The sequence below is a fragment of the Picosynechococcus sp. NKBG042902 genome (genome assembly GCF_963864045.1).
In the GTDB taxonomy this organism is placed as follows: domain Bacteria; phylum Cyanobacteriota; class Cyanobacteriia; order Cyanobacteriales; family MRBY01; genus MRBY01.
On sequence record NZ_CAWLTV010000074.1, the window covers coordinates 1 to 54949 of the forward strand.

Genomic DNA, 54949 nt, shown 5'->3' on the forward strand with positions numbered 1-54949 from the left:
TTTTTCTTTTTCGCTAGTTTTTGGAGTAAAGGGAAAAATAACGTCTCTCGCTTTTCTTTTCATCCTAAACCCCAAAAATTCGTTAGCCGCCATGATTAAATCCTGAGCCACCAGCACCGCTACCTTTAAGCTCATTAATTCGGCCCCAGTTCTTACAAGGGCGTTTGTTTGGGCGTGCTGCATAGTGGTTAGATAAAAGCCTTGGGTGTACAGCTCGGCCATGGTTTCGGCGATATTGCGTAGCTTTACTTTTTCCTTTGTTTCTTGGAATTGCCCTGGCCGGTTCGGGTCGGGGGTGCTTGATTTAACCTCGATCTCGATTGGAAATTCTCCGATAAGCGCATCCATCTGTTTTGTCATCCACACCATAAATTGAGGGATGCTTTCTACTTCTGTCGTTTCGTCGGATTCGTCATCTCCCAATAATGATGTGGGGAGCGTCCCGGGAAAATCTGGCACGCCCACCACTTTGGCGATCGCCTCCAACTCATTCCCCAAATCGTCCAAGTCATCCTTAATATCATCAAGCTTCTGGCGATCATCCTCACTAAAATTCTTGTCTGGGTCTTGGCTTGCAGACAGCAGACCACAAACCGCACTCCCCGCAGGGCCACAGCTTAGACCATAGCCCCAAACCTCCCCTGGGATGCCGTTTATTTCTCCCTGTAGAGCATTGATGGATCCATAAATCTCCCTTACTTCCGATTCAAGGGCATCTAGGGCGCTGTTTACACTGGCGATCGCCCCCAGCACCTCACCAATTCGATTTAGTAATTCTGTCTGCCTGCCGTAAATGTCACTGGTGCGATTGTTGATTGCGGCCACCACATCCGCCAAATTTGCAAGGCGACCATCAATAACCCCTAACCCGTTCCGAACCTCCACAATCCGAGCGTTTAGGGCGTCCTGCCCAGCATCCAGATTATTAATCCCCGATTGGATCGTTGACAGGGCAGAATCTAGCTGGTTTATCCCCGTCAAAGCCCGCCGAACATCCCAGGACAAATCCCCCAACATCGACAGCACATTATCAAGATTTCCATCAATGCCCCCTAACGCTGCCTGTACCGATCCAAAAGCTTCCTCTAATAAAGTCCTTAGCGTCCCAAAAAATTCCCGGATCAAGGTGCTGGTTGCGTCAAATGCGCCGGAAATGGCGGCCTCGATGCCATTAAATAGCCCAGAAATAAAAGCCTCTAACGAGCCAAACAAACCATCAATAAAGCTCCTTTGCGCTTCCAACGCCGCAACAATTGGATCACGAATTAAGCTCACCAAAGATTCAAAGATATCGGCCAATGCGCCCCAAAATCCTTGGACAGTTCCATTTACCCCATCCAGGGCGGCCTCTATCCTGGCTAGGGCAGCAGAATGATCCGCCAAAATACTTTCAATCCCTCCCAGGCGACTGTTGATCGAATCAAACTTGCTATTGATAGTCGAATTAAAACTTTCAATAGCCGACTCTATCCGCGAAATATCATCCTTAGTAGCCAGCCCCGAAAGTGCCTCTAAAATCCTCCCCTCAAGGGCCGATATATCCGATTTCGTCGCCAGATTTGGACAAGACATTTAAAGAATGACCCCCGACAAAATCAGCAGTGAAATAATCACAAAAATCACAAACACCGTAAAACAGCCCACATTCAAACAGCCCATAACGCCCCTTAAAGTAAATCTGGATCGGTCAGGTCATTGGCCCCAACAAAATTGAATTGCAGGGTGTAGAGTTCCCTGGCAGAGATAGCGCTGGGGGACAAAAGAGTAGGCGACAGATTAGCCCGACTGACCCGCAAGGTGCGCGATTGATTTTGCAAACTCTGTTCATCAAATAAAACGCCGCTGACCTGGGAAAAATCAATTTGTGTCGAATAAAAAAGCCTCAGCAATACCCATAACAACGGCTCGATTGCGTCCCTAGGTTCATCCCATTTGGGCAACCCAGCGGCCTCAAGTTTTGCATTTAGCTCGGCAACATTAAACGTAATTGTTGACGGGGAAAATTGTCCCCCAAAGTCCTGTAGAGTAAGCGCCATTAAATTAAGTCCTCCGAATAAAAGAATCGATCGCCGTCCCACTGTTCGGCCCATAGCAACACACCCGACCGCCCCCGCATTCCAATTCACAGCACGTTTCCGGCGGGCATTTGCGCTCATCGCATTGAAAGGCTATTTGCTCCCCGTTGTAGGGACAAATGTCGTCTAATACTCCCCCTTGGTCACTTACTTCTAAGCATTGCAACGGTTCAACCGTGGGGCATTCTGGATAGGTCAATGTCTGCGTTTTCCCGTCTGTGTAGGTGATGGTGAGAATGCAGTCCCCAGGCTGTAAAGAGACAAGGGGATTGCTTGTTGTTTGTCTAGTAGATGTTGCCCCTGTATTAGTAGTTACTTTTGTGCTACTTGAAGTTAAAACCGCAGAAATTGAGGGGATTCCATTGTTGCAGTTTGCTCCTAAATAAGCCCCCGATGTTGTCCTTGCTATGCCCCCATCGGTAGTAATCATCCATTGGCTTGAAATATTAAACCTTGCACAATTATCACAAGCTCTTAATGTGCCAACATTCCCTGAAATAATTGGCGCATCAAGAGCGCAAAGCTGTGAAATAGATAAAGCAGTACGACCAAAAGACCCAGCACTAGAAATAACGTTTGGGGTAGTAGCAGTTTGGCTCCCACCATAAGCTGAAATTGTTACAGAATAAAGCCCAAAGCTGGAAATCCCCCATGTCTCACCTGGCAAAATATCAATATCACCACCGCCCCAATCAACTTCAATCCCCGATCCTGATTGCAGCTCAGTTGTCCATGATTGGATCTCGCCCCATCCGGTGAAGGGTTGCCCATTGATTAGCAGCCCCTTGGTCTTTACGTCGTGGCAAATGGGAGGATTTAGGCTTAGGATTTCCCGACGGTTGACGCTGTTCGGGTTAACGATTACATAGGCTTTGTCTGCCCCTGAACAATCACAAGTAGCCATCAGTTCTCTATCCCCTTAAGCTTCAACAAAACGGCCCTTTCTCTTAATAATTGTTCATGTACCTGATCTATCGTCCAGCCTGTTTCTGCTGCCAATCGCTGTAAAAGCTGTCCCCTTGGCTTGTAGGGCTTGGGCCGACCATAACGTTTTTTTGTCCGCAAAATTGAGCGGCGCGATCGCGTTGATAATTTCTGGTAAAGAACTATTTCCATTCCCGATCTTTTCTTCTAACTCTAACAAAAAAGCACCTGTGCTAGTTTTAGCTAAGCTACTAAAAGCACACCTATTTTTTGGGGGCTAAATTTGCGATTCTGCCGTGCTAGAAATTGGGAGATCAGATTTTTATCTAGGTTTTTCTATGGCTCTTACGTTTTTTGAATCGAGCGTATCCGCTGGCGGTGGGAATGGCGTCCCTGCTGGTTTGTTTCTGCCCATTGCGGATCTTCCTGGTGTGGTTGCTGGTGAATTTGCCGATGCTCAGTCCCAGGCCACCAAGGAAAGCAAAGCGGCATTGGCGATCGCCAACGCGATCCATACCTATGTTTCTGCGAATGCGGCTGACATTGTGGGCATGACCAGCACACGGGCTAAGGCTTCTGTTTCCGATAGCCTCGATAACCTGACCTTCTCTTTTGCTTGTCAGTATGTCGCAGACCTGGAAACCGAAACTATCGGCCAAATTCCCTTACCTAGCTCTGGGGCTAATTCTGGCGTCGGTGGTTTTGCCATTGATGACCTTTTCGCCAATGCTGCCGAGGTTGCTGCCGAGGGCGCGATCAGTGGTGAGGGCGTTGTAATCCCCTATGCAGACTTGGCCGAATTTGGCGGTTCTGATCCGGCGGCGATTACTGGCGTTGATAACCGTGATTTTGTTGCGGCAATGATCCGCTCGATGCCTGGATTGCTAACGGTTCGGGATGCTTCCACGGCAAGCGGCGTGACCACCATTTCCCAGGCCACTGCTACGACTTTTACCCTTGCACCTGCGGCTACGGCCACCACTGACCCCACCACTGGGCTGGTTACTGCTGACCTGCCTAAGATTGGCTTGCTTCAGTTCACCACAGCTTGGACTGTCCAGGTTGCCCTTGATCAAGCGGCCCAAACCTTTGACGTTAACGTCGTGACAGCTTAGGCCCGCCTAACTGACACCTAATTGATTTGTTATTTATTTTGAGGTTTCAATATGGCACGAGAATTTGGGCCGGGAACATGGCGCTACGTCAATTTAACCTTGGGGGGCGAAACGCTGAAATACGTTTTTAACTCGAAGCTGAAAGACTCCCTAAAAACGGAGTTTGGCCAAACTGACGTCACCAGTCAATTTAATGTACAGGGGGCGGTACTCACTCCCCGACGCCCCAAGCCCGCACGGGCATCGAAGCGATTCCCCGATGGGTTTGAGGGGTCTTACTGCTCTAGCGATAAGATCCGCGCTCTAAAGGCCGATGGCTATACGATCACCCGTCCTAAGCTGGCGACCTTTAACCAGACCGATCTAAGCCGGGTGCTGTACGTCAATATCAACGGCGTGAAATATGCTTGGCGGCGTCCTCGGAACCAGGGCGGCGAAGTGGATCTGACTGCCCTAGGGGTTGAAATTGCCACTGACCAAACCGATCTAGTGTTCGGGGCTGATTTTCCGAAACCTGCCCAGGCGAAAATTCCTCTTCAATCTCAAGGGACTTATCGATCCTTTGTGGATAATTCCAAGGTGGACGGGGCCACGCTGGATCAGGCGGCTGCTACTGCTGGTTGGTCTTTAGCCCGACCTCAGGAAATTTCCCAGGACGCCTTTTTAGGTCGGACGATTGGGGCTTAGGGAAATGAGCTGCATTTTGACCCCTGGCGATCCGGAATTTGAATTTGTGATGGACAATATGCCCCCACCTCCCAACTGGCGCACTCATGATCCGCATGGGGAAACGGGGCTAGTTCAAGACCTGGGAACGGGCGTATGGCTGGCGGTAAATAAACAAGAATTTATCGCAGTGATGCACGAACAGGGCGATCTATATTTCGGGGAAGACTAGGGGCAAAATGGCGATTTTTGACCAATTTGGACAGTGGGAGAGCATGGGGACGGTTGTCCCGTCATTTGATTGGCAGTTTCTCCCGCTGTTCGCCACCACGCCCCATAGCACGTTCCGAATTAAGTTTTTTGGGATGGGCGATCGCACTTGGTATCCGCCGATCCATGTGCGAAATTCCTTTTTTACCGGGGCGGAATATCTTTTTGATCGCCGCTGGGTAAAGATGTGGCCCAAGGATGAACCAGAAACCTTTCAGCTACCTTATCCGGCGGATATGATCGCCGACCCATTGCCCCAACGACAGATACAGGTCAAGCTGGCGGGCCGCTGGCGCTACTACGATCTAAACCCCCAAGGGTACATGGTCGAAATTTGGGAGAAAACCGATTCTGATGTGGTTTACCCAGTGCCAGAAACGCAACAACAGCAACCTGTGACCCAAGTATTCAGGATTTTGAGGCGTCGCCAATGAGCTGTCCCCAGATTGCCACGAAAGAAGATATCGCAGCCCTTGAGGGGCGGTTGATTGAGGCAATGCACGCCAAAATCGAGGCGGAAATTACCGCTCTTGAGGCGAGATTGGTGGGGACGGGGCAACAGGTGACGCTGGCAGAAATTCGACAGGTGATCGAGGACTCCGTCAACCTGCCCTACGAAATAGAAATTACAACGCTTCAACCGTGAACGATATCACTCAACTTTTAGTTAACCTAACGATCCTTGTGGCGACAGTTTGGGGGGCGATCCGCGCTGGACTCAACATTTACAAGCATTGGCATCTACTAAAGGATCTCCCTGAAGAGATGGAAGAAGATTTAAGCGAAATCCACCGCCAACTAAACGCGATGTGGGGAAAACTGGATCACTTGGCAACTTTGACGGATGCAAGGCTAGACCGCATGGAGCGGCAACTTAATTATTTGGCAGGGACGATCCGGATCAATCTTGAAAATTTGGAAGGGCGCCATGATTGAGAAAATTTTAAGTACAGCAAAATCACAAATCGGCTACCGGGAAAGCCCTCCAGGGTCAAACCGAACCAAGTATGGCCGCTGGTATGGGATGGACGGTAATCCGTGGTGCGCGATGTTTACGAGCTGGGTTTATGCTGAGGCTGGTTTTCCTTTGCCGAAAATGCAGGACGGCGCTCCCAGTGGCGCGGCTTACTGCCCTTACATCGAAGGGTATGCGCGACGGGTTGGGCAATGGCATAAGTCGCCAAGGCCCGGAGATTTGGCGCTGTTCCATTTTGGCAATCGGCTCGCGGTGCATATCGGGATTGTTGAGAATGTCGCTGGGGCAAAATTCAGCTCTATCGAGGGCAACACCTCAGCGGCCTCCAATGCCAATGGGGGCATGGTGCAAAGGCGATCGCGCAATGTCTCCCAGTGTCGGGGATTTTATCGGCCCATGGATATTCAGGCCCGCACGGGGAAGGATGCTTATTATCGGCTGATCCGGCTGAGACGCCCCTACATGGCAGGCCATGACGTTCGGGAGTGGCAAAAGCAGGTGAATCATTGGGCGATCGCCATTGAGATCGATGGGGTTTTCGGCCCGAACTCGGAGAAGGCTTGCCGCACCTTACAAGAGAAATGGGGCTTAGAGATTGACGGGGTTGTGGGGCCGAAAACTTGGGAACGAACATTTAAAAAAAGCAGTGAGGTTTGATTATGTGGATCATTCAAGCGTTAGAAGTGCTAGCTGAAGGGAGGTCAACAGGAAAATACCGACTAACAGCAAGATCAGATGAACCTGCAAGCTCCCCAAAAGGACTTTGCTCTCATCTTCACAAAGATCCCTCTGAAGCACAAAAATGTGCCGAAGCAAGGAAAAACGCAAAAAAATACGGGCTTTTTTAAATTAGGGGGAGTTCCAAGGATGCCTGAGCCGGACAAGGACAAGCTTTTTAAAATTGCCATGGCGAAAGATGGCATCCAGGCGGCGGATGTGGCCTACTACCTCCTGTTGTTTTTGCCCTTGGTGACCGGGATAGCAGGTTTTTATTTTTGGTGCAAGGCGATTTTGTTTTATCCAGACATCCCAGAACAACGACTTAAACCCCTGTTCTGGTCGAGCTGCGTTTTGATGGGCCTCCCCGTCGCTGGGGAGTTTTGGCGACACAAATAGCCATCATTCCAATGGGGCTAAGTGCCGTTGCTCGATCTTGGTTTCCCCGGCGGAATCACTCAAACATAGATAAACCTTGTAGGCGAACTCAGATCCAACAGGCGGAAATTTCACAATCTTGACCACCTCACCATTGATTTTCCAGCGTACATACTCCCCAGGCCGAAATAAAAATCCTGCTTTTTCATACTCTTCTGGAATCGTTTCAAATTTCTCGTTTTTTTGCGGCATTACGGTACAAATCGGCTGTGATGCTTGTGGGGCAGGAGTTTCGGCTGTACCGTAATTGCGATCTAATTGCGGTACATTTGCCGATTCTGGATCAACTTGCGGCACATTTTCGGGGGACTGTGCCGTAACTTCAGAATTACGGTACACATTACGGTACATCTCTAACCCTTGTTCTGTCTGGGTTGTGCCATAAGTACCGTAATTACCGTTATTTTTAGAGGGTATATTTTCCCAGGGGGCTGTTTCCTTTTCGGGGTTAACTTTAATGCGTAAATGGCGGCCCTCCTTGCGGATCCGTCGTTCTTCGGTGTAACCAAGCTGATTGAGGATTTTATTTAGCCGTCTCAGCTCCCGTTGTCCCTGTTCTTTGGGTTCGAGCTTGAAAACTTCCTCCAGAATTTCTTTGGTGTTGGCGTAGCTGTGCCAGCTTAACCATGCCTCCACATCCTCTAACCAGGGGTCTTGTTCGGTGAAGTCGAGGGCGATCGCCTTTAGGATTGCCTTTTCTGTTTCGTCGGGATGCCACCGCGCCCCAGCTAAATAAGCATCCATGGCGGCGGCCCATATCCCGTCCCTTTCCTGGGCTAGGCGGGCGTTGTCAATATCCCCGGTGATCGGCACTGTCCAGAAACGGCGGTTTTCGTCATCCATCAAGAATCGAGAGGGGTTCACCGTTCCGCAAAACACGGATCGGCGGTTGTGCTTCTGGGTTTTCCGCTCGTAGGGGGCGCGAAATTCATCCTGTCTGACGGTGAGGTAATGTTTCAGGCTGGCCGCGTCTTTCTTTGACGTGATGCCGTCGATTTCTGCCAGCTCGATGATCCAGTTGCCATGAAGCGCCATCAATGAGTTAGTCGATTGGATCTCACTGATCGAGTCATTAAAGTAAATCTGGCTCAGGGTCTTAAACCATGTCGATTTCCCTCGCCCCTGGCCGCCTTGGAGGACTAGGGTGTAATCGGCTTGGCATCCTAGATAAGTGCTGTCGGCTTCTTTGCCCTCGGTTTCCAGTTGCCGCGCCACAGCAGAAATTAGCCACATTTCCACGCACCGGTTATACATCCAGGCTTTGCGCTTGTCGGCTTCCTCAGTAAATTTGTCGGGGTCTTGCCCAAAATAGCGGGCCGCTAAATTGTGGATCGGGACGCGCTCTGCTTCCCGGTGGCAACGGCGCAAATCTTCGACCACTGGATCGAAGCTGTTCTTTTTGGCGAAATAGACCATCGCTTTATATATGTCGTTCTCGCTGGCGGTCTCGCCATACTCATCAAAGAACCAAGCCCGCAGCTCATCGGCAACGCGAAATAACTGCCCATCCAGTAGCATCTCTTTCCGCATGGAATCGAAGCTTAGGCGGTGGGCCATTTCATCTTGGATAAATTCAAAAAGCTCGGCATAGTTGAGGTTTTTCGTTCCCCCATAAATACGACGGGTTTCGGGGCGTGATTTTTTTAATGGGGAGCTGGTGATCGCCGCGTACCCTTCAGGGTCATTTTTCTTCATAATTTCCATTGCAAATTCCAGCTTTTCCTTATAAATTTCGTTTTCTGAAATTGGCCGATCTGGCTCTTGTGGATCTGGTCTCGGGGCGGGTTTAGGGTCGGGCCGTTCCTGTCGCTTCCAGGCCGTGACCGATTGCCGCTGGTTAAATAAATGCTTCAAAGCTTCCGGCCCATGGGCAAAATGCACATCATCAATCCCCTTTAAATCGGGAAAATCCCAAGTCCAGCACATTACCTTGACTTTGCAGCCCTCAGCCCTGAGAAGCTTGGCGGTTTTGCTGACGGCGATCTGTACGTTGCGGATCGTCTTCGGTTTTGTGTCATTGTCGAAACAAAAAATAATTTCCCGTCCCTTTTGGGCGATCGCCTTTAACTGAGGAATCAAATAAGAGTCCCCAATCTTCCGCCCCTGCTCATCCTTGGGGGTGCGGTATCCAGAAAAAATCCCCGGTAAACCGACCGCGCAATACCCAGCAGACAATAGGGACGCCGTTTTTTTGGCTCCCTCGGTGATGATAATCGGATATTTAGAGTCGGCAATAGTTCCCCGCCAATAATCCGCATTCCCTAGAAAAAAAGCTTCGGTGGGCGTCTTCGGTGGGTGTTCGTATTTAATTGGTTTACCGTCGATCTCTCTGGGGGAATTAGGTTTTAGACAACCCCATAAAGATGGTTTAAAGGTGAGAATATCGAGGCCGGAACACCACCAGCCCCCATCCTCTAAATGGGCATAATTTCGGAGCCATTTATCACGAAGTCGGCCATCGTTGCGGCGTTCATCTTCGCCCAATCCATAAAGCAAAAATTCCCAGCAAGCTGACGGGGAAAGCTGTTTAAAATAGGGTTTAAATTGTTCAGAAATAGCGCTTTTTTCTAGCTCTTGAGCTAAAATATTGTTATCAGTATCAGTCATTTTTATTTCTCCTCTATTTTTGCAGCAAAAAAGCTATCCTCACCGGAAACTATGGGGATAGCTTTTCTCTTTCTTTAGAATGGGATATCGTCTAAGTCGTAGTATTCCTTGGTTGTTGGGGGAGCCACTGGATCAACCCGTCGCTGGAATATTTCTGGCTGAATTTCTGCCCAATTAAGGACTGTTTCGATTCTGTCTGCAATTTGATCTCCCTGCTCTAGGCACTCGCAAGGGAAATGAATTAATAATTGATAGGTGTGATTTTTCATGATTCAAGCCCGCTAGCCTCCATGCAACGTTTGTAATCTTCAACTACGGCTTCAACCGCCGCATTTAATAACTTGGCGATTTCTCTTCTGTACCGAAACAAATCTTCAGGAAGCTCCCCTACTTTTAAATCTCCCAATTCTGGGTTTTCTAGGTAATAAAAAACAGTCTCGCCATTTATGACGTAATCAACCTGCGGAGAATAATCTTTCATAGGTCAATCCCCGAATTGTTGTCTTTCTCTGAAACATCAAATCCCCGAAAATTAAGTTTTCTCTCCTCGATGAAGAATTCTTCTGCTTTTTCTGGAAAAACTCCGTACCTTTGCGCGGCTTGTTTCATTGCTGCTTTTTTTGATCTCGCCAGAAGAATAATTTTGAAATTAGGCGGGGCGGTTACCACATACAATTTTTTCGCCATTACCGCGCCTCCATTTGCTTTAGGTAGGCATTGAGGGCGATCGCCACTCCGACCGCTTCAGGAATTGAGGCATATTCAGCCACTAAAAAACTCGATCCATCACTGGTAAGGAAATAGATCGAGTAACCGCTGGGAGTAAATTCCCCGTATTTTTGGATGGGCTGACTCTTTGGGAATACCACCCCATCAGTCTGATGGCGGGCAATCTTCTTGTGGAACGTCTTGGCGGCATGGATCGCCAGTTCAATCTTTTGATCGAGGTTCCCAACAGATCGGGATTGAGAATCACGTTGCAGAAGGGCCAATAGCACCTGCAACGCCTCAGAACGTAATCTATTCATTTTGTTTCTTGAGCGTTTGTATTACGCCATAGGTAGAGTCTCGGTAGCTGTTGGTTTTGGCTTGGCTCTAAATATGGAGTAAGTGAACTTTCTAATGTGGATAGAACCCGCTCACTGCTTGACCTTGGGCCTCCTAAAATGGAGTGAAAGTTATATATACCAAGGGGTAGGAAATGGATGGCCGTCCATTCCTACCGTTTTTCTAAGCGTGATAGGTTACACGGTTAGCCGTGTAAAGTTCAGTATAATGAGCGTAAAGGATAAATGCAACGAAAATACTTTGAAAGCGTTAAGAAAGAAGTTGAGAATCAATCAAACCCAATTTGCGAAAGCATTGGGGGTAAGGCAGCAAACCGTTTCTGAATGGGAGCGCGGTATTTATCGTCCTGCGTTGTCTATTGAGCAGATAAAGACCCTTGAAGATATGTTAAGCAGGGTTGGATTAAAATTTAGAGACCTACCGGATGATCTTTCCCAGTAGGTCTAGTTAGAAGAGGAACTAGAATCATGAAAACAATTACACGTATAGCAAGGAGGAATCCCCAAAAAGGAGTATGGAGAGGGGTAAGAAGTGCTTTTTCTATCCACCCTCCGAGCCGTAATCAAGAAACTAAGGCAACTCTGGAAAAACTAATTGAATCAGCCAAACATGGTGCTGAAGCCGATACTGAAGCCATCCGCTCTGATTGGAAAAGGGTTGGTAGAGATATGTATGAGGCTCAAACCAAATTTTTAGAAAGTCTTGACCAAGAACAGCGAGAAAAGCTGGATAGATTATCAAAAGTTGAATCATTAAAACTCAAGATAGATGAACGATCCCATTTCTGGAAAATCTCCCACCGACTCAGAGACAGAGCAGAATCCTGACCTTGATGAGGACACTCTCTCCCCCATATCTAAAGAGCAACCAGAAAGATCGCCTGAGTCATATCCAAGGGCCGTTTTTCAGTATGAAGAATCAGGGCCACTCCCTCACCCCGATGTTCTCTATCTTTATGGGGAAGTAGTACAGGACGGTGCGGAAAGAATTTTTTCAATGATGGAAAGGGAGCAATCATTTCGACAAAATCAAGAGGAAAGATTGCTTCAAGCTCAAATTGATGATTTAAAAGCGGATCGAGAAGAAGCGCGACGCGGCCAAAATTACGCCTTGGCGATCGCTCTTGTCGTAGTCGCTTGCGGAACGATTACCGCTGCCCTGGGGCATGGTTGGGCCGCTACTGGCATCATGGGAACAGGGACAGCCCCGGTTGTCGCTTCTTTCATCAATGGGCGTAGGCGTTCTGGCTATCGAAACTCCGCCGATAACCAGAACCCTTCCGAAGAATGAGCTAATTTAAAATCATGAGCGTTTGTTGGGTGAGGGCGATCAAGGTCGCCTTTTTTATTTGCCGAAACGTTTTTCGTTCTCCATGCGGATTTTCAAAGCCTTAAGCTGTTTTTCTATATGCTCCTGATGCTCTGTGACCCCTTCGATCTGCTTCTTTTGTCTGGCGACGGTTGTTTCTAGCCCCTCCACATAAATCAGGAATCTTTGCCCAGCATAGGCAATGGGTAACCAAACCACGATTGTGACCGTTCCCACTACTTCATCTGACCCCCCAGTGATCAAGGTGATCGCCCCTACAGCAAAAGCAAAAAACGCAGCAAAATGGCTCACTGCATAATTTTTAAAGACGTGATCCCATTGCCGATAAGCAAATTTATAAACAGCGATTTCCATCGCTAGCCCCACAGTCATCAGGATGAAAAAATCAATTGCTTGTGATCTGGTGAGGATGTTGCAAATCCCGGAGGTCAAGTTATATGTCCCTAGGCCAAAACCTAAAGAACCAATTGTAAAGACCAAAAATAGCCATCCAGTTCTAGTGATTGCCTTCATTCTCATTTCCTTACTTTTCTAATGGAGCGCGGGGACGGTCAGGATTATCAGCAATCTGCCGGGTAAGTGTTAAAACTTCATCCTTCTCGTACCAATGATGATAGGTCTTAAAATGCACATCGAGACTATGCCCCATCAATTTCGCTGCATCGATAGGCTTAATCCCAAACTGCTTGGATCGGCGGGCATAGCAATGGCGCAAAACGTAGGGCGTAAACGGCACATCATAGCGATAGAATTGCCGCGTTACGCGACTCCCCAACGCTGAATAATCCTTACTCCCCGACCAGGGCGGCGCGGTTCCCTCCAATAGCCCCCACTGCTCTACCCATTCCGGGTACAAAGGCGACACATGGCGCGGCCCGGTTTTCCCTTCCCGCAGATAAAGCAATGGTGGATCGCTCAGGTCTGCAAAAAATACCTCATGGGGACGCAACCCATAGGCCGCCATCAAACCATAGGCCCAACGCCATAACGGGTTCGGAATCTTTCTAAAACCATTGGCGATCGCCTTGTCACTGGGCAACGTACGCGGCGTGAGAAATTTATGGCAATATCGGCCCCGGTATTCGTCCAGGTCTACCGCTATCCCCGCAAATTCCGCCAACTTCCTTAAGGCAATGCAGGCTCGCAATCTTTGGCGGCTGTCTGGTTTGATGCCCTTCACCACATCAAGGATCGCCGTTTTGGTGAGCTTGCGCCCCTGGGGGAGTTTGTTGAAAATCTGTTGGTAGCTGCTGCGGTAGGTCGTTCGCGCTTGGGGTGTATCGGCCCGCTTGGCGAAATAATCTTGCTCAAATGCGGCGATCCATTCCGAACAAGTCTGTATGTCATTTTTGCCATACGCGGCCCAGTCAAATTCCCCGCAAGCAATCAGGCCACCAAGCTTAATCGCCTCAGCCTTAGCCCGCTGTAACCCTTCCTCATTGGCATAGACCCCAAGGGCGATCCGTTGCCGATGGGGAGCTGTCCGCCCCGTCCCAGGCTTAGGGGGAAGTGTGGCCCGCAGATAGACCCGTTTCCCCTGGATTTCCACAGACACACCAATTCTTAGGGCGTCTAAATCCCGGTTAATCTCTTGAATTTTCATGGCTGATCTAGACCATATTTAGACCAAGCCTTACGGGAGAATAGGCATTCCAGGCCACCATGAAAAAGTAAGCAAAAATCTCCTACGCTACCAGTAGCGCAATGGAAATTTGACCTACACTGTAAATATGGCTCGAGGCAGATTTGAACTGCCGACCTTGGGCTTATGAGTCCCCTGCTCTAACCAGCTGAGCTACCGAGCCAAAACCGTAAACAATAATAACTACCACAATAGTGGTTGTCAAGACTTTTCCTAAAAAAACTACCACAATGGTAGGTGTTGAGATTTTGCTGAAAATAACTACGGAAAGTCGAATATCACAATGGAGTTTGCCCAATCCCCATACAATACGGGAAACTGCTGAAATCGTTATGCCCCAACTCCCAAAAATTGACCGACAGCGGGAACACCAAGCCAACGAACGTACCTTTCTGGCTTGGTTGCGTACCTCGATCGCCTTAATTGGTTTTGGCTTTGCGATCGCCCGTTTTGGTTTTTTTGTGCGTCAAATTGAAGAAACCCTAGTCTCCCAAAGTAATTTACCCTTGCCGAACCTGGCCTCTTCCGAAACGCTCGGTCGGGCCTTTGCGATCGCCGGCATTGTGATCATTGCTTTGGCTCTGTGGAACTACCACCAACATTTTCGTCAAATTGAGCAGGGAAATTATCAACCCAATCGCTGGATGATTACCACAACGGCGCTGGTGGCGATGGTTTTAGGGGGGCTGAGTTTGATTTTGATGATTGGCAGTAAACCCGATCCGACTCGGGAAGATTTTTCTCGCTCCCAGGCCCTTCCTAGAGCCTCAAATGTATTTAAGCGCCACACTAGGTACTAATTCCCAAGGGGAAGACTTCTGTGTTATATTTTTAGACGACTCGGATCTATGCGATCTCGACGCCCAAACCTTGTCAGGACCGGAAGGTAGCAGCAATACGGGATGCTCGTGGTAGGCGTAGGCTCCGGGTCTTTTGGTTTTTTGGGGATTGCAGCAGTCAGTTAGTACTTTTCACGGCTTAGGACAAACACGCTACCCTCATTCCCCCGGCCAATGCGCAGATCTTCATCGAGATAAGTAATATCAAGCCAGCCATTATTATTTTTGCTGTTAATTCCCACATCAACAGGAAAGAATTTTTTCCCGGCTAACATTTGCTCGACGAGTCCTTTCGGAAAACGGTAGTTCATCAGGCGCTGGGAGCCAATCACGTAGCGATTAAAGAAAACATTCACCCGCTGATCAGAGACAGGAGTGAAAGAGGCTTCCACGAGCACTAAGCCTTCAAGGAAAGGAATCCCCTCTAGTTCGGCGATGTTGTAAATTTTTTGCTGGAGTGGCCGCACACATTGGTAAACCTGCCCTAACTGCAAAAGGGGAAAGCGATTGATCCCCAAAATGCCTTTGCTGGTGGTATAAATCAGTCGCCAATCCCCTTCGAGTAAGGTTGTCGCTTCTAGGGGCTTGGGGGTCGGGTTTTGGTCTTCGAGGCGATCAACGATGGCGAGGATATTGGCGCGGTCTACTTCAGTGGCGATCAGACCACGATTTTTTCCGGCAATGGTTTCGAGGAGGTTCGTTTTTAGATTCATGGAAAGGTGAGCAGTGGTCAGCGCAGGTCTAAGGAAATTTAGGCCATAGATTATTTTCTCATATCCCTTCAGCGGCGATCAGCAGGGCCAAGTTATCTCGGTGGATCACGGTGTCGGCGCTGCCGTAGCCGAGAATTTGGCGAATTTGGGTCGAATGTTGCCCTTGAATTTTTTCAATATCTTGGTGGTTGTAGTTTACTAACCCTCTGGCGATCGCCTGACCTGTTTGGGTTCTCAGTTCTACGGGGTCGTTAATGGTAAATTCCCCTTCCACGGCAACAATACCTGCTGCGAGGAGAGAACGACCATTTTTCAGAAGGGCCTGGGTTGCGCCATCGTCAAGGGTTAAAATTCCCTGGGGCACGAGGCCGTAGGCAATCCAACGTTTACGGGCATTATCGGCCTGGGGCTGGGCCTCAAAGTGGGTGCCGATATCTTCCCCGGCAACAATTTTCAGAAGATTCTGGGGGGTTTTGCCCTGGGTAATCACCGTGCGTACGCCAGCGCTGGTGGCAATGCGGGCGGCGGTGAGTTTTGTCTGCATTCCTCCCGTTCCCCATTGGGAACCGCTAGATCCGGCATCCACCTGGAGGTTAAACAGTTCGCTGGAACTGACCAGGGGAATGGGGCGGGCGTCAGGGTTTTGTCTGGGGTCAGCGGAATAGAGGCGATCCACATCGGTGAGGAGCACCAACCAGTCGGCATTCACCAAGCTGGCGACCAGGGCAGAGAGGGTGTCGTTATCACCAAATTTCAGTTCATCGACGGCAACGGTATCGTTTTCGTTCACAATCGGGATCACGCTGAGATCCAACATCGCGTTGAGGGCTTCCTGGACGGTCAGGTAAGAGGTGCGATCCACGAGGTCTCGACGGGTGAGCAATACCTGGGCGATCGCCTGTTGCAGACTGGTAAATAGATCATCATAAAGCCGGATTAAACGGCCCTGACCCACGGCGGCGATCGCCTGTTTTTCAGCAATTTTTTTCGGGCGTTCTGAGCGTTTCAATACCCCACAGCCCACGCCCACGGCCCCAGAGGAGACGAGGATTACCCGGTGGCCCTTTTGTTTGAGGCGGGTCAAGGTTTCCACTAGGGTACCGATGGTTGCCAAAGCCAACATGCCTGTTTTGGGATCTGTGAGGCTAGAGGTGCCAATTTTAATGACGATGGTTTGGGGCATAGGAGACTGTGAAGCTAGGTGAATTTTTCTATTATTTCAGCAAAAATTCCCTTGAGCCGAAAATCTTACCCCGCGTCCACAGCATCCTTTCCGTCTCCCATTAAGGAAAACAAGGGATTTCAGCAATGACGGTAAAATAGACCCAGTTTCTGTGTTTTACATCCGCTGACAAAAGTCCCCAACGTTATCCATGACCCACACTGCGATCGCCAAAGAAAAACCCGATTGGGCTGGGGAAGACTGGTTATCCCGCCTCGTTAACCGTCTGATCCAAACAAAGCCCCTCTACGCCCTGATGAAACAACAAGCCCGGCGCGTTCTGATCAAAACCGCCGAAAAAAATGGTGTCCCCTGGCGGCAGATCGTGCAGGAATTGGAGCAATCCCCCGCCAAACAATATTTCCAAGACATCGCCAATCCCCACCTGGACTACCCCGACTATTACCAAGTCCCCTTCCATGCCTACAACGAAGGGAATTTATGTTGGCAAGCAGCCTTTGAGGCAGCCCCGGCGACGGCAGCGATGGCCCTACGGGTTTGGAAAACGGAACCCCTTACCCCAGAAGTGGCCCAGGCCCGACTCCGCAATAGTTTTTTAGATGTCCTTGAACAATATTTGCCCCAGAACGTAAACGAAGCCTTGGATATCGGTTGCTCTGTGGGCATTTCGACCTTTGCGCTTCTAGAACGACTCCAGGCCAAAAATCCAGCAGTCAAGGTAACGGGCCTAGATCTTTCACCCCACATGCTCGCGGTGGCTAAGGTTCAAGATAAAAATCAAGCGGTGCAATGGTGCCATGGCAAGGCGGAAACGACGGAGTTTACCGATGATCGATTTGATTTAATTACCTTGCAATTTGTCCTCCATGAACTGCCCAACCAGGCCACCCGTGAGATCTTCCAGGAATGCCGACGCATTTTGCGGCCCGGTGGTTGTTTGGCGATCGTCGATAACAATCCGAAATCTCCGGTGATTCAGGGTTTACCGCCAGCCTTGTTTGTGTTGATGAAGAGCACAGAACCTTGGAGTGACGAATATTATACTTTTGATGTAGAATCGACACTAAAAGAAGTCGGTTTTGATTACCGCACCACCGTCGCCAGTGATCCGCGCCACCGCACGATCATTGCCCACAAGCCCCTTTAATTGTTTGCCTGATGAAAATTGCGATCGCCCAACTGAACCCCACCATCGGGGACTTGACTGGTAATGCCGAGCGGATCCTGGTCGCAGCAGAAGAAGCGGCGATCGCCAATGTCCGCTTATTGCTCACACCGGAACTGTCCCTCTGTGGGTATCCGCCCCGAGATCTCCTGCTCCATACGGATTTTATTGATCGGATGCAGGCCCAACTCGCGGCCCTAGCAGCAAAAATTCCGCCGACCCTCGCCGTTTTAGTCGGTTTGGCGACTCCCAACCCAGAGGCGATCGCCAAGGGAGAAAAAGCCCTCCACAACAGCATCGCTCTCATTGACCAGGGGAAAGTCCAGCACATTTTCCATAAGCAACTGTTGCCCACCTACGATGTGTTCGACGAAGATCGCTATTTTGAACCCGGCAAGCAGTCCAACTGGTTTTTCTTCCATCCCAGCCCGACGGTCGCCCCTTTAAAAATTGGCGTCACCATCTGCGAAGATCTCTGGAATGACCAAGCCTTTTGGGGCAAGCGCCAGTACGAAATTAATCCCCTCGAACAATTGGCCGAGGCCGGGGTCGATTTGATCGTGAACTTGTCGGCTTCTCCTTACACCGTCGGGAAACAGCGCCTGCGGGAAGGAATGCTCCACCATGGCGCCCAACGTTACCGCACGCCCATTCTCTACGCGAACCAAGTGGGGGGGAATGACGATTTGATTTTTGACGGCGGGAGTGTGGCCTTTGACCGAGAGGGACAACTGGTTGGGCGATCGCCAAGTTTTCAAGAGTCCCTGTTGGCGGTGGAATTTAGCCCCGACCCACAAACCCTATCACTGCCCCAGGGTTTACCTGCTGCTTTTCAGCAAACCGTTAGTCCCGAATATGGGGCCGATGAGGCAGAAATTTTTGCAGCTCTGGTGTTGGGTCTCCGGGACTATGCCCGTAAATGTGGCTTCTCGAAAATTGTCCTGGGTTTGAGTGGTGGCATCGACTCGGCCTTGGTGGCGGCGATCGCCGTTGCAGCGGTAGGGGCAGAAAATGTCCTGGGGGTGCTGATGCCTTCCCCCTACAGTTCGGAACATTCCCTCAGCGATGCGATCGCCCTGGTGGAAAATCTCCAGATTCGCCACGAAATTATTCCCATTGAGCCAGCGATGCAAGCCTTTGAGACGATGCTGGGTGATTTATTTGCGGGCACAGAATTTGGGGTGGCCGAAGAAAATCTCCAGTCCCGCATCCGGGGGAATCTGCTGATGGCGATCGCCAATAAGTTTGGTTATCTCTTGGTGTCAACGGGCAACAAATCCGAAATGGCGGTGGGTTATTGCACCCTCTATGGTGATATGAATGGCGGCCTGGCGGTGATTGCTGATGTCCCGAAAATGCGGGTGTTTAGCCTTTGTAAATGGTTAAACCGCGACCGAGAACTCATTCCTCCGGCAATTATTACCAAACCCCCCAGCGCAGAACTGCGCCCCGATCAATTGGATCAAGATTCCTTGCCCCCCTATCCGGTGTTGGATGAGATCCTCAAACGGGTCATCCATCGCAATCAATCGGCCCCAGAACTCCACGCCGCTGGCTATGACCACGATACTGTGGCCCAGGTTTTAAAGCTCCTCCATCGTGCCGAATTTAAGCGCCGTCAGGCTGCTCCTGGTTTGAAAATTACTGATCGAGCCTTTGGTACGGGGTGGCGGATGCCCATTGCCTGCCGCTGGTAAAGCAGATCCCAACCATTAACCAACCCCAGAGGTTTCAGTTGATTCCCAGGGAGCCAAACCCAAGTAACAAATGCCCTCTGGACTAACCGCAAAGCGACAGGGAAAAATTTGAATGTTGGCGGCGATCGCCTGACGGAATAGCTCCCCATATTTCGGGTCTTTGCTATCCCCAGGGGCAAATCGGGTGCAATCGCCTCGGTTGATGAAATAGAGCATCACCGCTTTTGCTGCGGGTACAATGTCGATGAGTTCTTGGAGGTGCTTTTGGCCCCTGGTGGTTTCAGTATCCGGGAAAAGCGCCAGTTCTCCCTTTGTCCAGGTGGTATTTTTAACTTCCACATAAATAGGCGATCGCCCTTCCCCCGTCAAAAGAAAATCAATGCGACTTTTGTTCTCTGTGCCATAGCGCACCTCTGGTCGCACCGTGTCGTAATGGTCGGCTAATTCAGGGATTTGCTTCGCCAAAAGCATCGCTTTGATCACCCGGTTGGGTAACGCTGTATTGACGCCGATCCAGGTCGGTTCTGGGGTGGGTAACTGGATCATCTCCCAGGTATAGGCTAGTTTGCGCTTGGGATTATCACTTTTTGAGAGCATCACCGGCGCTCCCAATTCACAAATCCCCGTCATCGGCCCCGTATTGGGACAATGGGCCGTAACGACTTCCCCGGAGGCCAATTCAATGTCTGCTAAAAAACGTTTGTAGCGTTTCCGCAGGATGCCAGGGATCAATTCAGGATAACGATAAACAAAAGGCTGTGTGGTCGCGGTCATCGGTGGAAAAATTAAGCTGGCGATCGCCCCTAAAACTTGTAATGGGGATCTTGCCAATCAAAGACAGGGGGAACGTAGGTTTGATATTCCCATTCTGTGATCACATCTTCAATGCGGCGGTGCACAATCCCCTGGGTGGCTGCTTTTTTGAGGGCTTTGGCCACAATGATTTTCAGGGTATCCCAATCCATATCCGGGGCATCTGATTCGATGAGGTAGGAATCCCGTAGGAGTTTTTCGAGGTCCCGTAGGCAGGTTTCGGCGATTTCGTACTGGGCATATTGGGCTGGCACTAGGGGCGTTGAAGAACGCAAAGGATCCCGTTGGACAGCGGCGATCGCCTGGCGCACCGCAATATTAATTTGTTGCTTGAGATCCAGAACGCCTTTTTCTTCTTGGCGCTCTTTACCCCGTTCGCTGGAGGCATAGAGGGGAGGCACCCGGTTCAAAGCATAGGTGGCCACCTCCACCACATCAATATATTCAGCTAATTTCTGTGGGAGGCGCTTGAGTTGCCGATGGATTTCCTTGTGCACCAGGTTTTCCATAATATTTTGGTAAGCACGGCGATTGCCCTTTCCTGGTGAGGGCGCAGATGGCTGATTCATAATAATGGCCCCTGGAGAGCAACGGGGGATTTTTTAGCAAAGATTGCAGATTTTGGCGAAAACAAGGGCAAAAAATACTTTTCTCTAAGTACCCATTTAATACTATAGTTTGCTTTCCCTGCAGACCCAGATTAAGTTAACAATTGTTGCGGCTCCCCATTTACTGCTTTCTGGCAGAAACCGCATAGAACGGATCCCGATGGCCCAGGCCCAGCATCTGTAACAGCAGGGGTTGGTCGCTCCGTTGTGTCACCACGGTCGGTTTGGCAAAGCCTGGGGTTTGCTGAAAGTAATGCTGCACGAGCTGGAGATGTTCGGCGTCGGTACTGTCCCGCCAAGCGGCGATCGCCTTTTGGTAAAACATCCGATTTGAAAAACTAACAATACAAATTCCCCCTGGGGTCAGCACCCGTTGAATTTCTGCAAACACCGCCTCTGGATATTGGAGATATTGCACCGAGACCGCCACCAAAACCGCCTCAAAGCTTTGATCGGCCAAGGGTAATTTGGGATCGGCATTGAGGTTTTGAACAAAATAGCGATCCAGACGACGGTTTTTCGCCAGTTCTGCCGCGTTCATTCCGTGGCCGACCACCTCCCGAAACGCGAGATCTGGCAAATGGGAGACCCAACTGCTCATCAAATCTAGAACTCGATCATTGGGCTGCAACAACGTGCCATAGAGTTGGGTTAACTGGTCAATAAAGCCATCATCTACGTGGGTCACAAACCGGGGGTAATCGTAGAAAAGCTGATCATCGCTAGAATCGAGCTTCTGCCGTTGGCTAGGGGAAAGAATCATAGAAAATGCAGCGCAAAGAATACGTTAAATTAGTGATCATGCGGGGAAACCCCCAGTCAATCTGCCCCTCAGGCACAGATGTATGGATATTTCTAAGGTAACGATTTCTTGCGGGAAAAACGACTGCCCAGGGGTAGCTTCGTTGGCCCAATCCCATTGTCCCCTCTGCCAAGCGCCGGTGGTTAAGCGCTATCTGCGGGTTGTGGGGGCCCCCCAGTTGAACCTGATGCCCCAAACCCTCGTCGGGGAAGGCGATCGCTATTGGGTGACAGAAACCCCAGATATTCTCTTAGATACAAAGCCCGCATTGCCCCCGGTACTAACCGAAACGCTCCCCCCGGCCATCGAAAGTTATCTACGGCTCTCGACCCATCTGCTCCACATTCCCAAGGTATTTGGTCTGTTGACCCCCCAGGAAGGGTGGTTACTGGAATATCCATCGGTGGCCCTCGACAAAACCGGCTATCCCCGCTGGCCAAATTTATTTATGCCCCTCACGGAAGCTTGGCAGACCGCAACTCCCCTGCAACAACTCAACTGGCTGATGCAGATTGCGGCGCTGCTACCAGATTTTGTGGAACATGGAGTGGTTCCGAGTGTTTACTATCTAGGGGACTGGGCTGTCCACGGGGGCCTTATTCAGGTGCAAAAATTGCGCTTTGAACCCAACCAGCCCTTAAATTTGGTGCGCCTGGGGAATTTGTGGGCCGAGTTACTCGAAACCGTGGCCCCTGTGATTCAACCTTTTTGTCATCGCCTCCAGCAGGGGTTAAGCCAAGGCCAGATCCAAGATTCGCAGCAGCTCTATGGGATTTTGCGCCAGGGGGTTTTGGAATTGGGGCGATCGCCCCTGGAATATCATTACCGCCTCTATACCAAAACTGACGCCGGCCCCAGCCGTGACCACAATGAGGATGCCTGTTTTCCGCCCCCCGGCAAAGTTTATCCCGATGCGCCCCTAGCAATTGTCTGTGATGGCATTGGTGGCCATGAACAGGGGGAAGTGGCCTCGGCGATCGCCATTGAGCAACTGCAAACCCAACTGGAAAATCTCACGGATCATCCGCCGGAGCAGGCCGCCCAGATCCAAGAAAAATTAGCCGCCGCCGTGCTCCAGGCCAACGATGTAATTTGCGATCGCAACGACCAAGAAAATCGCCAAGACCGGAACCGCATGGGCACCACCGTTGTCATGGCCTGGGTTCATGCCCCCGAACTTTACTTGACCCACGTGGGGGACTCCCGCATTTATCGCATCACCACCACCAGTTGCCACCAACTGACCTATGACGATGACCTCGGTTCCCGGGAAGTCCGCCTTGGCTATGCCCTCTACAAAGATGCCCTGGCCTACCCTGGATCTGGGGCTTTGGTGCAAGCTTTGGGGATGAATCCGTCCCATTCCCTCCACCCCACCGTAACGTCCCTGGTGCTGGATCAAGACGCGATTTATCTTCTTTGTTCCGACGGCCTCAGTGATGATGGCCAAGTAGAAGCCCATTGGGCAGCGGAAATCGCCCCCCTAATCCAAGGCCAAAAAGATCTGACCCAGGTGGGCGATCGCCTGATTGAAATTGCCAATACCAAGAATGGCCACGACAACAGCACCATTGCCCTACTCCAGGTCAAAGTGCAGGGAGAAGTTCCCGAAACGCCGATTCCTTACCCGAAACTCACCCAACTACAATCAACTTTTATTCAACCCAAGGCGCCGCCCCCCGTGGCAACCCAAATGTCTCGGCTCCGGGGACGCAAAACGGCAAATTCCCCCAGTCGTCTATTGCTGATTTTGGTTGGGTGTCTGTGTTTGTTGGGGGTCGGTAGTTTACTGTGGCAACGTTGGCAGCGGGAACCCCTAGGCAGTTCTCCCTCCACAACACCACCAACGATTAATCCTGTCCCCATTACGGATGTCACCGAAGATCCACCAACGGTAACAGTGCCCGCAGGGGAACCAGAGGAGACGACTTTACCCCTGAGCAAAAATCAAATTTTTCAGCTCCAGGAAAATCGTTCCCTCACGGCCTACGCCACACCAGAGGCGATCGCCACCACCACCGCCGATCCGCTATTAATTTTGGGGGGCAGTATTCTTCGGGTCGAGCAAATCAATGGGGATAATCAAGTGATGCTTAAACTTTGTCAAAAAGGCGATCAAAGCGCGCCTCCAAGTCGCAAACTTTTGACCGAGGGCAATAATGCTTGGGTGGCCCTTGCTGACCTAGAGGGACAATTAACCCCTGATTTTACGGTGCCTGCCGCGAACCCTTGTGTGCCATCTGCTCTGGAATAAAAATGTTGGGGCTATCGATTTTCCGGAGGCATTGCATAATGGAGGGAGATTTAAGACCCATGTGGCTCTGCTGACCCTGCCATTCGACAGGACTATCGCTACCAGCAGCTAGCATCTTCTGCCCTTTGCCCCAAGAATTATGGCCGAATCCCCCACGAATCCGGTGAGTGATGACACAGCCCGCACCTTCCTCAAGGCGTTGCCTTTTTTCCAGGGGCTACCGGAGGCAAGTCTACAAAAGGCGATCGCCCATCTGGTGACGCGGCCCTTCCCAGCCAACCAAATTATCCTTTTAGAAAAAGACTGGGGCGGTTCTGTTTACTTTATCCAGATGGGCTGGGTGAAAATTCGCACCTACAATCTCGATGGCAAAGAAATTACCCTGAATATCCTCGGCGCTGGGGAATTATTTGGCGAAATGGCCGCCCTCGAAGAAGCCACCCGTTCCACTGATGTGATCACCCTGACCGCCACCACCATTAGTAGTATCCCCGCCGCCGACTTCGTTGAATTGGTAAACACAGAGCCTCTGGTGGGAGTCCGTCTCGCCCAACTGATGGCCAAACGTCTCCGCCAAGTGAACCGTCGCCTCCAGGTGCGTGAAACCAATAGTCTGGCGCGAGTCGCTGATATCCTGGTCTTTTTGGCCGAAAGTCAAGGACAAGCCACAGACCAAGGGGAGATCCGCATTCCGAGTCTGCCCCATCGGGAACTGAGTAGTTTAAGTGGTCTGGCGCGGGAGACAGTCACGCGGGTTTTGACTAAGTTAGAAAAGAAGGGTTTAATTAGGCGCACCCCGGATGCTGTGTTTATCCCAAATCTGCGTGCCCTCGACGACATCATCCATTAGGCGATCGCTGTGACTGAGCATTTTTCTGATCCAAAGAATTCTCCAGAGGATATGAATTGGGTAGATTTAGATTCCCAAGCATCCCAACCCCCAAGCTCCTCCCTTACCCAGGTCAATAACCCAGATATTATTGCTCCACCGGCTCCCACCTCAGCGACAAGACATCGCAAAACCTTGGTGGTAGTCGAAACGGCTTTTTTAGCCAGTACCGCCAGCTTAATTTGGCTGATTAACTATTACTTTCCCATTGGGCCATTGCTGCGACTATTTTTTCCGTTGCCCATTGCCTTGGTCTATTTGCGTTGGGGTTCTCGGGCGGCGTGGATGTCAACCCTCGTCTCTAGCTTGCTATTGTCGATTCTGATGGGGCCGACCCGTAGCATTATCTACACCATTCCCTATGGTCTGATTGGTGTGCAATTGGGTTGGATGTGGCGACGCCAGGTGTCTTGGTATTGGTCGGTCACCCTGGGGACAATTTTGGGCACCCTCGGCTTTTTCTTTCGGGTGTGGCTATTGTCATTACTACTCGGCGAAGACCTGTGGGTCTATGTAATCTCGCAAATTTCGGAGATGGCGGATTGGCTCTTTCTCAAGCTGGGCCTGTTGACCCAACCGAGTTTACTGGTGATTCAGCTTTTGGCCCTGGTCATGCTGACTATTAATAGTGTGTTATACCTATTCGTGGTGCATCTGGTGGCATTGTTGATGTTGGATCGTTTAGGAAATTCGATTCCGCGTCCGCCCCACTGGGTTCAGGTGTTAATTGAGTATGAAGAATAGGCTTAAGGTTTATGGGAGCGCAACTGTATCAGCAAATCCGCGAATTTTATGATGCGTCTAGTCCCCTCTGGGAATCGATCTGGGGTGAACATATGCACCATGGTTTCTATGGTCTAGGGGGCACAGAACGGCTCAATCGTCGGCAGGCACAAATTGAATTAATTGAAGAATTTCTGGCCTGGGGCAAAGTTGAACAAGTTGGAAATTTTGTCGATGTGGGCTGTGGTATTGGCGGCAGTACCCTTTATTTGGCTGATAAGTTTAATGCGCAGGGCGTTGGGATTACCCTCTCTCCGGTACAGGCCAATCGGGCGATCGCCAGGGCAACGGAACAGAATTTACAGGATCAGGTTGAGTTTAAAGTAGCCGATGCGTTGAATATGCCCTTTCGGGATGGGGAATTTGACCTCGTCTGGACCCTCGAAAGTGGCGAGCATATGCCTAACAAGCGGCAGTTTCTCCAGGAATGCACAAGGGTGCTCAAGCCGGGTGGCAAGTTATTAATGGCGACGTGGTGTCATCGACCAACGGATTCGGTGGCGGGCACCCTGACCCCGGATGAGCAAAAGCACCTCGAAGATTTGTATCGGGTTTACTGCTTGCCCTATGTGATTTCGTTGCCAGATTATCAGGCGATCGCCACCGAATGTGGTTTAGAAAATATCGAGACAGCAGATTGGTCTACCGCCGTGGCCCCCTTCTGGGATCAAGTGATCGATTCTGCCCTCACCCCAGAAGCAGTTTTTGGCATTCTCAAAGCAGGCTGGCAAACTCTGCAAGGGGCATTGGCCTTAGACTTGATGAAAAGCGGTTTTCGGCGGGGTTTAATTCGCTATGGTTTACTGCAGGCCACGAAACCAAAAGCATAAATTCCCATGGGCTCAATTTACCGCGTTTGGTCTATATTCTTCAGGAGATCTTGAGATGGTTCAAACTCCCTTAAAACAATTAACGCTCCCAGAATTCCTCTCATTACCCGAAACAAAACCAGCGGGGGAGTATATCAATGGCCAAATCATCCAAAAACCAATGCCCCAAGGAAAGCATAGTTCCATTCAAACAGAGTTGGCCTCAACAATTAACTTGAAGTTGAGATCTTCAAAAATAGCAAGAGCCTTTTCTGAACTGCGCTGTACCTTTGGCGATCGCTCTACAGTCCCTGATATTTCTGTGTTTACTTGGGCAAGAATTGTACGGGATGAAAATGGTGAGATTGCTAATGCTTTCCAGCTTGCTCCTGATTGGACAATTGAAATTCTATCGCCGGATCAAAGTCAAACGAAAGTCACGAAAAATATCTTGCACTGTCTCGATCATGGCACTGAAATGGGGTGGTTAATTGATCCTGCCGAAAGAACAATTTTTGTATATCAACCCAAACAGCAAACATTGGTTTTTGATGGGCCAACTCAGCAAATTGCTATGCCATCTTTTGCCCAGGCAATCCAGTTAACGGTCGAAGATATTTTTAGGTGGCTTTTGGAATAAATCCGGTAATTTGTTAAAAAATCAAGGCTGATTGCTTGGTTCAGGTGATCAGCTAAAAAGTAGTCTTTTCAAAGCAGCATTCAAGGCGCGATATTATTCCCTTACTGGGGCGATCGCCGCCAAGGTACTTCCCACCAAAAAAACCTCAAGGCGAAGATCCCCGCTAGCAACTGGAACCCACCAAAAATCCCCAAGGCCCAGGCAAAGCCCCAGGTGAGTAGCTTTCCGAATAGCAAACTACCAATCCCAAATCCCGTAAAGAGAGTAAAAACCTTGAGACCCATGGTTTGGCCGAGGTTGTCGTCATCACCCAAATCCGTGACGATGCCCACAAAAAGCGGTTGGGTCAGATCATAGCCAATGGACAAAATAACCACGGCCACCGTTGTCATCCAAGGGGTAATCGGTAAGATCATCACCAGACCCGACAGAGCCGCCATCACCAGACCTGTCGGCACTAACCAGCGTCGTCCCCAACGATCCACCGCTTTCCCAATCCAAGCACTTAGCAATAGGCCCGGTACCCCATAACCCAAAATGGTTAAACCAATATTCAAGGGACTCATGGTGAAGCGTTCCGAGAGATAAAGGCCCAACCAAGTAAAGACCCCTGCATGGAAAATCCCATTCCACAGGACATAGGCATAGGTGCGCTGGCCCCGAAAGCTGCGGAGTACCTGCCAGTATCCCCGGAAGATTTGCTGGATCGAAGGAGGAGATTCCTGGGGGGCTTCGTCAAACAGTGCACCATAGGGTTGCAGTCGCCACAGCACTAAACCAGCGGCGATCGCCGTGCCGATGAACAAAGTCCGCCAGCCAATAAACGGCTCTAGGATTGCGCCCCCAGCAGAACCCGCAGCCATTCCCCCTTCCATTGCCGCAAAGATTAAACCCAACATTGCGCCCCGACGCTCAAAGGGAAACAGATCTCCAATTAGAGCAAAGGTCATTGGAATAATGCCACTGGCCCCAATGCCCGTTAATAGTCGCCAAGTAGCTAATTGGGACAGATTTTGGGATGTCGCCGTTAACCCGGTACAAATTACAAAAATAATTAGCGCAACTTGAATAATTGCCCAACGACCAAAACGATCCGAGAGAATGCCATAAAAAAGAGCCATTACAGCGTAGGACAGCATATAAATCGGCACAATAAAGCCAATTTCCTGGACAGAAACGCCAAAAATCTCCGATAAACGGGGAATTAAAGGCGCAATCATGTAACCCTGCAAAAAAATCAAGCCCGCCGCCACAGCCAATAAATAGAATAAATTGCCATGACTTTTTAGCCGCAAATTCTGATCTGCGGGCTCTGTGTGACGCTGAACGTTGGCCTGTTTTTTCATGAAGAATTAAAAAGTTAGGAATTTCTAACAATATCCTAAGGGATGTTCTGGCCTAGGATAATCTTCTCAATTGCTCAAAACAGACCCAAAAAGCTTAAAACACAATGGTTTCTACCTTTAAACACATTTTTCAACAGAATTTATAATCACTCCTATTAGCAATTGCAATCTTTGGGTTGATTTCATCACCGCTAACAGCACTTTTTTTGAGGAAGATACCTTAAAAATTTGTGGCGATCGCCTGCACCGGACAAGCGGGTAAACACTGTTCGCAAACCACACATTTTTGGCGGGTAAATTTTAGTCGAAACGTTGTGGGGTCAAGGGATAGCGCTCCCGTCGGACAAACCCCAGTACATAGGCCACAATCAACGCATATTTCCTCATTGATCATGATTTCTTTACTGGCGAGGGATACCAAAATACCTTTGCCCTTCATCCATTCCAAGGCCATCTCAATGGCATCGATATCCCCCTGGAGTTCCACCACTAACTTGCCCACTTGGTTTGGGGCGACCTGGGCGCGGATGATATTCGCCGCAATATTAAAATCCTTTGCCAAGCGATAGGTGACGGGCATTTGCACCGTGTCCTGGGGAAATGTCAGAGTCACGCGTTTTTTCATCTTAAAAATTCCCCTCGAATCTTATCGCCATAATCATTTTGGTAGGGGTCTACCATGGTAAACCCCTACAACAGAATTTTCGTGGTGTATTCTGACAATTTTAAACAAAAAAATGCGACCGTCCTAAGGCGATCGCATTCCGCATGATTCAAATTAAATTCAGGTCACAAAAACCGACAAAACCTTAGTAACGGGTTTGGTTGGGCTTGTAAACGATGAAGCTAACAGTTTGGCACTGCTTGATGTTGTCGAAACCAACAACACGGATGTAGCAGTCAGAATATTCACTACGGCACTCACGCACTTCGTTGAGTACTTCTTGAGCAGAGCTTGCGTTGAAAAGGGGCAGCTTCCACAGTGTCCAGTGGTGAAGTTCGGGAGTCGGATCTTTTTCGAACTCAATACCAGGAATATAGCCTTGATCCATCATGTACTGGACTTGGCGAGCGATTTGCTGGTCGCTGAGGGGGGGCAAGTAAGAAAGAGTTTCGTAACGCTTTTCTTTAGGTAAAGTTTTCATTGATTTATGTCCTCTTTATCGGATCAAAGTTTATTCAGAATCTTCTGAAGTATCAGACTCACCAAGGTCAGGTTCAGTCTGATCAGTTGATGAAGAATCAACTTGAGTTAAACGCTCTAATAAAGAACGGCGATGGTTTCCATTGGACTGCTTGATTTGGCTGAGGACCATTTCTGGCAAAAACTCCAGAACTCCTTCCGCAAGATTTTCTCGCACTGTCAGGATTCTGAGGACGAGCTCTTTGTTTTCTAGCATCATCGCTTCGAGGTAAAGATCACTTTCCTGAATTGGATGACGTTTAGAGAACTCCCCTAACCAAATCGCCTGTCCAGGATTGGTTTCACTTAGCTGCTGACTAATCAGACGCACCGCTTGGTAGGTCAAATAGCTTTGCAAAGTGATGGCCGTTTCCTTCGCAACTTTTTTAAACTCCATGGGAGGAAATCATCAGTGAATAGGTAGATTGTGACAAACTTCCCCATCCACTGATGCTCATCAGGAGCTTAGAGAGTGTCAACGGTATCGAATTCGAACTTGATTTCCTTCCACAGGTCGAGGGCGGCTGCCAATTCAGGCGACCACTTACCTGCTTCACGGAGGACATCATTACCTTCACGGGCCAGGCTGCGACCTTCGTTACGGGCTTGAACACAAGCTTCCAGAGCCACACGGTTTGCAGTTGCACCAGGTGCGTTACCCCAGGGGTGACCGAGGGTACCACCACCAAACTGGAGGCAGGAATCGTCGCCGAAGATTTCAACGAGGGCAGGCATGTGCCATACGTGGATACCACCGGAAGCCACAGGCATGGTGCCGGGGAGAGAAGCGTAGTCTTGGGTGAAGAATACACCGCGAGAACGATCTTCTTCAACGTAGTCTTCACGCATCAGGTCTACGAAACCGAGGGTTGCGGCGCGATCGCCTTCGAGTTTACCCACAACGGTACCGGAGTGGAGGTGGTCACCACCGGAGAGGCGGAGACACTTAGCGAGAACCCGGAAGTGAATACCGTGGTTCTTCTGACGGTCAATTACCGCGTGCATTGCCCGGTGAATGTGGAGCAGAACACCGTTGTCACGGCACCACTTCGCCAGGGTAGTGTTCGCAGTGAAACCACCGGTTAAGAAGTCGTGCATGATGATGGGCGTGCCGATTTCCTTCGCGAATTCAGCCCGCTTGAGCATTTCTTCGCAAGTGCCAGCGGTGACGTTGAGGTAGTGACCCTTAACTTCGTTGGTTTCAGCTTGGGATTTTTCGATAGCTTCTTGAACGAACAGGAAGCGATCGCGCCAACGCATGAAAGGCTGAGAGTTGATGTTTTCGTCATCTTTGGTGAAGTCAAGACCACCACGGAGACATTCATAAACCGCACGACCGTAGTTCTTCGCAGACAGACCGAGCTTCGGCTTAATCGTACAACCGAGGAGAGGACGACCATACTTGTTGAGGAGGTCACGCTCTACAGTGATCCCGTGGGGAGGCCCTTGGTAAGTTTTGATTAACGCAACGGGGAAGCGGATATCTTCGAGGCGCAGGGCACGCAGCGCTTTAAAACCGAATACGTTACCAACCAAGGAAGTCAAAACGTTGGTTACAGAACCTTCTTCAAACAGATCGAGGGGGTAAGCAACGAAACAGAAATATTGGTTGTCTTCACCGGGAACGGGTTCAACATTGTAGCAACGACCCTTGTAGCGGTCGAGGTCAGTTAAACCATCGGTCCATACAGTGGTCCAAGTACCGGTAGAAGATTCAGCCGCAACAGCCGCAGCACATTCTTCGGGGGGGACTCCAGGTTGGGGAGTCATCCGGAAACAAGCGAGTAAGTCGGTATCTTTCGGGGTGTAATCGGGGGTGTAGTAAGTCAGGCGGTAGTCCTGTACACCGGCATTAAACCCAGCAGATTTGGTCTGAACCATGCGGTTTTCCTCCAGCAAAAATGCTTATCTTTAACAGACAAATACCAGTAACGGTATCGTTGGTCGAAAACTTCAAAAATCTTACGTTGGCAAAACTGCTTTTTAAAATTCTGAAGATTCAAGTCTTATGACTTTCTTTAATCTGTGGGATATGTTACCACAGCCTCGACTTATTTTTATCTTTTAGCAACAAAAAAAGATTGCTTTTGTTTTTTGGGCTGATTAGCATTTCTAATGCTGTTTAATGGGCCTATTTTACCCTTACAAAAATACCTAAAAAAGCCATAAAATCCCGCTCGAATTCAGCCATGCTACCTAATGAGACATTGGGCTAAAACCGTTTTCTGTCGGGATCTTTAGAGAGGGAAAGCGTTCAGGTGAGATGAATTAAGTATTTATGTTTCTCAACAATCTCCTTTAAGAACTTTAAACATTTAATTTTCACTCAAGAAATCATGAAAGTTTTGTGAGGCTAAGGCTCATCTGGTGGATTTGGGGTATTGAGAGAATTTTGGTGAGGGAATAGGGTCATTAATAGTTGATTGATATAAACTTGCCCGACAACTGGTGTTTTTTCGCCCGATTCTAGGGATTCCTTTGATTCTGGAACCGTCGGCATCACTTCGGTGTTTGGTGTTTCAGTTGGAGGGGATCCTGCTTCTGGTGGGGGCTGGACATTGGGACGATTGCTGCTGCTAGTGGGCGATCGCCCTGGTGGCGAAAAAGTTGTGGCAGTCTGGTTGGTTGTGTCTTCTGCTTGCCAAGGATCGAGGGGTTGGGTTGTCGATTGATTCGCGGGTTTTGACGGTTGAGTCTGGTAAGAAGCGGTAGTTTCTTGGCGGGACGGATCGCCAATGAGGCTTTGGGGCGGGAGAATTGCGGCGGCGGCGATCGCCGCTTGAAATAGGGTGGAGCCATAGCCTAAGCAGGCATTTTCTCCCACTGAGCATTGGCCAATGATCAAGCAGCCTGCCCCGATAATCGCGCCGGCATGGATCTCGATGTTGCCGCCATGGGCCTGGATAATCGCACCTGCACCAATACAAGCACCAGCGGCGATCGCCACATAATTGCCTTCGGTTGCTTGCAGAATAACACCGGGGGCAATAACCGCACGGGGATGAATCCTTACATCGCCATTAATTTGAATATCTGGATGGGTAATTGCCTGGAAAGTCACAATGATTTTGTCAACGGTGATTCAATTAATCACAGGTGGGGTAAGGGTTGGGGGATAGACATTCGTTTTCTCCCCCATAACGAAGTGGTCGCGTTACACAACCTAGGGGCGTTGGATAATTTCCTCAAGCACCCGTCGTTTAGCCGCTTCATCGACACCAATCATGCGGACATATTCGCCACTGTGCTCCTGGAGACAACCTTCGAGGTGACGTAAAACTTCTGCCTCTTGGGTGCTGTCAATGGTGCCACAGCTACTCCAGGACTTAACCCGGAAACGGCGCTTATCGGCGTGTTCTGTTCCAATCTTGTAGCCTTGCATCAAAAGCGAACGGACTTTAGAAACCACGTCCCCACTGAGACTCCCGCTACTGTGACCCCCGAAACCATTGCTGCTTGGGGCTGCTTTCGTGCCTCCCGAAAAACTACTGGTTGCGGTTGCTGTCTGGACAGGCGCATTGTTGCCAGGGCGTTGGATGATGATCTCTGCGGCCCGTGTTTTGGAGTTGGGGTCAACGGCGATTAACTGGACATATTCGTTGGGGAACTGGGCGGCGATCGCCTGGATATTTGCCAAAATCTGATTGGCAGAATGGCCCTCAACAAAGCCTGCCCCTAGCCAAGACTGGGTTTTAAAACGGCGGGTGCTGGCGTGTTCTGCCGTAAAGCTACAACCCTGGGAAGCCAGAGCCGCGATTTGCCCTGCCACATCACCACCAGAGGCCGTGTTAACCACCTTGTTGCCACTGCGACGGGCGGAGGAGGCTGTTGCTTTAGTAGATAGAGTCCCCGTTTCCCCAGGACGCTGGACGATTAATTCCGCTACCCGAGACTTGCTATGGGGGTCAACGGCAATGACTTGCACATACTCATTGGGATATTGACCCAACAAGCCATTAACGTTGGCAATGATTTGTTCCGCAGAATGACCTTCGACAAAACCAGCGCTTAACCAAGATTGCGTCTTAAAACGACGGGTATTGGCGTGTTCTGCCGTAAAGCTACAGCCCTGGGACGCTAAAGCATGGATCTGAGACGTTAAATCGCCCCCAACCGCTGCCGCTTGACTTCCCGCACTGGTGCCGTTGCTGCGGTTGCCGTTGTTGCTGTAGCTAGCCGTTGTCGATGTTTGGACTGGGGCGCTATCGCCTGGACGTTGCACAACAATTTCTGCCGCCCTTGATTTGCTATTGGGAGCCACAGCGATTAACTGGACATATTCTCCGGCGTGATCAGCCAGCACCCGGTTCAAGTTACCAATGATTTGATCGGCAGAATGACCTTCGACAAAACCAGCACTCAACCAAGATTTGGTTTTGAAGCGCCGCTTGTTGGCATATTCTGCGGTGAAGGTGCACCCTTGGGCGGCAAGGCCACGCACCTGATTGTAAAGATCTCCGTTTAAACTCATATTTCCCACCGATTGATGTTCGCTAGTACCGCTTGTATTTGTAGAAGAAGAGGGGGTTGGTTGCTGGTTGGCAGCAATCCGTGAACCATTATTAGTGGCCCCTGGGGAGACCTCCCGTAATGCTTCATTGATTTCCACCACCTGTTTGGCAAAGGCGCGATCGGCCTCGGTCACATTGGAGAGGCGCTCCACCTGCTGCTGGTTCGTAATCACAGCTCCCGAAGGCACATACTTGCCGGGGGGAATGTCCACATCTTGAACGAGGGCGTGCATCATGATGACGCAACCATCGCCGATGCGGGCATTAAACACCGTGGAACGAAAACCAACAAAGCAATCGTTGCCAATGTAGGCGGGACCATGGACAAGGGCCATGTGGGTAATACAGCTGCGATCGCCAATCCAGACAGAATAGTCATGGCCATCTGCCCCAACGACACGGCCCTGCTCCAAACCATGGATCACAACGCCATCTTGGATATTGGTTGCTGCCCCGATATGGAAAGGTGCGCCCTCATCTGCCCGAATAGACGTTCCCGGAGAAATGAGCACATGTTCGCAAACTGTGACATCACCAATTAAATTCGAGAAAGAATGCACATAGGCACTTTCGTGAATCTTTGGTTCAGCTAAGTCCTTAGACCAAGGTGTTGGGGGAGCCGCGGTACTGCGGACTACCATGAATCAATCCCTCCTCTCAATGTCATTGATTGCTTCTCTCGCTAGCTTTTAACCATCCGCCATAAATTGCTTGAGATTACCAAACGAGCCACGCATTGACTTTGGGTAGTCCGGCTGGAAAGGATTCAGACCATTTAGCCTGCATCTTTCTTGCTGTAAAGGGAACGATTATCGACGTTGACCGTATCAATGATGCCAATGACCATCGCATCTAGGGGTCTTCCCTCCATTCCCGTTTCGGTACGGGCAGCACCACCACGACTGACCAAAACCCATTCATTGACGCCAGCGCCTACGAGATCTCCTGCCACTTCATATTTAGGAAGGGGCTGACCCTGTTCATCTATAAATTGAACGAGCAAAAATTTAATCCCCCGGAGGCTTTCTGCTTTGTAGGTGCTGACGACAGTGCCACGTACTTTGGCAATTTGCATGAAAATTTATAACTAAAAATTTTTTTATTAAAAAATTACACTCTTCTCAGAGGTTGGGGATTCACGCTTTCACGAAACTGTTCTACGGCTTCGGTGTACCGGATCGGCAGAACGTATTCGAGGTTCTCGTGGGGACGGGCGATGATGTGGGTAGAAAGCACTTGGCCACCGTTGACGCGGCTGACATTATCAGTACCGGCAGAAACGGAAGCTTGGACTTCAGAAACATCACCACGGACAATTACGGTAACGCGGCCACTACCGATTTTTTCGTAACCAACGAGGGTTACACGGGCGGCTTTTACCATCGCGTCAGCAGCTTCTACAACTGCGGGGAAACCGAGGGTTTCTACCATTCCGACTGCAATAGACATTGAGTTTTTCTCCTCTTGCTTTTAATTAATAGTTTCTGGAAATCACAGAGGATGCGTGACCGAAAAAAGAATGGCGATCGCCCCTCTGTCCCAGGGTTAATAGGTTCTGAATTGTTCTACTTCTTCGGTGTAGCGAATCGGCAAGACGTATTCGAGGTTTTCGTGGGGACGGGCGATGATGTGGGTAGAAAGCACTTCACCACCATTGACACGGTTGGCGCTCTCAATGCCAGCGGAAACGGAGGCTTGGACTTCAGAAACATCACCACGGACAATCACAGTAACGCGGCCACTACCGATTTTTTCGTAACCAACGAGGGTTACACGGGCGGCTTTTACCATCGCGTCAGCAGCTTCTACAACTGCGGGGAAACCGCGGGTTTCAATCATTCCAACTGCAATAGGCATCTAATTTATCCTCGCTTATCAAGCTTAATGTCTTAAAAATACTAAGGAACAGGCGTCCCCCTGGGAGTTTGGTCTGCTTCTAGTTGGGATAACGGAAGCGGCATAAAGACCGACTACTTGCCTCTGCGCAGGGGTTAGGGTCCTTTACAGGCTTTATAGTGGACAAGGCGATCGCCAAGAATCGCGTTTGTTACTAATTTTGATTTTGGCAAGCTATGAAGAGCATAAGCAACAATGGCACCTTTGACAACATAAACTGCAATGATATTTCGTAATACCAAGGTTAAGTAGAGTCAATGCTTCATCGTTTAAATAGACAGGGGTTTCTAGAAGAAGTTGCCCAAAGGTCAGAGGACTAAGCTTTTCGCTGCTGAATGAAGGCGATCGCCTGTTGGAGCGCATCTAAACGATTTGTTACACGATTGCGGGGTGGCAGCAACTTTAACACTTCTAATTTCCTCAGGCGATCGCGTACCTGGCCCATGGCCCCCACTAAAAACACTTCCCGTCCCCGACCGTGGGCATCCCGGATCATCGTCTCCACCGCCAGGGAGGCCGTCACTCCCATCCGGGGTACCTCACTGAGGTCTAAAATCAAAACCTCGTATTTTTCAACAATGGCCATCCGTTGGGCAATCCCTTTCGCCGCCCCAAAGCTCATGGGGCCACCTAAACAAAAAAGAATAATGTGCCCCTGGGCCTGGTGTAACAGTTCCCGTTCGCGCTCATTTAACGTACTTGTATCGGCCCCAGCAGTGATGGTTTCTAGCCGCTGCATTTGCAAATCCGTGAGGCTTTTGACCGTCAGGAGATTCGCCACAAAGACCCCTGCCGCCACTGCCGTGATCAAATCGACAAAGACGGTTAATAATAAAACACCATACATTAATCCCGTCGCTTTCCAGGAAATTTTGTGGGCCCGTTTCAAGAAACTCCAATCAATAATGTCAATGCCCACCTTAATCAAAATGCCCGCTAAGACCGCATGGGGGATAGGGGCCGTGAGGGGGGCCGCCCCAAGTAAAATCACCAATAACACCAGAGCATGGAGCATACCTGCAAGGTTGCTTTTGCCCCCAGAGCGCACATTGATCACTGTCCGCATCGTTGCCCCAGCCCCCGGTAGTCCTCCCACAAAGCCGGAGAGAAAATTGCCAATGCCTTGGCCGATTAATTCTTGGTCGGAGTCGTGCTGGGTACGGGTGATATTGTCCGCAACTAAAGAGGTCAGAAGGGAATCAATGGCGCCTAGGGTGCCGAGGATCACGCCATAACCGAGCATTTGACGCAACAGAGGCAGGCTGAAGTAGGGCCAATGGAGGGTCGGAAAACCCTGGGGAATGTCACCAATGCGCGCCAAGTCAGGATTGGGAATTAACAGAGATAAAATCGTGCAGATGACCAGAGCCAGGAGAGGAGAGGGGACAAGACGATTGAGTCGGGCCGGTGAAGCAAATACAATCGCCAAAGTCAGAAGGCCCAGGGCCGTGGCCCCGAGGTAAGGATGGGTTAGATCGTAGGGAATTTCTTGAACGGCCCCCAAAATATTGGCACCGCCGGGATAACCAAGTAGGGGGCCAAACTGAAGCACAATAATGATCACACCAATCCCAGACATAAACCCAGAAATGACGGTGTAGGGAATCAGGGTGATGTATTTTCCCAGGCGCAGGATGCCTAGAAGGATCTGAAAGAGACCCCCCAGCATAACCACGGTGAAGGCGATCGCCAGGCCTGTGGCCGGATCATCAGCGGTCTTCGCGGCGGCGGTAAAAACCGTTGCCATCACCACCGTCATCGGCCCCGTAGGTCCCGTGATCTGGGCTGGGGTTCCCCCAAACAACGCGGCAAAAAATCCAGTACAAATGGCCCCATACATTCCGGCGATTGCCCCGGCTCCGGAAGAAACCCCAAAGGCAAGGGCAAGGGGGAGTGCGACAATGGCCGCCGTTAGCCCCCCAAAAAAATCACCACGCCAATGTCTAAAGGTTGGGCGGGAGATCCAATGCCCGATATTTGCGATTGATGCCATGGAGAGGTTTACTCCAACGAATGAGTTGGTGACGGGAAAGCGGCCCGCTGGGCATCAACTCAAAGTTATCTTTTTAGAATTTCAAATTGACGGTCAACAGCCACTACGCCAATCATAGAAGTGGTTCCCCTCGGCTGAATTTTAAGAAACATCAAAGGGTCGGCAAAGGCTGACATTTCGACTTAATAATTAACAAAACCATGTAGGCGATCGCCAAATTATTATTTCTTAACGCTATGTCAATTAAGCATCGCTATCACCACAAAAAAGCCTCAAACCTTTGGGAAATCGCCATCTAATCGATTACACTCTCTTACAAAGACTGTAGACCGACGATTTGAAATATTTTCTGGCCAATCTACCCAATGCCAACCAACCTTCTGTTGTGATTTTCTAGACACCCTCCATGAGTGAATTTCTTTTACAAAGCGTATGGCTAGTTCCAGTCTACGGAATTACGGGGGCACTCTTGACCTTGCCTTGGTCCCTCGGGTTAATTCGGCGCACCGGGCCTCGACCTGCTGCCTACCTCAACCTGATTATGACCTTTTTGGGTCTTTTGCATGGTTCCTTTGCCTTCGCTTCCCTTTGGAACATGCCCCCCCAACAACTATCACTGGAGTGGCTCCAGGTTGCCGATCTAAACCTTTCTCTGGTTATTGAAATTTCTCCGGTTAACCTCGGCGCAATGGAACTGGTTACTGGCATTTGTTTCATGGCTCAACTCTACGGCCTTGGGTACCTAGAAAAGGATTGGTCTATTGCCCGTTTCTATGGCTTGATGGGCTTTTTTGAGGCGGCCCTATCGGGGCTGGCCATCAGTGACTCCTTGCTCTTGAGTTACGGTCTGTTGGAAGTACTGACCCTTTCTACTTATCTATTGGTTGGTTTTTGGTATGCCCAACCCCTGGTCGTGACAGCGGCTAGGGATGCTTTTTTGACCAAACGGGTGGGTGATATCTTGCTCTTGATGGGCATTGTCGCCCTATCCAGCTATGGTACGGGGCTAACTTTTAGTGAACTAGAGACTTGGGCAGCGAATCCCCCCTTACCCCCTGGGAAGCCAGTCTTGTGGGCCTTGCGCTCATTTCCGGGCCGATTGGCAAATGTGCCCAGTTCCCGTTGAACCTCTGGCTTGATGAAGCGATGGAAGGGCCAAACCCAGCGGGGATTATTCGTAACTCGGTGGTGGTTTCTGCGGGGGCTTATGTGCTGCTCAAAATGGAGCCAGTCTTTACGATTACGCCGATCACATCCGATGCCTTAATCATTATCGGTACTCTAACCACGGTTGGGGCTTCATTGGTCGCCCTGGCCCAAATTGATATTAAGCGGGCCTTATCCCATTCCACCAGTGCTTACCTTGGTTTGGTGTTTATTGCGGTGGGGTTAAATCAAGTCGACATTGCCCTATTGCTCTTGTTGACCCATGCGATCGCCAAAGCCCTCTTGTTTATGAGCATTGGTGCAGTTATTCTCAATACCCACGGTCAAAATATTACGGAAATGGGTGGCCTCTGGTCACGGATGCCGGCGACTACCAGTGCCTTTGTGGTGGGGTCAGCGGGGCTTGTGTGCCTCTTTCCCCTGGGGACGTTTTGGACGATGCGCCGTTGGGTCGATGGTTTTTGGGATACACCCCCGTGGCTCGTGCTGCTCCTCGTGGGGGTAAACTTTTGTTCCAGCTTTAATCTGACCAGGGTCTTTCGTTCTGTTTTCCTCGGTGCCCCCAAGCCAAAAACGCGGCGATCGCCTGAGGTGGTCTGGCAAATGGCTGTGCCCATGGTGAGTTTGATCCTGATGACCCTGATGGTGCCCTTCTTTTTGCACCAATGGCAATTGCTCTTTAACCCATCCCTGCCGACCCTTGTTGAACGGCCGCTCATCGTGACTTTAGCAATACCTGCACTGATGATCGCGGGGGGCCTCGGCTTAGTCGCTGGTCTAACGATTACTTTGAATCCTTCCCTGAGTCGCCCCCGACAACTTTATCTGCGCTTTTTGCAGGATTTGTTGGCCTACGATTTTTACATTGACCGCATTTACAACGTGACTGTGGTTTGGCTGGTCACAACCCTTTCAAAACTCGCCGCTTGGTTTGATCGCTACGTTGTGGATGGCTTTGTCAACTTGACAGGTTTGGCGACACTTTTTAGTGGAAGCGCTCTACGTTACAACGTTTCGGGACAGTCTCAATTCTATGTTTTGACGATTGTTTTAGGGATGATCCTCGGCCTAGTCTGGTTTATGGCCACGGGTCAATGGACGATGATTAAGGATTTTTGGTCGAATCAGTTGGCCTAAGGAGTTTCCCCCTTTGTTGTTAAATCTGCTTTTTTGTGAATTTTGGAGGAAAGAATGCTGAGTGCCTTAATTTGGCTGCCCTTGGTCGGAGCTCTGTTGGTGGCGATACTCCCCCAGGGAGAAAAAAATCAGTTTTCCCGGACGATGGCCCTGGGAGCGGCTGCCCTCGTTTTTGTTTGGACAGCTTGGCTGGGGCTCCATTATGATGTGGCGATCGCCGGCCTCCAATTTGTCGAACATTACCCTTGGATTGAGTGGTTGGGCCTGAACTATGATCTCGGTGTTGACGGTTTATCTTTACCTCTTCTCGCCCTCAATGCCCTGCTGACCCTAGTGGCCCTCTGGATTAGCCCCAAGGATCTGCAACGTCCCCGCTTTTATTACGCTCTCTTCTTGATCTTGCAGGCGAGTGTCAATGGGGCGTTTTTAGCTCAGGATGTGCTCCTCTTTTTCTTGTTCTACGAAATTGAAATTATTCCCCTGTACTTCTTCATTGCGATTTGGGGCGGCAAAAAACGGGGCTATGCCGCTATCAAGTTTTTGCTTTATACGGCAGTTTCTGGGATTTTAATTCTGGCTTCTTTCTTGGGTCTGGCTTTTCTTACAGGAGCCAATACTTTCGCTTACAGCGCTCTCCATAGCGATCTACTGCCCCTGACGACCCAATTAGTTCTCCTCGGCGGCATTTTGGTGGGCTTTGGGATCAAAATTCCGTTTCTGCCTTTCCATACCTGGCTCCCGGATGCCCACGTCGAAGCGTCTACCCCTGTATCGGTGATTTTGGCGGGGGTGCTCCTCAAAGTTGGTACCTACGGCCTGCTGAAGTTTGGCATTGGTTTATTTCCCCTGGCTTGGGCTGTCGTGGCCCCTTGGTTGGCGATCTGGGCGGCGATCAGTGCCTTGTATGGGGCTTCCTGTGCGATCGCCCAAAAAGACATGAAAAAAGTGGTGGCTTATTCCTCCATTGCCCACATGGCGTTTATTCTGCTGGCGGCGGCGGCGGCGACCCCCTTAAGTTTGGCAGCGGCAGAAATCCAGATGGTCAGCCATGGTTTGATCTCTGGGCTGCTCTTTTTGTTAGTGGGCATTGTCTACAAAAAAACGGGCAGTCGGGATGTCGATTATCTGCGAGGACTGCTCACCCCAGAACGGGGTCTGCCTTTGACGGGTAGTTTGATGATCCTAGGAGTCATGGCCAGTGCGGGTTTGCCGGGAATGGCGGGCTTTATCGCTGAATTCCTCGTTTTTCGGGGCAGCTTTCCGGTGTATCCAGTGGCGACTCTCCTGTGTATGGTGGGGACAGGTCTCACGGCGGTGTATTTTCTGCTGATGATTAATAAGGTCTTTTTTGGCCGCTTGACCCCAGAACTGACGAATATGTCCCCAGTCAATTGGGCGGATCAGTTTCCGGCGGTTATGTTAGTGATATTGCTGTTCGTCTTTGGGTTGCAGCCCCAGTGGCTGGTGCGCTGGAGTGAGATCGACACGGCGGCCTTGGTGGCATCCCCGACGGCTATTGAAATTTCTTTAAAGTAAAAGTAAGCGTTTAAGAATTGTGGATATGAATATGGTCACTGCTGTTTTAGAGCCTTCGCGGCATCCCCTTGCCCCTTTCATTCATCGCCTTGAGCAAGGTTTACCGATGCTGGAAAATAGCGATCAAAATGTGATGGAAGTGGTGGGCATCCTCAAAAGTTATGGGGTGGTCTTAGATGCCTACTCGAATAATCTGAACTATGTGGCCGAATCGCAATTTCTCAATGTTTTTCCCTTTTTTAAGTATTTCAACGGCCAGTTAACGGGCGATCGCCTCCTGAAACATTGGTGGCATGACCGGATTAACTTTGAATATGCTGAATATTGCATGAAGTCGATGTTTTGGCATGGTGGTGGGGGTTTAGATGCCTACCTCGACACGCCAGAATTTATTGAGGCCGCCAAAAAGGCGATCGTCGCCCGCTGGAAAAATAATCCCTTCATGTTGGGTTTGAATAAACTCTTCCCCGATTTTCTCCTGGAGCAAACCCGACAAATGGCCTACTACACAGGCCTGGGTCAGTTTTGGCGCGTCATGAGTGATATGTTTCTCGACCTGAGCGATCGCTACGATGCCGGCGAAATCAAAACCACCGCCGACGTGACCAACCACGTCCTAGCCGGATTGGTGGCTGATGCCAGCCGTCCCATCACCTACAAGGTCGAAATCAAAGGGGAAGTGTATGAGTTGATCCCAGAATCTGCGGGTTTAACTTTCCTGATGGATACCGCTGTTCCCTACGTCGAAGCGATTTTCTTCCGGGGAACCCCCTTTGCTGGCACCATCTCCTACAATGCCCAGGCCGCCCAAGTCCCCGCCGAACAAGGGATCTTTACCTATGGGGCCCTCTATGCCGACCCATTACCCATTGGTGGTTCGGGGATTCCGCCGACTCTATTGATGCAAGATATGCGCCACTTCTTACCCGATTATCTCTGGGATTACTATATGGGCACCCTGCGCAAAGAGCAGGATTTGCGGGTTAAAATTTGCCAAACCTTCCAAAAATCAATGTTCTGTGTGACCAGTGCGGCTTTGATGGGGCTGGCTCCCCACGGGTTAGAACCCAAAACCCTCGCTGAGCAACAGGCAAACCGTGAATTTTTTGAACATTGGATGGATCGCCTCTTAAGTTCTCAAATTAAAGCTGTTAATAGCCAAGCATAAAGACGGCGGCTGCTTTTCTTATCCCGTAGAAAAACAAGTCAATATTTGGGCTTGGAGTAAATACAGATTCCTTGTGAACTTGCGCTGATCGGATGATTAGTGGAGGTAGGTGTAGCTTTCTAAGCTTTGACGATAATGGTTAATCAGGAGTTGTGACTGCTGGAGGGTTAGGCGTTTTTCACTGAGGGCTTTCTCTGTGCGACACCGCATTGTTTCGAGGAGATCGGCCACGTCATATTGCACATACTGCAAAACTTCTTTGATCGTGTCCCCTTCTACGAGGTGTTCGAGGTGATAACCGTCATCGGTCAGGCGCACGTGCACCACATGGGTATCGCCAAACAGGTTGTGGAGGTTGCCCATAATTTCTTGGTAAGCGCCCATCAAAAAGAGACCCAGATAGTAAGGCTGACCATTGGGAGGGTGCAGTTCAAGAAGATTTTTACTTTCGGCCTTGGTATCAATAAAACGGTTAATACGTCCGTCGCTATCACAGGTTAAATCTGCCAGGATGCCTTTTTTTGTCGGTTCTTCGTGGAGTCGGTGGATCGGCATAATCGGAAAAAGCTGATCAATAGCCCAACTGTCTGGCACCGATTGAAACACAGACAAATTCACATAGTAGAGAGCGGCCATATTTTGCCAAAGTTCTTCAAAGTCTTCAGGGATGCTGGCTTGCCCCTGGATAATCGAAAAAATCTTTTGACAACAAGACCAGTACAATTCCTCGGCATTGGCGCGATCGCCTAGGCTGAGATAGCCCAAATTAAACAGGCTGATGGCTTCATCTTTGAATTGCACGGCATCGTGATAGTTTTCCTGGTAATTTTCTGGGGTAATGGTGTCGTAGGTTTCCCGCAAATTACGCAGCACCAAATGCTCTTTATAGTCGGGCTTCGGGGGCAAGATCGGGTCAACTTCACTACTGCCGAGGACATCAAAAATTAACACGGCCTGGTGGGAGGCGATCGCCCGCCCACTTTCACTTACCAGCACGGGCACGGGCACGTTAGTTTCATCGCAAGTATCTTGCACCGTTGCCACCACGTCGTTGGCGTAGTTTTGCATGTTGTAGTTCTTCGAGGAGGGGAAATTGTTCTTGGAGCCGCTGTAGTCCACCGCGAGACCGCCGCCCACATCCAAAAAGCCCATGGGAGCGCCGAGTTTTACCAGTTCCACATAGATTTGTGAGGCTTCTCGGATGGCAGACTTAACAACACTGATCGAGGAAAGTTGGGAACCGATGTGATAGTGCAACAATTGCAGGCAATCGAGCATTTCCTCTGCCTGTAGTTTTTCCACGAGCCGCAAAATCTGCGGAATGGTTAGCCCAAATTTAGCGCGATCGCCAGAGGAGCCCCCCCAACGACCAATGCCGCGACTGGCAAGCTTGGCGCGAATGCCCAACATCGGCCGGATGCCCAAACTTTGACTCGCCCGAATCACCAAGTCTAATTCTTCTGGCTGTTCGATCACGATCAAGGCGCGGTGCCCCAATTGAGTCGCTAGGAGGGCCGTTTCAATGTAATGCTGGTCTTTATAACCGTTGCAAATGAGCAGTCGCTCTTGATCAGCCTCTGGTTCCAACAGGGCGATCGCAATCATGAGTTCTGGCTTAGAACCCGCTTCTAGGCCCAGGTGGTGGGTGCGCCCCAATTCCACAAGATCTTCTACCAAATGGCGCTGCTGATTGCATTTGACCGGATACACACCCCGGTAATGGTTCGGATAGTCATACCGGGCGATCGCCGTCGCAAAACAGTCCTGGAGCCGTTCAATGCGATCGCGGAGAATATCCGGAAAACGAATTAAGAAGGGTAAACCAATGTTTCGCTGTTTGAGGGATTCTACCAGCTCAAATAGATCAATGCTTGTCCCTGCGTCCCCAAGGGGAGACACCTGCACATGACCCTGGTTATTAATCGAGAAATATGGTTCCCCCCACCCTGCCACTTGGTATAACGTCTCGCTATCCGCCACTGTCCAACGGGTATTTACTGACTGCTCCAAACAACCAAGGGCTCTGTTCATCGTGGGTTTGCAACCTATTCCATTAAATTTTTGCCGGGCCTGGACAATTTTTGAAAATTGCCACTCTCTTATTTTCCCAGAGACGCCTCATCATACACAATGTTTTTGTGAAAATGCTGGGGAATAATTCGGCGATCGCCCCGCCGCCAATTGTGGCCGATGAACTCTCCATGGTTCTAAATTTTTTCTATACTTCTGGAAACAGACCCTACCGACCCTTGTTAATCTGTTAATAACTTCTGGCCATACCTTCATCCTAAAATTTTCCGTTTATCCTTGCATATGCCGCCAACCCTCCCTTCCACAAAGCCGATCATCGCGCAACAGCCCACACCGATTACAACCTTAGATCGCCCGACCTTTGGTGGCATTGCCCTATGGATTGCGCTTGCTTCAGCCTTCTTCTGCACTACCCTAGGTCTTTTGTTCTATATTCGTGGCATTAATCACAAGCACAAAAAAGAAGCCAAGCTCAATCGTTACAAAATTAACGATCTCAAGAAAAAACTCAAACTGGCCCTGAACACCATCAAGAAAATGGAAAGCAACCCGGACTTGGTGCACTCCCGGGAGTTTAACCTCGATTACCTCCGGATGCGGATGGAGGAAGATCAGTTCCACTACGTGATTGTGAACCAGCTTAAAATTAAGGTACGTCTCATCATCAGCGTTGCTCTACGTCCCAGCACCGCCGATGTAGCTACCGTCGGTATTGCCACCAGTGGTCGCCCCGTGGATGAAATTTTTGACGTTTATTACGACACGATTAATCGAGAAGGTCAACGCCAGGAAGGGGTCTTATTTCGCGTCAATATTAGCCTTACAAAACTTCCCGCCCAAGCTAGCAGCATCACCGTTGAACAAATTATTGATTGTCTCGAAAAATTCCTCAATCCCAGTGAAGCCCCTGATTATTGGCAGCCCACGGTGCAAGGGCGTGTCGTCACCATTGAATGGGATCAAAAAGCGAAACCCACACCGCTACTCCTCTTTAAACAGTCAGAAGAAGGAGACAATGTGAGCTTTCGTAGTATTGCTTGATGATCTCTAGCAGTTAGCGAAAATTAGGGAGATTTGAAAAATATTCGTCATTAACTACCCATGCTGGTAAAGAAATCAATGGTCTCCTTCAGGGCAGCAATAAACTGATCGATTTCAGCGGTGGTGTTGTAAAAATAGAGGCTGGCGCGGGCACTACCAGATGCCTCAAACAGACGGTGGAGGGGTTGGGTACAGTGGTGGCCAGAACGAATGGCAACCCCTTCGTGATCAAGCAGGGTGGCGAGATCATTGGCATGGACACCAGCAACGTTAAAGGCAGCGAGGGCCGCACGACCTTCCCCTTGGGCGTTGGGGTGTTTGCCATAAACTTTTAGATTAGGGATTTCCCGGAGTCGCTTAAAGAGATAGACAGTGAGTTCGGCTTCGTAGGCATGAATGCGATCCATACCAATTTGAGATAGATAATCCACCGCCGCTCCAAAGGCGATCGCCTCACCGATGGCTGGGGTTCCCGCTTCAAATTTATGGGGCAGTTCACCGTAGGTAGAATGATCAAAGAAGACCTCGGCGATCATTTCTCCACCGCCTAAGAAGGGAGGCATCGCTTCGAGAATGTCCCGTTTTCCATAGAGAAAACCAATGCCCGTGGGCGCACACATTTTGTGACCAGAGCCGACGAGCCAGTCACAGTCCATTTGCTGCACATCAACGGGCATATGGGGCAAACTCTGGCAGGCATCAATGAGAATTTTTGCGCCATATTTGCGGGCCGCTTGGATGATCTCCGTCACCGGATTTACATTGCCCAAGGTATTGGAGACATGAACCACTGTGACTAGCTTCGTTTTGTCGCTAAGTAGCGCTTGGTATTGCTCAAAATCAAAGGTCTCATCCTGGGTTAACGGCACATATTTCAAGACAGCCCCAGTTTTCGCCGCGATCATTTGCCAAGGCACAATGTTGCTGTGGTGTTCCATCACCGACAGGATAATTTCATCCCCCGGCCCCAGATTACTCAACCCCCAACTGTAGGCGACAAGATTAATCGCTTCACTGGCATTGCGGGTGTAAACGATTTCATCACGATTGGCCGCATTGATAAACCGGGCGACTTTATCCCGTGCCCCTTCGTAGCCATCCGTTGCCCGGGCACTCAGGCTATGGATCCCCCGGTGAACATTGGCATTATCTTGTTGGTAATAATGCAGCAACGCATCGAGGACGGCCTTGGGCTTTTGGGAGGTGGCAGCGTTATCGAAGTAGATCAGTGGCTTTCCGTGTACGGTTTGGTGCAGGATGGGAAAGTCGTCACGAACCTGTTCGGCAAGGGGTTTCGGTTGGGTTGTGATCATAGGGGATTCACTGGGTCGGATGGGTGAGCGGGAACAGTTGGGGCGGCAATTTACAAGTTAGTCAACGGTGCGACAGGCAACACAACCCGTAAGGGCCTGCTGTAAATGGGCGATCGCCACGGTATCGAGAATTTCCGCAGCAAAGGCATCAATCAGCAAATGGCGCGCATCATAGTCATTGAGACCGCGACTACGGAGGTAGAAAATTTCCTCGGCTTCCAGTTGGCTGACGGTGGCGCCGTGGGCACATTTCACGTTATCGGCGGTAATTTGCAGTTCGGGTTTGGTATCGACTTTGGCCTTGGGAGACAGCAACAAATTACGGTTCAGTTGGGCCGCGTTGGTCATTTGCGCTTTCTGAGGCACATGGATTTGGCCGTTGAAAACAGACCGGGCTGCATCGTCAATAATGCATTTATGGAGTTGATCGACGCTGCCGTAGGGATGCTGGAGATAAACGGCGGTGTGGGTATCACTGAGTTGTTCGGCGCCAACCATGGTTAACCCCTTCAGAATGGTTTCTGTTTGGGGGCCATTTTGGGTCAGGGTCAGAGTATGGCGACTCAGTTGGGCACCAAAATTAACTTCTGTGAGTTGGTAATGGCTGTCTTGGGCCTGGGCGATCGCCGTATTACCGAGATGAATCGCGCCCCCAGCTTCCCGTTGTACCCGCACATGGTTAAGGCGGGCATTGGCCTGCACCCAAATTTCCGTTAAAGCATTGTTGAAATAGCGGTGGGTATCTTGATCGGTGCAACCCTGGGCGATCGCCCCGTAATATTCCACCACATTGGCCTGGGCTCCCGTTTCCGCAATCACGAGACAGCGGGACTGCATAGCCGTCGGTTGATCCGCACCGTTACCGACAAATAGCAGTTGGATTGGCTGTTCAACAACGGTATTTTTCGGCACCCAAACAATGGCGAGATCCCCAAGACCTGCATCATTGAGGGCGGCAAACACATCCAGTTGCTCGGTCTGCTGGCCAAGATATTTGGCGATCGCCGCTTTTTGATCCGCCGCTAATGCCGTGAAGGTGCCGACAAAAACGCCGTCAGGTAATCCCGAAACGCAGGACTGGTCGGGGGCATAGTGGCCATTCACAAATACCAAACGACTGTTGGCTGTTTCCGGTAGGGCAAAAACTTCCAAATCTGCCGCCGTTGGGGTTGTCGGTTGCGCCGCCTGAAAAGCCGTATTTTTGAGCACAGATAAATCTGTTACCCGCCAGGCTTCATCCTGTCGGCTTGGGAATTTTCCTTGGCGAACTTTTTCAAGGCCTTGATCGCGAATGGCTTGAAATTCCGCTGATTGGTTTCGGTCGAGTAATCCGAGAAATTTTTCCAGATTGGGATCGACTTCTGTCGGTTGACTCTGGGAAAAGGCGATCGCCGCTGTCATGGTACTGCTAGACATCGTTACACAACCCCCGCAGCCAGTTCTTGATCGAGGAAATCATAGCCCGTTGCTTCTAATTCCAGGGCAAGTTCCTTACCGCCACTCTTCACAATCCGGCCATCGTACATCACGTGGACAAACTGGGGCGTAATGTAATCCAATAGGCGTTGGTAGTGGGTGATTAAAAGAAACGCATTATCGGGTGTTGCCAATTGATTAACCCCTTCCGCCACAATTCGCAGCGCATCAATATCGAGGCCAGAATCAATCTCGTCTAAAATGCCTAAACTCGGCTCTAGTAGGGCCATTTGTAAAATTTCGTTGCGCTTTTTCTCGCCCCCAGAAAAGCCTTCGTTCAAGCTTCTTTCGAGGAAACTGGGGTTCATTTTGACCACTTCGAGTTTTTCTTCGATCAAATCCTCAAAATCAAAGGCATCAATCTCCTCTTTACCCTGATGCTTGAGTTTGGCATTGTAGGCAACCCGCAGGAAATCAAGGTTGCTCACCCCAGGAATCTCTAACGGATATTGGAAGGCGAGGAAAATACCATCTAAAGCCCGTTCTTCGGCTTCCTTCTCCAAGAGGTTTTCGCCCTTGTAGATAATTTCGCCACCAGTGACTTCATACTCAGGGTGGCCCGCAATAATTTTTGACAGGGTGCTTTTTCCTGAACCATTCCGGCCCATAATTGCGTGGATTTCTCCTGCTTTGATCTCTAGATCAACGCCCTTGAGAATCGGCTGACCATCGACGGTCGCAGTCAAATTTCTAATCGCTAAAATAACGTCACTCATTGCCTTCGATTGCTTATTTCTGAACTAAAAAACGAATACTTATTTGCTGATAATTGAGGTTTGAAGCTACCCAACAGTACCTTCGAGTTTGAGGCTGAGAAGTTTATCCGCTTCAGCCGCAAATTCCATCGGCAACTCACTGAGTACGTCCTTACAGAAGCCACTAACAAGCATTGAAATGGCGTCCTCTTCGGCGATACCCCGCTGGGCAAAGTAAAAGAGCTGCTCCTCGCCAATTTTTGCAGTGGAGGCTTCATGTTCCACCTTGGCATTTTGGTTATCCACTTGGATGTAGGGGAAGGTATTCGCTTCTGCTGTATCGCCAATGAGCATCGAATCACATTGGGAATAGTTCCGCGCTCCGTCGGCTTTGGGGTGCATTTTCACCAAGCCCCGGTAGCTATTCTTCGACTTGCCTGCCGAAATGCCCTTAGAAATAATTGTGCTACGGCTGTTTTTACCGATGTGGATCATTTTGGTGCCCGTGTCGGCCTGCTGGTGATTATTCGTTAAAGCAATGGAATAAAATTCACCCACGGAGTTATCGCCGAGCAAGACACAACTGGGGTATTTCCAGGTGATCGCCGAGCCGGTTTCTACCTGAGTCCAGGAAATCTTAGAATTGATACCTTTACAGAGGCCCCGCTTCGTCACGAAGTTATAGATACCGCCTTTGCCCTCTTCGTCCCCCGCAAACCAGTTTTGGACGGTGGAATATTTGATGTCAGCGTTGTCAAGGGCCACCAGTTCGACCACAGCAGCATGGAGCTGATTGGTGTCAAACATTGGTGCGGTACAACCTTCGAGATAGCTCACGGAGGCACCTTCTTCGGCGATAATCAGCGTCCGTTCAAATTGACCTGTTTCCCCATCATTGATCCGAAAATAGGTGGACAACTCCATTGGGCATTTCACGCCTTTGGGAATAAAGACAAAGGAACCATCACTAAACACGGCAGAGTTGAGCGCCGCAAAGTAGTTATCGGAAGTGGGCACAACGGTGCCGAGATATTTTTTGACCAGGTCTGGGTACTCTTGCAGTGCTTCGGAAATGGAGCAGAAAATTACACCGTGTTTGGCGAGGTCTTTTTTAAAGGTGGTCGCAATGGAAACGCTATCAAAAACGGCATCTACAGCGACATTGGATAGACGCTTTTGTTCTGAAAGGGGGATGCCTAGCTTCTCAAACGTTTCTAGGAGGGCCGGATCAATTTCGTCTAGGCTCTCGATTTTTTTAGTTTCTTTTTTGGGGGCAGCGTAGTAAACGATGTCCTGGTAGTCGATGGGGGGATATTTAACATGGGCCCATTCTGGCTCAGCCATTTTAAGCCACTGGTGGTAAGCCTTGAGACGAAACTCCAGCATAAAGTCCGGTTCGTTTTTCTTGGCGGAAATTAAGCGAACGACATCTTCGCTGAGGCCACGGGGAATTTTTTCCGTCTCGATATCTGTGACGAAACCATATTTATAGGGCTGATTGACAAGGGTTTTGACGGTCGCACTCATGCTGGGGTCAGTCTCTCTACAGAATGGGTAATGCTTTCTGGGTTTGGCGTTGTCGGATTAAGAAAACGCGATATGATTAGTTTAACAACTGTTTGGTTGTTTTAGTTTCTATTCAAGGTACTTTAACAACAAAAAAGTTGTCAAATATTTGTGGTAGATCTTGTCTAACGGCTTATCCATGACCCTTTCTGACACCCGCGCCGAAACCCGTTCAACGAAGCATGACATTTTGGAATATTTATTGAAACATGGTCAAGTTAAGGCTGTGCAGTTGGCGAAATCTTTACAAATTAGCCCCCAGGCGGTGCGACGCCACCTGAAAGATCTAGAAGAAGAAGGCCTCATTGAACACCGGGCAAAGCAGGAGGGTTTGGGGCGTCCTAATTATTTTTATGGTCTGAGTCGGGCCGGCCGCGATCGCTTTCCGAACCGCTATAACGATTTTGCGGTGTCTTTTTTGGATACCTTGGCAGAGACGGCGGGGGAAGAGCAGGTCAAGGAAGTGCTCCGCAAACAATGGCAAAAGAAAGCCCACAGCTACCGCGATCGCCTTGGGGATGGTTCCTTACCAGAGCGTTTAGCCCGTTTGGTCAATTTACGCAAAGAAGAAGGCTACATGGCGGAGGTCATTCCGGCGACAGACCACGGTCACGATGGCTTTTTATTGACGGAACACCATTGTGCGATCGCCGATGTGGCCGAATCCTTTCCGATGGTCTGTGGTAACGAACTGGAGATGTTTGAAGAAGTTTTACCCGACTGCACCGTAACCCGCACTCAATGGATCAACGAAGGGGAACACCAGTGCGGCTACATCATCCAAGCCAAAGATTAATCAAACAAACACATTAGCCCTGACATTGGGGACAAAAATGGGTCGATCGTCCACCGAGTTTGATCCGTTCGATGGGATGACTGCAAACGCGACAAGGTTCTCCCGTGCGCCCGTAGGTGAGAGCCATACCGCCATAGTTGCCGTTGGTGCCCGTGGTGCTGACAAAATCGCTAAAGGTGGTGCCGCCTTGGGCAATAGAAGTTTCCAGCACTTCGACAATCGCTTTATGGAGCTTCTCAATTTCTGACATCTTTAAGCTGCTGGCCTTGCGGGTGGGATGAATACCCGATTTAAACAGCGCTTCGTCAGCATAGATATTGCCCAAGCCAGTCACGATGCTTTGGTCAAGCAAGAAAGTCTTCATTGGCCGCTGGCGCTTTTCGCAGCAAGTAGCCAGCACATCCGCCGTAAAGTCTGGGGAAAGGGGTTCCACACCCAAGCGTGTCAATCCCGTAATTACAGATTCCACAATAGTTCCTGCTGGTACCCACCAAATTTGCCCAAAGGTGCGCAGATCGACAAATCTCAGTTCGCGATCGCCTTCCAGAAAAAACCGTAATCGTGTGTGTTTTTGCACAGGCACATCCGGGGTTGTCCAGAGAAATTTCCCCGTCATCCGCAGATGAATCCCAAGGATTGAGCCATCCGACAATTTTCCGAGTAAATACTTGCCGCGTCGCTGCCAATCTTGAATGACCAAGCCTTGGATTGCCCCTAGAAAGTGATCGGGATCCGTAGGATAGGCCAGGGTTTTGCGGAGGAGAATTTCTGCCCCTGTAAACCGCTGATTTACACTAATCTGCATCAAACCGCGACGAACGGTTTCCACCTCTGGTAGTTCTGGCATGGATTTCCCTGAACGATGTTGCTTTTGCCGATTGAAGCAGTTTTTTAGGGGCGGAGCAACTTAGACGAAGATTATGTTGTTGAAGCTTTAATTCTGCATTGTTTAGGAAAGGATAATTTTGAATTTTTTCCGGCCCTTAATCCGATAAATAGAAAAATCGCGGTCAATGGTGGTGACGGTATCTAAATTTAATTTTTCTGCGAGAAGCACTAAGCAAGAATCCGCAAAATCCATGGGTAAATCACGGTACTTTTCTGTCAGTTCCCGTAGCCGCTGAAAATCATGGTTTTCAATTTGATGAATTTCTACACCACCTCTACTAATCCATTCCAGAAAATCAATTTGTGCATTGCGATTGAAATCTAACAGATGGAGGGTTTCTGTGATTGAGGCAATCGTTGTAATCAGCGGCAGATTATTGTTTCTAATGAATTCCAAGGCTTTTGGATGATATTTATCCGACGCATCAAACAGGGCAATCAGCGGCCCAGAGTCAATCAGAATCTTTTTCATGCTCGCTTCGCTTTAAGCTTTTCTTTTAGGAGCATTTTTCGACAGGAAGATAAATCATCTCTACCACTGCTATATTTGCCAAACAAATCTTTGCCAGTTTCCCAAGCATTTTGTTGGTCGAGATTGTGAATGTATTCAACTAGGCTTTTGCGGATTAGTTCAGATTTTGTGATGCCTAAATTTTTGGCCGTATTACTAACTATTTTGTCTAGGTCTGGGTCAAGTCTTAGGGTAATCATTAACAACACCATTATCGTATTGCATATTGTAATACAACAAAATTGGGGGAGTGCTAATGGCTGAAAAAAACTTTGCGATCGCCTAACCCCATCCTCTATTTTGGAAACATCAAATTTTTCTCCCCCGAACATCATCATGTCGAAGGTCATTGTCACAGGCGCTGCGGGATTCATTGGCTCTAGCCTCGCAGAAACCCTACTCCAGCAGGGGATTACAGTGGTGGGTGTTGATCAGGTGAATGACTATTACGACATAACTCTCAAGCGTAAAAATCTAGCCGCCCTCGCCCAGTACCAAAATTTCCAACTCATCGAAGCAGATATACAGCACCTCGATTGGGAAGATCTGCTGAAAGGTGTGAGTGTGGTTTACCATCAGGCAGCCCAAGCCGGAGTACGGGCCAGTTGGGGCATCGGCTTTCGGGACTACACCGAGCGAAATATTAATTCCACCCAGGTAATGCTCGAAGCGGCGAAAAAGGTCGGTACTTTAGAACGTTTTGTCTATGCGGGCACATCCTCGGTTTATGGTGATGCGGAAACCATGCCCACGCCAGAAACCATTTGTCCCCAGCCCGTTTCCCCCTATGGCATCACAAAATTAGCGGCGGAACGGCTCTGCTGGCTTTATTTAAAAAATTACGCTGTCCCGGTCACATCCCTACGTTACTTCACGGTGTATGGCCCCCGGCAACGGCCCGATATGGCTTTCCATAAATTTTTCCGGGCGGCAATCCTGGACGAAAGTATTGGTATTTATGGCGATGGAAAACAAACCCGTGATTTTACCTATATCAGCGACGCAGTACAGGCGAACCTTTTGGCAGCCCAGGAACCAAAGGCGATTGGCGAAATTTTCAATATCGGCGGTGGCAGTCGGGTGATTTTAAATGATGTGCTCGATGAAATTGACCAGATCGTTGGCAAACCAATTCCACGAAACTATGGCGATCGCGCCCGGGGGGATGCTAGACATACCAGCGCCGATGTGACCAAGGCGAAAACGATTTTGGGTTATGACCCCCAGGTGAAACTCAGGGAGGGCTTGCGGCGAGAATGGGATTGGATTCAAAGTCTGTATTAGCTTGTATTTCAAAAAATCCCTGAGGCACATTGATTATGGCGCAAAATTTACCCGCTCCACCCCAACCTTTGCCCGATGAACTTTGGGGCGAAAATTGGCGTTTTGGCAGTATTCCCGCTGGAGATTTTTGGGATCTGTTTGGCGATCGCCCGATCCCGATTTTGTTGTTGCCGGAGGAGTTACAGCCTGTGAAATTGGGGTTAGCTTCTAATGTGCTGATTCCGGGGACGATTATTTATGGCGGCCGGCAATCAATGCAGTTGGCCCTGTGGCTCCAAGATCAACAACCCCAAACGGTTTTTTACCAGGAAACGGAAGCCAATCTCGCGGGGGGACTTGTCCTTACTGGGGCCGATACCCAACGGTGGGTAATTATGACTTTCCATGAC

60 protein-coding genes, 1 tRNA gene, 1 other RNA gene and 1 pseudogene (1 of these 63 cut by a window edge) are annotated in these 54949 nt (G+C 49.8%); 28 read left to right on the plus strand and 35 right to left on the minus strand.

The genetic code is table 11. The annotated features are described in order from the left end of the window. From AACR41_RS11910 to AACR41_RS11920, 3 genes are all read right to left on the minus strand, one after another. On the minus strand, window positions 1-1383 hold a 1383-nt coding region (locus tag AACR41_RS11910; RefSeq protein ID WP_152550971.1), incomplete at its 3' end, for a hypothetical protein. Window positions 1384-1667: 284 nt separating this feature from the next. Continuing rightward, window positions 1668-2036 carry a hypothetical protein gene (locus tag AACR41_RS11915; RefSeq protein WP_152550972.1) on the minus strand — a complete coding sequence of 123 codons (369 nt, stop codon included), beginning with the start codon at window positions 2034-2036 and terminating at the stop codon, window positions 1668-1670. A 4-nt stretch (window positions 2037-2040) separates the two neighbouring features. Then, window positions 2041-2979, minus strand: coding sequence for a hypothetical protein (locus AACR41_RS11920; protein ID WP_152550973.1), 939 nt, complete (start codon window positions 2977-2979; stop codon window positions 2041-2043). 358 nt (window positions 2980-3337) lie between these two features. Between AACR41_RS11920 and AACR41_RS11925 the strand changes: the two genes are divergently transcribed. From AACR41_RS11925 to AACR41_RS11965, 9 genes are read left to right on the plus strand one after another with little or no spacing between them, the layout of a single operon-like run. After that, window positions 3338-4114, plus strand: a complete 777-nt coding sequence (locus tag AACR41_RS11925; protein WP_030006326.1) for a hypothetical protein — start codon at window positions 3338-3340, stop codon at window positions 4112-4114. A gap of 51 nt (window positions 4115-4165) precedes the next feature. After that, entirely contained in the window at window positions 4166-4801 is a 636-nt protein-coding gene (locus AACR41_RS11930) for a hypothetical protein (RefSeq protein ID WP_030006327.1), read from the plus strand. Window positions 4802-4805: 4 nt separating this feature from the next. Beyond that, on the plus strand, window positions 4806-5012 hold the full coding sequence (locus AACR41_RS11935; protein WP_030006328.1) for a hypothetical protein: 207 nt from the start codon (window positions 4806-4808) through the stop codon (window positions 5010-5012). Between the two features lie 7 nt (window positions 5013-5019). Further along, on the plus strand, window positions 5020-5484 hold the full coding sequence (locus tag AACR41_RS11940) for a hypothetical protein (RefSeq protein ID WP_030006329.1): 465 nt from the start codon (window positions 5020-5022) through the stop codon (window positions 5482-5484). Beyond that, window positions 5481-5696 carry a hypothetical protein gene (locus tag AACR41_RS11945; protein WP_030006330.1) on the plus strand — a complete coding sequence of 72 codons (216 nt, stop codon included), beginning with the start codon at window positions 5481-5483 and terminating at the stop codon, window positions 5694-5696. The genes AACR41_RS11940 and AACR41_RS11945 overlap by 4 nt, the downstream gene beginning before the upstream one ends. Next, window positions 5693-5986 (plus strand): hypothetical protein, encoded by a 294-nt coding sequence (locus AACR41_RS11950; protein WP_030006331.1) that lies wholly within the window; start codon window positions 5693-5695, stop codon window positions 5984-5986. The genes AACR41_RS11945 and AACR41_RS11950 overlap by 4 nt, the downstream gene beginning before the upstream one ends. After that, window positions 5979-6683, plus strand: a complete 705-nt coding sequence (locus tag AACR41_RS11955) for a C40 family peptidase (protein ID WP_052349610.1) — start codon at window positions 5979-5981, stop codon at window positions 6681-6683. Before AACR41_RS11950 ends, AACR41_RS11955 begins: the two co-directional genes overlap by 8 nt. 2 nt (window positions 6684-6685) lie before the next feature. After that, entirely contained in the window at window positions 6686-6874 is a 189-nt protein-coding gene (locus AACR41_RS11960; protein ID WP_152550974.1) for a hypothetical protein, read from the plus strand. A gap of 19 nt (window positions 6875-6893) precedes the next feature. Then, the gene (locus tag AACR41_RS11965) at window positions 6894-7142 is read left to right on the plus strand and encodes a hypothetical protein (RefSeq protein WP_152550975.1); all 249 of its coding nucleotides are present in this window, start codon (window positions 6894-6896) and stop codon (window positions 7140-7142) included. Window positions 7143-7145: 3 nt separating this feature from the next. Here the strand turns inward: AACR41_RS11965 and AACR41_RS11970 are convergent, their stop codons facing one another. The 5 genes from AACR41_RS11970 to AACR41_RS11990 all read right to left on the minus strand — a co-directional run bounded on the left by AACR41_RS11970 (window position 7146) and on the right by AACR41_RS11990 (window position 10816). Continuing rightward, a complete protein-coding gene (locus AACR41_RS11970) occupies window positions 7146-9788 on the minus strand; it encodes a VapE domain-containing protein (RefSeq protein WP_030006334.1) in 2643 nt (880 codons plus the stop codon). Between the two features lie 74 nt (window positions 9789-9862). Further along, window positions 9863-10057, minus strand: coding sequence for a hypothetical protein (locus AACR41_RS11975; RefSeq protein WP_030006335.1), 195 nt, complete (start codon window positions 10055-10057; stop codon window positions 9863-9865). Then, window positions 10054-10269 (minus strand): hypothetical protein, encoded by a 216-nt coding sequence (locus AACR41_RS11980; RefSeq protein ID WP_030006336.1) that lies wholly within the window; start codon window positions 10267-10269, stop codon window positions 10054-10056. The genes AACR41_RS11975 and AACR41_RS11980 overlap by 4 nt, the downstream gene beginning before the upstream one ends. Then, window positions 10266-10475: a hypothetical protein gene (locus AACR41_RS11985; protein ID WP_030006337.1), complete on the minus strand. Its 210-nt coding sequence runs from the start codon at window positions 10473-10475 to the stop codon at window positions 10266-10268. Before AACR41_RS11985 ends, AACR41_RS11980 begins: the two co-directional genes overlap by 4 nt. Continuing rightward, window positions 10475-10816 carry a hypothetical protein gene (locus AACR41_RS11990; RefSeq protein ID WP_030006338.1) on the minus strand — a complete coding sequence of 114 codons (342 nt, stop codon included), beginning with the start codon at window positions 10814-10816 and terminating at the stop codon, window positions 10475-10477. The genes AACR41_RS11985 and AACR41_RS11990 overlap by 1 nt, the downstream gene beginning before the upstream one ends. A gap of 247 nt (window positions 10817-11063) precedes the next feature. Here AACR41_RS11990 and AACR41_RS11995 point away from each other — a divergent pair, with 247 nt between their 5' ends. The 3 genes from AACR41_RS11995 to AACR41_RS12005 are packed head-to-tail and all read left to right on the plus strand — an operon-like array spanning window position 11064 to window position 12146. Continuing rightward, complete coding sequence (locus AACR41_RS11995) at window positions 11064-11297, plus strand: helix-turn-helix transcriptional regulator (RefSeq protein ID WP_030006339.1); 234 nt, start codon at window positions 11064-11066, stop codon at window positions 11295-11297. A 26-nt stretch (window positions 11298-11323) separates the two neighbouring features. After that, window positions 11324-11683 carry a hypothetical protein gene (locus tag AACR41_RS12000; protein ID WP_030006340.1) on the plus strand — a complete coding sequence of 120 codons (360 nt, stop codon included), beginning with the start codon at window positions 11324-11326 and terminating at the stop codon, window positions 11681-11683. Beyond that, a complete protein-coding gene (locus AACR41_RS12005) occupies window positions 11625-12146 on the plus strand; it encodes a DUF2335 domain-containing protein (protein WP_072007976.1) in 522 nt (173 codons plus the stop codon). Before AACR41_RS12000 ends, AACR41_RS12005 begins: the two co-directional genes overlap by 59 nt. Window positions 12147-12200: 54 nt before the next feature. Here AACR41_RS12005 and AACR41_RS12010 read toward each other — a convergent pair whose 3' ends face one another. The 3 genes from AACR41_RS12010 to AACR41_RS12020 all read right to left on the minus strand — a co-directional run bounded on the left by AACR41_RS12010 (window position 12201) and on the right by AACR41_RS12020 (window position 13990). Next, on the minus strand, window positions 12201-12698 hold the full coding sequence (locus tag AACR41_RS12010) for a hypothetical protein (RefSeq protein ID WP_152550976.1): 498 nt from the start codon (window positions 12696-12698) through the stop codon (window positions 12201-12203). A gap of 10 nt (window positions 12699-12708) precedes the next feature. Then, entirely contained in the window at window positions 12709-13788 is a 1080-nt protein-coding gene (locus tag AACR41_RS12015; RefSeq protein ID WP_045441580.1) for a hypothetical protein, read from the minus strand. A gap of 128 nt (window positions 13789-13916) precedes the next feature. Continuing rightward, window positions 13917-13990, minus strand: a tRNA-Met gene (locus tag AACR41_RS12020). 169 nt (window positions 13991-14159) lie between these two features. Between AACR41_RS12020 and AACR41_RS12025 the strand changes: the two genes are divergently transcribed. After that, on the plus strand, window positions 14160-14627 hold the full coding sequence (locus AACR41_RS12025) for a YidH family protein (protein WP_030006344.1): 468 nt from the start codon (window positions 14160-14162) through the stop codon (window positions 14625-14627). Between the two features lie 37 nt (window positions 14628-14664). After that, window positions 14665-14761: signal recognition particle sRNA small type (ffs, locus tag AACR41_RS12030), an RNA gene on the plus strand. 27 nt (window positions 14762-14788) lie between these two features. Here the strand turns inward: ffs and AACR41_RS12035 are convergent. Together AACR41_RS12035 and proB are read right to left on the minus strand one after the other, a co-directional pair. After that, window positions 14789-15379 carry a PAP/fibrillin family protein gene (locus tag AACR41_RS12035; protein WP_012307392.1) on the minus strand — a complete coding sequence of 197 codons (591 nt, stop codon included), beginning with the start codon at window positions 15377-15379 and terminating at the stop codon, window positions 14789-14791. A 58-nt stretch (window positions 15380-15437) separates the two neighbouring features. Further along, entirely contained in the window at window positions 15438-16562 is a 1125-nt protein-coding gene (gene proB / locus AACR41_RS12040; RefSeq protein WP_030006345.1) for a glutamate 5-kinase, read from the minus strand. A gap of 190 nt (window positions 16563-16752) precedes the next feature. Here proB and AACR41_RS12045 point away from each other — a divergent pair, with 190 nt between their 5' ends. Together AACR41_RS12045 and AACR41_RS12050 are read left to right on the plus strand one after the other, a co-directional pair. After that, the gene (locus AACR41_RS12045; protein ID WP_030006346.1) at window positions 16753-17709 is read left to right on the plus strand and encodes a class I SAM-dependent methyltransferase; all 957 of its coding nucleotides are present in this window, start codon (window positions 16753-16755) and stop codon (window positions 17707-17709) included. An 11-nt stretch (window positions 17710-17720) separates the two neighbouring features. Then, window positions 17721-19424 carry an NAD+ synthase gene (locus AACR41_RS12050; RefSeq protein ID WP_030006347.1) on the plus strand — a complete coding sequence of 568 codons (1704 nt, stop codon included), beginning with the start codon at window positions 17721-17723 and terminating at the stop codon, window positions 19422-19424. Window positions 19425-19439: 15 nt separating this feature from the next. Here AACR41_RS12050 and sfsA read toward each other — a convergent pair whose 3' ends face one another. The 3 genes from sfsA to AACR41_RS12065 form a co-directional block, all read right to left on the minus strand. Next, a complete protein-coding gene (gene sfsA / locus AACR41_RS12055; protein ID WP_030006348.1) occupies window positions 19440-20198 on the minus strand; it encodes a DNA/RNA nuclease SfsA in 759 nt (252 codons plus the stop codon). Between the two features lie 29 nt (window positions 20199-20227). Next, on the minus strand, window positions 20228-20806 hold the full coding sequence (locus AACR41_RS12060; RefSeq protein ID WP_030006349.1) for a late competence development ComFB family protein: 579 nt from the start codon (window positions 20804-20806) through the stop codon (window positions 20228-20230). A gap of 160 nt (window positions 20807-20966) precedes the next feature. Beyond that, complete coding sequence (locus AACR41_RS12065) at window positions 20967-21608, minus strand: class I SAM-dependent methyltransferase (protein WP_030006350.1); 642 nt, start codon at window positions 21606-21608, stop codon at window positions 20967-20969. 82 nt (window positions 21609-21690) lie between these two features. On the opposite strand from AACR41_RS12065, the gene AACR41_RS12070 reads away from it, so the two are divergent. From AACR41_RS12070 to AACR41_RS12090, 5 genes are all read left to right on the plus strand, one after another. Continuing rightward, on the plus strand, window positions 21691-23901 hold the full coding sequence (locus AACR41_RS12070) for a PP2C family protein-serine/threonine phosphatase (RefSeq protein ID WP_052349614.1): 2211 nt from the start codon (window positions 21691-21693) through the stop codon (window positions 23899-23901). A 139-nt stretch (window positions 23902-24040) separates the two neighbouring features. Then, window positions 24041-24751 carry a Crp/Fnr family transcriptional regulator gene (locus tag AACR41_RS12075; RefSeq protein ID WP_045441586.1) on the plus strand — a complete coding sequence of 237 codons (711 nt, stop codon included), beginning with the start codon at window positions 24041-24043 and terminating at the stop codon, window positions 24749-24751. 51 nt (window positions 24752-24802) lie between these two features. Next, the gene (locus AACR41_RS12080) at window positions 24803-25534 is read left to right on the plus strand and encodes a DUF2232 domain-containing protein (protein WP_012307401.1); all 732 of its coding nucleotides are present in this window, start codon (window positions 24803-24805) and stop codon (window positions 25532-25534) included. Between the two features lie 11 nt (window positions 25535-25545). Continuing rightward, window positions 25546-26403 (plus strand): methyltransferase domain-containing protein, encoded by an 858-nt coding sequence (locus AACR41_RS12085; protein ID WP_030006354.1) that lies wholly within the window; start codon window positions 25546-25548, stop codon window positions 26401-26403. Between the two features lie 55 nt (window positions 26404-26458). After that, window positions 26459-27022, plus strand: a complete 564-nt coding sequence (locus AACR41_RS12090) for a Uma2 family endonuclease (RefSeq protein WP_012307403.1) — start codon at window positions 26459-26461, stop codon at window positions 27020-27022. Between the two features lie 101 nt (window positions 27023-27123). On the opposite strand, the gene AACR41_RS12095 is transcribed toward AACR41_RS12090, so the two are convergent. The 11 genes from AACR41_RS12095 to AACR41_RS12145 form a co-directional block, all read right to left on the minus strand. Continuing rightward, a complete protein-coding gene (locus AACR41_RS12095) occupies window positions 27124-28368 on the minus strand; it encodes an MFS transporter (protein ID WP_030006355.1) in 1245 nt (414 codons plus the stop codon). Window positions 28369-28588: 220 nt separating this feature from the next. Then, window positions 28589-28993: an NIL domain-containing protein gene (locus AACR41_RS12100; protein WP_030006356.1), complete on the minus strand. Its 405-nt coding sequence runs from the start codon at window positions 28991-28993 to the stop codon at window positions 28589-28591. A gap of 184 nt (window positions 28994-29177) precedes the next feature. After that, on the minus strand, window positions 29178-29513 hold the full coding sequence (locus tag AACR41_RS12105) for a ribulose bisphosphate carboxylase small subunit (RefSeq protein ID WP_012307407.1): 336 nt from the start codon (window positions 29511-29513) through the stop codon (window positions 29178-29180). Between the two features lie 30 nt (window positions 29514-29543). Beyond that, complete coding sequence (locus AACR41_RS12110) at window positions 29544-29948, minus strand: chaperonin family protein RbcX (RefSeq protein WP_030006358.1); 405 nt, start codon at window positions 29946-29948, stop codon at window positions 29544-29546. A gap of 68 nt (window positions 29949-30016) precedes the next feature. After that, window positions 30017-31432, minus strand: a complete 1416-nt coding sequence (locus AACR41_RS12115) for a form I ribulose bisphosphate carboxylase large subunit (protein WP_012307409.1) — start codon at window positions 31430-31432, stop codon at window positions 30017-30019. A gap of 472 nt (window positions 31433-31904) precedes the next feature. Further along, window positions 31905-32612, minus strand: a complete 708-nt coding sequence (locus AACR41_RS12120) for a hypothetical protein (protein WP_052349616.1) — start codon at window positions 32610-32612, stop codon at window positions 31905-31907. 102 nt (window positions 32613-32714) lie between these two features. After that, the gene (locus AACR41_RS12125) at window positions 32715-34703 is read right to left on the minus strand and encodes a ribulose bisphosphate carboxylase small subunit (protein WP_030006360.1); all 1989 of its coding nucleotides are present in this window, start codon (window positions 34701-34703) and stop codon (window positions 32715-32717) included. 134 nt (window positions 34704-34837) lie between these two features. After that, on the minus strand, window positions 34838-35137 hold the full coding sequence (locus tag AACR41_RS12130; RefSeq protein ID WP_012307412.1) for a EutN/CcmL family microcompartment protein: 300 nt from the start codon (window positions 35135-35137) through the stop codon (window positions 34838-34840). Between the two features lie 35 nt (window positions 35138-35172). Further along, on the minus strand, window positions 35173-35511 hold the full coding sequence (locus tag AACR41_RS12135; protein WP_012307413.1) for a carbon dioxide-concentrating mechanism protein CcmK: 339 nt from the start codon (window positions 35509-35511) through the stop codon (window positions 35173-35175). A 96-nt stretch (window positions 35512-35607) separates the two neighbouring features. Then, entirely contained in the window at window positions 35608-35919 is a 312-nt protein-coding gene (locus tag AACR41_RS12140; RefSeq protein WP_012307414.1) for a carbon dioxide-concentrating mechanism protein CcmK, read from the minus strand. Between the two features lie 355 nt (window positions 35920-36274). Then, window positions 36275-37951 carry a SulP family inorganic anion transporter gene (locus AACR41_RS12145; RefSeq protein ID WP_045441591.1) on the minus strand — a complete coding sequence of 559 codons (1677 nt, stop codon included), beginning with the start codon at window positions 37949-37951 and terminating at the stop codon, window positions 36275-36277. 406 nt (window positions 37952-38357) lie between these two features. Here AACR41_RS12145 and AACR41_RS12150 point away from each other — a divergent pair. The 3 genes and pseudogenes from AACR41_RS12150 (at window position 38358) to AACR41_RS12160 (ending at window position 42959) form a co-directional block, all read left to right on the plus strand. Further along, window positions 38358-40255 (plus strand): annotated as a pseudogene (locus AACR41_RS12150) (NAD(P)H-quinone oxidoreductase subunit F). A 54-nt stretch (window positions 40256-40309) separates the two neighbouring features. Further along, window positions 40310-41791, plus strand: a complete 1482-nt coding sequence (locus AACR41_RS12155) for an NADH-quinone oxidoreductase subunit M (protein WP_030006362.1) — start codon at window positions 40310-40312, stop codon at window positions 41789-41791. Between the two features lie 31 nt (window positions 41792-41822). Then, window positions 41823-42959, plus strand: a complete 1137-nt coding sequence (locus AACR41_RS12160; protein ID WP_030006363.1) for a CO2 hydration protein — start codon at window positions 41823-41825, stop codon at window positions 42957-42959. 96 nt (window positions 42960-43055) lie between these two features. Here AACR41_RS12160 and speA read toward each other — a convergent pair whose 3' ends face one another. Then, window positions 43056-44990 (minus strand): biosynthetic arginine decarboxylase, encoded by a 1935-nt coding sequence (gene speA, locus AACR41_RS12165; RefSeq protein ID WP_030006364.1) that lies wholly within the window; start codon window positions 44988-44990, stop codon window positions 43056-43058. A 282-nt stretch (window positions 44991-45272) separates the two neighbouring features. On the opposite strand from speA, the gene AACR41_RS12170 reads away from it, so the two are divergent. Next, window positions 45273-46031, plus strand: a complete 759-nt coding sequence (locus AACR41_RS12170) for a hypothetical protein (RefSeq protein WP_030006365.1) — start codon at window positions 45273-45275, stop codon at window positions 46029-46031. A gap of 50 nt (window positions 46032-46081) precedes the next feature. On the opposite strand, the gene AACR41_RS12175 is transcribed toward AACR41_RS12170, so the two are convergent. The 4 genes from AACR41_RS12175 to sufB form a co-directional block, all read right to left on the minus strand. Beyond that, on the minus strand, window positions 46082-47344 hold the full coding sequence (locus AACR41_RS12175) for a SufS family cysteine desulfurase (protein ID WP_030006366.1): 1263 nt from the start codon (window positions 47342-47344) through the stop codon (window positions 46082-46084). A gap of 57 nt (window positions 47345-47401) precedes the next feature. Next, window positions 47402-48760, minus strand: a complete 1359-nt coding sequence (gene sufD / locus AACR41_RS12180) for a Fe-S cluster assembly protein SufD (RefSeq protein WP_030006367.1) — start codon at window positions 48758-48760, stop codon at window positions 47402-47404. 2 nt (window positions 48761-48762) lie between these two features. Beyond that, window positions 48763-49536, minus strand: a complete 774-nt coding sequence (gene sufC, locus AACR41_RS12185; protein WP_030006368.1) for a Fe-S cluster assembly ATPase SufC — start codon at window positions 49534-49536, stop codon at window positions 48763-48765. Between the two features lie 66 nt (window positions 49537-49602). After that, window positions 49603-51042 carry a Fe-S cluster assembly protein SufB gene (gene sufB, locus AACR41_RS12190; RefSeq protein WP_012307425.1) on the minus strand — a complete coding sequence of 480 codons (1440 nt, stop codon included), beginning with the start codon at window positions 51040-51042 and terminating at the stop codon, window positions 49603-49605. A 178-nt stretch (window positions 51043-51220) separates the two neighbouring features. Here sufB and sufR point away from each other — a divergent pair, with 178 nt between their 5' ends. Continuing rightward, complete coding sequence (gene sufR / locus AACR41_RS12195) at window positions 51221-51877, plus strand: iron-sulfur cluster biosynthesis transcriptional regulator SufR (protein ID WP_030006369.1); 657 nt, start codon at window positions 51221-51223, stop codon at window positions 51875-51877. 13 nt (window positions 51878-51890) lie between these two features. Here the strand turns inward: sufR and AACR41_RS12200 are convergent, their stop codons facing one another. From AACR41_RS12200 to AACR41_RS12210, 3 genes are all read right to left on the minus strand, one after another. Continuing rightward, window positions 51891-52724 (minus strand): DNA-formamidopyrimidine glycosylase, encoded by an 834-nt coding sequence (locus AACR41_RS12200; RefSeq protein ID WP_030006370.1) that lies wholly within the window; start codon window positions 52722-52724, stop codon window positions 51891-51893. Between the two features lie 102 nt (window positions 52725-52826). Then, a complete protein-coding gene (locus AACR41_RS12205) occupies window positions 52827-53237 on the minus strand; it encodes a type II toxin-antitoxin system VapC family toxin (RefSeq protein ID WP_030006371.1) in 411 nt (136 codons plus the stop codon). Next, window positions 53234-53626, minus strand: a complete 393-nt coding sequence (locus tag AACR41_RS12210; RefSeq protein WP_223209867.1) for a ribbon-helix-helix protein, CopG family — start codon at window positions 53624-53626, stop codon at window positions 53234-53236. Before AACR41_RS12210 ends, AACR41_RS12205 begins: the two co-directional genes overlap by 4 nt. Between AACR41_RS12210 and AACR41_RS12215 the strand changes: the two genes are divergently transcribed. Beyond that, on the plus strand, window positions 53613-54560 hold the full coding sequence (locus AACR41_RS12215) for an NAD-dependent epimerase/dehydratase family protein (RefSeq protein WP_030006373.1): 948 nt from the start codon (window positions 53613-53615) through the stop codon (window positions 54558-54560). The genes AACR41_RS12210 and AACR41_RS12215 overlap by 14 nt on opposite strands. A 35-nt stretch (window positions 54561-54595) precedes the next feature. Continuing rightward, a protein-coding gene (locus AACR41_RS12220; protein WP_030006374.1) for a Tab2 family RNA-binding protein crosses the window boundary here: on the plus strand, window positions 54596-54949 show its 5' portion. It continues 129 nt past the right edge of the window; only the first 354 of its 483 coding nucleotides appear in the window; it begins with the start codon at window positions 54596-54598; its stop codon lies beyond the right edge, outside the window.

Bases quoted from the DNA above. Each gene is read 5' to 3' on its own strand.
- AACR41_RS11940 (WP_030006329.1), top strand. From the start codon at position 5,020: ATGGCGATTTTTGACCAATTTGGACAGTGGGAGAGCATGGGGACGGTT.
- AACR41_RS12065 (WP_030006350.1), bottom strand. From the start codon at position 21,608: ATGATTCTTTCCCCTAGCCAACGGCAGAAGCTCGATTCTAGCGATGAT.
- AACR41_RS11955 (WP_052349610.1), top strand. From the start codon at position 5,979: ATGATTGAGAAAATTTTAAGTACAGCAAAATCACAAATCGGCTACCGG.
- AACR41_RS12075 (WP_045441586.1), top strand. From the start codon at position 24,041: ATGGCCGAATCCCCCACGAATCCGGTGAGTGATGACACAGCCCGCACC.
- sufC (WP_030006368.1), bottom strand. From the start codon at position 49,536: ATGAGTGACGTTATTTTAGCGATTAGAAATTTGACTGCGACCGTCGAT.
- sufR (WP_030006369.1), top strand. From the start codon at position 51,221: ATGACCCTTTCTGACACCCGCGCCGAAACCCGTTCAACGAAGCATGAC.
- proB (WP_030006345.1), bottom strand. From the start codon at position 16,562: ATGCCCCAAACCATCGTCATTAAAATTGGCACCTCTAGCCTCACAGAT.
- AACR41_RS11990 (WP_030006338.1), bottom strand. From the start codon at position 10,816: ATGAATAGATTACGTTCTGAGGCGTTGCAGGTGCTATTGGCCCTTCTG.
- AACR41_RS12140 (WP_012307414.1), bottom strand. From the start codon at position 35,919: ATGCCTATTGCAGTTGGAATGATTGAAACCCGCGGTTTCCCCGCAGTT.
- AACR41_RS12015 (WP_045441580.1), bottom strand. From the start codon at position 13,788: ATGAAAATTCAAGAGATTAACCGGGATTTAGACGCCCTAAGAATTGGT.
- AACR41_RS12050 (WP_030006347.1), top strand. From the start codon at position 17,721: ATGAAAATTGCGATCGCCCAACTGAACCCCACCATCGGGGACTTGACT.
- AACR41_RS11920 (WP_152550973.1), bottom strand. From the start codon at position 2,979: ATGGCTACTTGTGATTGTTCAGGGGCAGACAAAGCCTATGTAATCGTT.
- sufB (WP_012307425.1), bottom strand. From the start codon at position 51,042: ATGAGTGCGACCGTCAAAACCCTTGTCAATCAGCCCTATAAATATGGT.
- AACR41_RS11960 (WP_152550974.1), top strand. From the start codon at position 6,686: ATGTGGATCATTCAAGCGTTAGAAGTGCTAGCTGAAGGGAGGTCAACA.
- AACR41_RS12095 (WP_030006355.1), bottom strand. From the start codon at position 28,368: ATGAAAAAACAGGCCAACGTTCAGCGTCACACAGAGCCCGCAGATCAG.
- AACR41_RS12155 (WP_030006362.1), top strand. From the start codon at position 40,310: ATGCTGAGTGCCTTAATTTGGCTGCCCTTGGTCGGAGCTCTGTTGGTG.
- AACR41_RS12110 (WP_030006358.1), bottom strand. From the start codon at position 29,948: ATGGAGTTTAAAAAAGTTGCGAAGGAAACGGCCATCACTTTGCAAAGC.
- AACR41_RS12080 (WP_012307401.1), top strand. From the start codon at position 24,803: ATGAATTGGGTAGATTTAGATTCCCAAGCATCCCAACCCCCAAGCTCC.
- AACR41_RS12125 (WP_030006360.1), bottom strand. From the start codon at position 34,703: ATGGTAGTCCGCAGTACCGCGGCTCCCCCAACACCTTGGTCTAAGGAC.
- AACR41_RS12200 (WP_030006370.1), bottom strand. From the start codon at position 52,724: ATGCCAGAACTACCAGAGGTGGAAACCGTTCGTCGCGGTTTGATGCAG.
- AACR41_RS12070 (WP_052349614.1), top strand. From the start codon at position 21,691: ATGGATATTTCTAAGGTAACGATTTCTTGCGGGAAAAACGACTGCCCA.
- AACR41_RS12105 (WP_012307407.1), bottom strand. From the start codon at position 29,513: ATGAAAACTTTACCTAAAGAAAAGCGTTACGAAACTCTTTCTTACTTG.
- AACR41_RS12025 (WP_030006344.1), top strand. From the start codon at position 14,160: ATGCCCCAACTCCCAAAAATTGACCGACAGCGGGAACACCAAGCCAAC.
- AACR41_RS11945 (WP_030006330.1), top strand. From the start codon at position 5,481: ATGAGCTGTCCCCAGATTGCCACGAAAGAAGATATCGCAGCCCTTGAG.
- AACR41_RS12205 (WP_030006371.1), bottom strand. From the start codon at position 53,237: ATGAAAAAGATTCTGATTGACTCTGGGCCGCTGATTGCCCTGTTTGAT.
- AACR41_RS12085 (WP_030006354.1), top strand. From the start codon at position 25,546: ATGGGAGCGCAACTGTATCAGCAAATCCGCGAATTTTATGATGCGTCT.
- AACR41_RS11975 (WP_030006335.1), bottom strand. From the start codon at position 10,057: ATGAAAAATCACACCTATCAATTATTAATTCATTTCCCTTGCGAGTGC.
- AACR41_RS12100 (WP_030006356.1), bottom strand. From the start codon at position 28,993: ATGAAAAAACGCGTGACTCTGACATTTCCCCAGGACACGGTGCAAATG.
- AACR41_RS12175 (WP_030006366.1), bottom strand. From the start codon at position 47,344: ATGATCACAACCCAACCGAAACCCCTTGCCGAACAGGTTCGTGACGAC.
- AACR41_RS11965 (WP_152550975.1), top strand. From the start codon at position 6,894: ATGCCTGAGCCGGACAAGGACAAGCTTTTTAAAATTGCCATGGCGAAA.
- AACR41_RS12130 (WP_012307412.1), bottom strand. From the start codon at position 35,137: ATGCAAATTGCCAAAGTACGTGGCACTGTCGTCAGCACCTACAAAGCA.
- AACR41_RS11970 (WP_030006334.1), bottom strand. From the start codon at position 9,788: ATGACTGATACTGATAACAATATTTTAGCTCAAGAGCTAGAAAAAAGC.
- AACR41_RS12090 (WP_012307403.1), top strand. From the start codon at position 26,459: ATGGTTCAAACTCCCTTAAAACAATTAACGCTCCCAGAATTCCTCTCA.
- speA (WP_030006364.1), bottom strand. From the start codon at position 44,990: ATGAACAGAGCCCTTGGTTGTTTGGAGCAGTCAGTAAATACCCGTTGG.
- AACR41_RS11915 (WP_152550972.1), bottom strand. From the start codon at position 2,036: ATGGCGCTTACTCTACAGGACTTTGGGGGACAATTTTCCCCGTCAACA.
- AACR41_RS12035 (WP_012307392.1), bottom strand. From the start codon at position 15,379: ATGAATCTAAAAACGAACCTCCTCGAAACCATTGCCGGAAAAAATCGT.
- AACR41_RS12000 (WP_030006340.1), top strand. From the start codon at position 11,324: ATGAAAACAATTACACGTATAGCAAGGAGGAATCCCCAAAAAGGAGTA.
- AACR41_RS12210 (WP_223209867.1), bottom strand. From the start codon at position 53,626: ATGACCTTCGACATGATGATGTTCGGGGGAGAAAAATTTGATGTTTCC.
- AACR41_RS12135 (WP_012307413.1), bottom strand. From the start codon at position 35,511: ATGTCTATTGCAGTCGGAATGGTAGAAACCCTCGGTTTCCCCGCAGTT.
- AACR41_RS12005 (WP_072007976.1), top strand. From the start codon at position 11,625: ATGAACGATCCCATTTCTGGAAAATCTCCCACCGACTCAGAGACAGAG.
- AACR41_RS12010 (WP_152550976.1), bottom strand. From the start codon at position 12,698: ATGAAGGCAATCACTAGAACTGGATGGCTATTTTTGGTCTTTACAATT.
- AACR41_RS11935 (WP_030006328.1), top strand. From the start codon at position 4,806: ATGAGCTGCATTTTGACCCCTGGCGATCCGGAATTTGAATTTGTGATG.
- AACR41_RS11930 (WP_030006327.1), top strand. From the start codon at position 4,166: ATGGCACGAGAATTTGGGCCGGGAACATGGCGCTACGTCAATTTAACC.
- AACR41_RS12115 (WP_012307409.1), bottom strand. From the start codon at position 31,432: ATGGTTCAGACCAAATCTGCTGGGTTTAATGCCGGTGTACAGGACTAC.
- AACR41_RS11980 (WP_030006336.1), bottom strand. From the start codon at position 10,269: ATGAAAGATTATTCTCCGCAGGTTGATTACGTCATAAATGGCGAGACT.
- AACR41_RS11995 (WP_030006339.1), top strand. From the start codon at position 11,064: ATGAGCGTAAAGGATAAATGCAACGAAAATACTTTGAAAGCGTTAAGA.
- AACR41_RS12160 (WP_030006363.1), top strand. From the start codon at position 41,823: ATGGTCACTGCTGTTTTAGAGCCTTCGCGGCATCCCCTTGCCCCTTTC.
- sufD (WP_030006367.1), bottom strand. From the start codon at position 48,760: ATGTCTAGCAGTACCATGACAGCGGCGATCGCCTTTTCCCAGAGTCAA.
- AACR41_RS12145 (WP_045441591.1), bottom strand. From the start codon at position 37,951: ATGGCATCAATCGCAAATATCGGGCATTGGATCTCCCGCCCAACCTTT.
- AACR41_RS12170 (WP_030006365.1), top strand. From the start codon at position 45,273: ATGCCGCCAACCCTCCCTTCCACAAAGCCGATCATCGCGCAACAGCCC.
- AACR41_RS12045 (WP_030006346.1), top strand. From the start codon at position 16,753: ATGACCCACACTGCGATCGCCAAAGAAAAACCCGATTGGGCTGGGGAA.
- sfsA (WP_030006348.1), bottom strand. From the start codon at position 20,198: ATGACCGCGACCACACAGCCTTTTGTTTATCGTTATCCTGAATTGATC.
- AACR41_RS11925 (WP_030006326.1), top strand. From the start codon at position 3,338: ATGGCTCTTACGTTTTTTGAATCGAGCGTATCCGCTGGCGGTGGGAAT.
- AACR41_RS12060 (WP_030006349.1), bottom strand. From the start codon at position 20,806: ATGAATCAGCCATCTGCGCCCTCACCAGGAAAGGGCAATCGCCGTGCT.
- AACR41_RS11985 (WP_030006337.1), bottom strand. From the start codon at position 10,475: ATGGCGAAAAAATTGTATGTGGTAACCGCCCCGCCTAATTTCAAAATT.
- AACR41_RS12215 (WP_030006373.1), top strand. From the start codon at position 53,613: ATGTCGAAGGTCATTGTCACAGGCGCTGCGGGATTCATTGGCTCTAGC.